This is a genomic window from Streptomyces sp. SCSIO ZS0520 (assembly GCF_025643355.1).
Taxonomy (GTDB): domain Bacteria; phylum Actinomycetota; class Actinomycetes; order Streptomycetales; family Streptomycetaceae; genus Streptomyces; species Streptomyces physcomitrii.
The window spans coordinates 173,015-230,685 of the sequence record NZ_CP092644.1 but is presented as its reverse complement, the minus strand read 5'-3'; the positions used below and the strand labels follow the sequence as shown (position 1 = coordinate 230,685).

Here is a 57,671-nt window from a genome sequence, read left to right as displayed (position 1 = left end):
TCGCCGGCACGCCTCGCCGCTCACCCGCCCGGACACCGGCACCGGACGCCGGTCACCCCTGCCCGGACACCGGCTCCGTACGCCGACGCCGTACGCCCGGTCAGCGGGGAAGCCGCGCGACGAGCACGCAGGCGTCGTCCTCGCGCTCGATCTCGCCGAACTCCTCGACGATCGTGCGCACGCAGGCCTGCGCGGAGCGGGCCCCGGCCAGCCGCGGGGCCAGCGCGAGCAGCCGCTCCTGGGCGGCGGCCCCGGCACGCCGCGGGACCAGCCCGTCGGTGTGCAGCAGGAGTACGTCCCCGGGCAGCAGCCGCTCGGTGCGCTGCTCGTACACGGCGCCCGAGGTGGCGCCGAGCAGCACACCCTCCGGAGGGGGGAGGGCGCGCCCCGCCCCGTCGCGGAACAGCAGCGGGGCGGGGTGTCCGGCCTGCGCCCAGTCGATGCTCCCGGCGGCGGGGTCGAAGCGGCAGCACACGGCGCTGCCGAGCGCGGGCTGCACGGAGGAGTCCATGAGCTGGTTGAGCCAGCCGAGCAGGCTGCCCGGCTCGGTGCCGGCCACCGCCATGCCGCGCAGGGCGCCGAGGAGCATCGCCATGCCCGAGGTCACGGTGACGCCGTGCCCGGTCAGGTCGCCGACGCTCAGCAGGCTGCGGCCGTCCGGCAGCGGCAGCGCGTCGTACCAGTCGCCGCCGATGAGCGAGGCGGTCGCGGAGGGGAGGTAGCGGGCCGCCAGGTCGAGGGAGCCGCTGCCGTGTGCGCCGCCGAGCGAGCCCCGCCAGGGCGGCAGCACCGACTCCTGGAGCTCCACCGCGAGGCGGTGCTCGGTCTGGGCGAGGTGCAGCCGCCGCTCCAGGAAGCCGCGGCTGTCGTCCAGGGCGCGCTCGCTGCGCCGCAGTTCGCTCACATCGCGCAGCACCGCCCACATCGATCCGGTGCCGCCGTCCTGGTCGAGCACCGGCTCGGCCATCATGTGCACCGTGCGCACGGCGCCGCCTCGGTGCAGCACGCGGAACTCGCCGTCGATCGGCTTCGCCTCGACCAGGCAGTCCGTGAGCAGGGCCGTGAGCATCGCCCGGTCGTCCTCGTGCGCCAGCGCGGGCAGTTCGTCCAGGGTCAGCGGGGCGGCGGCGGGGGAGCGGCCGAGGATCTCGTACAGCTCGCCCGACCAGTTCACCTCGCCGGTGAGCAGATTCCACTCCGCGCTGCCGACCCGGCTGAACAGCGGGGCGGGGGCGGGGGCATCGGCCCGGCGGCGCTGTGCGGGCACCTGCTCGGGCCCGGTCGGCGGGGCGGGTCCGTCGCGCAGTTGCGCCAGGTGTTCGTCCAGTGCGTCAAGGTGGCGCACCGCCAGGTCGAACAGGGCCCGCTGCCAACGCCCCCGCGGATCCCCGCCCTCGGGCGTCCCGCGCCGCACCGCCACCACCTCGCCGCGCAGACCGCGGGTCCGGCTGATGAGGGCGTCGACCGCCTCACGGCCGGGCGGCGGTCCGCCGGGGCGGTCCGGCGAGAGGGGGGAGGGCATGCACACTCCGGGGCGGGCTACGGAACGGTACGTCCTGTTCTGTCAGAACGATCGGTTACGACTCTGACACAGTCGGCGACCACACGTAAGGGCTTTGGCAACACCCGATTCGGTGGTGCTCAGGGCATATGACCCCGGCCCGGCGAGGGCGCGTCTACGAGGCCGGGCCGCCGTCGGGATGCCGGGGCGCGGTGCCGGGCGGGACCGGCCCGGAGCCCGCCGGATCCGTCCCGCCGCCGGTGCCCGTGTCCGGTGCCGCGGTTGCGTCCGGGCGCTCGGGCGGGGCCGGGATGGCGCCGGGCGCCTCGGGCAGGGGCATGTCCGGGAGCGGCACATCCGGGAGCGCGACCTCCGGGAAGGGCGGCGGCGGGCCCTCGGACGCGGTGGGCGGGACGGTGTCCGGGGCGGCCGGTGGGGCGCCGTCCGGTGCCGGGCCGGGGCTCGCGGTGGCACCGGCGGGTGCTTCGGGCCCCGGGGCGGTGTTCTGCTGGGCGCGCTCCAGGAAGCGCAGCAGCTCCACCGGGAAGGGGAGGACCAGGGTGGAGTTCTTCTCCGCCGCGACCGCCACGACGGTCTGGAGCAGCCGCAGTTGGAGGGCGGCCGGCTGCTGGGACATCACGGAGGCCGCCTCGGCGAGCTTCTTGGAGGCCTGCAGCTCGGCGTCGGCGTTGATGACGCGGGCCCTGCGCTCCCGGTCGGCCTCCGCCTGGCGGGCCATCGAGCGCTTCATGGTGTCGGGCAGCGAGACGTCCTTGATCTCCACCCGGTCGATCTGCACCCCCCAGCCGACGGCCGGGCTGTCGATCATCAGCTCCAGGCCCTGGTTCAGCTTCTCGCGGTCGGAGAGGAGGTCGTCGAGATCGCTCTTGCCGATGATGGACCGCAGGGAGGTCTGCGCCATCTGCGAGACCGCGAACCGGTAGTCCTCGACCTGGACGATGGCGTTCGCCGCGTCCACCACCCGGAAGTAGACGACCGCGTCGACCCGGACCGTGACGTTGTCCCGGGTGATGCCCTCCTGTGCGGGCACCGGCATCGTCACGATCTGCATGTTCACCTTGCGCAGCCGGTCGAAGCCGGGGACGACCATCGTGAAGCCGGGGCCGCGGGCCCCGCCGCTGAGCCGCCCGAGCCGGAAGACGATGCCGCGCTCGTACTGCTTCACCACGCGTGCGGCAGCCGCCGTGTACAGGGCGCCCGCGGTGACCAGGCCTGCCCCTGCTGCCAGAAGTTCTTCGAGCATCTTGGCCCCCTGACGCCTCGTACGCCCGTAATGCCATGGTAGGCCGCTTTCGCCCGGTGGCCAGAGGTCGCGTACGGACCGGTACGCAGCGTCAGGAGGGCCGGGTCCGGGCTGTTGCGGATCGGCGGCGCAGGAGGACCATGGGAGGCACGCGGGCGGTGCCCGCAGCAGGCGGGACACCGGCCGTACCGGTTCCGGGGGTCGCGCGTGCGGCCGCCCGCCGCCCCGGAGGGAGGTCTTCGTGAACGGCGACAACGCCCGTGGCGACGACGTCTACCAGCCGGACGGCTCCGAGGTCCAGGACGACGAAGGCCTCCTGGAGGCCGACGACACCCTGATCGTCGACGAGGTCGCCGATCCGCTCGACGAGGGGTACTCGCCGCCCGAGCGGGCGCTCGGCGTGGAGAGCGTGGGTGTGACGGCCGCCGAGCAGATGCGCGGGGAGTCCCTGGAGGAGCGCCTCGCCGAGGAACTGCCCGATGTGCAGGTGCCGGACGGCCGGGCCTACCGGGACCTCGACGACGACGAGTTCGGCGACGGAGAGGTCGGCGCCGCACGGGCGGGCCGGCTGGTCGCCCCGGACGAGGGCGCCCACGGGAACGTGGAGGGGGATCTGCTCGCCGCGGACGTCGGCATCGACGGTGCGGCCGCCTCGGCGGAGGAGGCGGCGATGCACGTGGTCGACGAGGGCGAGGGGCCCACGTCCTTCGCCTGAGGGCTGCTGGCCCTGCGTCCGTCGCTGCCGCTGTCGCTGCCGCTGTCCCGCCGGGTTCGTCGTTCCGCGCGCGGTCGCCCGGTTTCCTTCCCCCGCCTCGCCGCTTTCGGTGCCTCCCTCTTCGGTGCTTCCCTCTTCGGAGCCTCCGGGCGGTTCCCGGCCCGCTCGGCGCTCCGGCCTGACACCGCGGTCTGCGCCGCGCCACCGAGCTCGCCGACGGAACCCGACGGACCCCGGCCCCTCACTCCACTGCCCGGCACGCCGGACGGAATGTCGTATTTATCTATTTATGTGATTTATGGTCTGGCATGTCAGTCGCCGAGTCACAACGTGCTGTGGTGCGGCACGGGTTGGGATGCCAGTGAGCGAGATCAGCCGTAGAGGCGCAGTGGGAATGGGGCTGGGACTGGGAGCCGCCGCCGCGGGTCTTGCCGGGTGCGGCACCGTGAGCCGCCCGGGCGAGCACGGGCCCGCCGGGCCGGAACGCAAGGCCGCGCCGGGCGCCGACTCCGCGCGCCGGAGCGCGCCGCGGCTCATCGGGGACGGCTCGACCGCGTACACCGGCAGGCAGCCGAACCAGCCCGACGAGCCCGTACGGCTCGAACCGGGCGAGACGCCACCGCAGTTCGTGGTCTTCTCCTGGGACGGCGCGGGCGAGGTCGGCAACGGGCTCTTCCCCCGCTTCCTGGAGCTCGCCGAGGAGCACGGCGCGCACATGACCTTCTTCCTCTCCGGGGTGTACCTGCTCCCGGAGTCCAAGCGCCGCCTGTACCGGCCGCCGAACAACACGGTCGGCGCCTCGGACATCGGCTACCTCTCCGATCCGCACCTCAAGGAGACGCTGCGGTACGTGCGCCAGGCCTGGCTCAACGGCCATGAGATCGGCACTCACTTCAACGGCCACTTCTGCGGCGGCAGCGGCAGCGTGGAGCACTGGACGCCCGCGCAGTGGCGCAGCGAGATCGAGCAGGCCAGGGAGTTCATCAAGACCTGGCGGACGAACACCGGCTGGGCCGACGACGACCCGCTGCCCTTCGACTACGACAAGGAACTGGTCGGCGGCCGCACCCCCTGCCTGCTCGGCCAGGGCAATCTGCTGCCCACCGCCCGCGAGATGGGCTGGCGCTACGACGCCTCCTCGCCCGGCGGCGTACAGCGCTGGCCGCGCAAGAAGCAGGGGCTGTGGGACCTGCCGCTCCAGGGGATCCCCTTCCCCGGGCACAGCTTCGAGGTCCTGTCGATGGACTACAACATCCTCGCCAACCAGTCGCTCAACAGCACCCGGGCCCCCTCGTACAACTACCCGGCCTGGCGCACCCAGGCGACCGGGGCCTATCTCGCGGGCTTCCGCCGGGCCTACGAGACCAACCGGGCGCCGCTGTTCATCGGCAACCACTTCGAGGAGTGGAACGGCGGGATCTACATGGACGCCGTCGAGGAGACGCTGAAGCGGGTCGCGGACGAGAAGGAGGTGCGGCTGGTGTCGTTCCGTCAGTTCGTGGACTGGCTGGACGCGCAGGACCCGGCCGTCCTCGACCGGCTGCAGAGCCTGGAGATCGGCGAGCGGCCCGCGGGCGGCTGGAGGAAGTACCTCGCCGCGGCGGGCAAGGGCGCGGCCGCCGCCTCCTGAGCGGCCGCGGCGGGGCCCGGCGCGGCTTGCCGCGCGCCGGGCCCCTCGCACAAGGCCCGCAAGGCCCGCAAGGCCCGCAAGGCCCTGCGGCGCTCAGGCGGACAGCCCGCGCAGGGCCGCCAGGGCGCGGTCCGCGTGGGCGCTCATGCGCAGTTCGCTGCGGACGATCTCGACGACCCGCCGGTCGGTGCCGATCACGAAGGTGGCCCGCTTGGTCGGCAGCACCGTCAGGCCCCGCTTCACGCCGAAGCGCTCCCGGACGCCGCCCTCGGGGTCGGAGAGCAGCGGGTAGCCGAGGGTGTGCCTGCCGGAGAACTCCTGCTGGCGGGCCACGCTGTCGCCGCTGACGCCGACCGGGCGGCCGCCCGCGGCGCGGAACTCCGCGGCCAGGTCGCGGAAGTGGCAGGCCTCGGCGGTGCAGCCCGGGGTGAGCGCGGCCGGGTAGAAGAAGAGCACCACCGGGCCCTCGGCGAGCAGGCCGGTCAGGCTCCGCATCTCGCCGTTCTCGTCGGGCAGTTCGAAGTCCTCGACCAGGTCACCGATCTTCATGTGCGCTCCTCCGCCGATCTGCTGATGCGCTGACGTACCGCGGTTGCGGTGCCGACGTACTGCGGTGCCGACCTGCTGAGCGCCGGTGCCCGGGCGGCGCGTACGGACCGCCCGCGCCGCCCGCCCGGCTCAGGGCCTGCCGGCCTTCTTGCCGACCTGGTGCGCCCACAGGACGAGCGGTGCCTGGAGCGGCAGCCGGGCCAGCGCGGCGTTGCGCAGCGGGGCGGGCTTCGTGCGCCAGTCGAGGGCCATCTGGACGTTGCCGGGGAAGACGCCGACGAAGAAGGCGGCGGCCGACTTCGCCGCGATCCGGCGGGTCCGCGGCCAGGCGACCCCCGCGGCGAGCGCGAACTCCACCGCCGCGCTGGCCTGGGTCCAGGTGCGGGCGGGGCCGGGCAGGACGCGCGGCACCATCGCGTCGAAGACCCGGGGGACGGCGAGATGGGCAAGGCCTGCTCCGGCGAGCAGTCCGGCGAGGAGTTTCGGGGAGCTGATGTTCTGCGGCATGGGGGCTCCTTGAGGGATTTCCCGGGAGCCTACTAGACGGTAAGTAAACAGCGTGAGGGGTGTCGGGCGGCTTCCGGGGGAGTGCGGGGCCGCCGTCCTGGGCAGCCACGTCGGCGGGAGCTCGCGCGAAGGGGGCCGGGTGCGCGAAGCTCCAGGTGACGCGCGGCGGCACCGCGCACCCGGCGGAGCAACCAGGAAGGCAGGAGCACCTCGCACATGGCACATCAGCCGGTGTCCCTCGACCCACTCGACCGCAAGATCCTCGCCGCCCTGGTGGCGAACGCCCGCCGCAGCTTCGTGGAGATCGGCCAGGAGATCGGCCTCTCCCCGGCGGCCGTCAAACGCCGGGTCGACCGCATGCGCGAGAGCGAGGTCATCACCGGCTTCACCACCGTGGTCCGCCCGAGCGCCCTCGGCTGGCGCACCGAGGCCTATGTCGAGGTCTTCTGCGAGGGCGCCGCCCCGCCCCGCAGACTCGCCGAGGTGGCCCGCACCTACCCGGAGGTGGTCGCCGCCATGACGGTCACCGGGGGTGCCGACGCCCTGCTGCACATCCGCGCCGCCGACATCGAGCACTTCGAGGAGGTGCTCGAACGCATCCGGGCCGAGGACTTCGTCCGCCGCACCAACAGCGTCATCGTCCTGACCCACCTGCTGCCCGGCTCGCCCGACGCCGGTGCCTCGGCCCCGCCGCGGGGCGCCGAGGAGGGCTCCTGAGCCCCAATCCTCCAGCGGGGCAGGAGGATTGGCGGGGCGGGTGAAAAGAAACCCCGCACCATGCGCGATGGACGCAAAACTCCTGCGAGTACACGCAATCCACAGGCGTTGTCGCAGATCACCGGTGTTCCTACCGTGGAGGCATCCCCGCGTTTGCCCTACGGCGAGAGGAAACCCCTGTGCCGTCCACGCCCGCTGCCCGAACGCGCAGATACCTCATGTGCGAGCCGCGCTACTTCGACGTGACCTACGCGATCAACCCCTGGATGACCGAGGGCGCACCGGTCGACCCGGCCCTGGCCCTCGCCCAGTGGCAGGAGCTGGTCGACACCTACCGCTCGCTCGGTCACACCGTGGAGCTCCTCGAACCGGTGCCCGGGCTGCCCGACATGGTCTTCGCGGCCAACGGCGCCGCCGTGGTCGGCGGCCGGGTGCTCGGCTCCCGCTTCTACGCCCCCGAGCGGGTGGCGGAGGCCCCGGCGCACCAGGCCTGGTTCAAGGCGGCGGGCTTCGACGTACGGGAGCCCGAGTTCGTCTGCGAGGGCGAGGGCGACCTGGTGACGGTCGGCCGGCACCTGCTCGCGGGCACCGGCTTCCGCACCGCGCTCGCCGCGCACCAGGAGGCGCAGGAGTACCTTGGGATCCCGGTGGTCAGCCTGCACCTGACCGACCCGTACTTCTACCACCTCGACACGGCGCTGTTCGCCCTCGACGACGAGAACATCGCCTACTACCCGGAGGCCTTCTCGCCGGGCAGCCGGGAGGCGCTGCAGCGGCTGTACCCGGACGCGATCCTGGCCACCCGCGAGGACGCCTTCGCCTTCGGCCTCAACGCCGTCTCCGACGGCCGCCATGTGATCGTCTCGCCGGGCGCCGGGCAGCTCACCGCCCAGCTCGCCGAGCGCGGCTACGAACCGATCCCCGTCGATCTCTCCGAACTGCACAAGGCCGGCGGAAGCGCCAAGTGCTGCACCCAGGAGGTACGTCCCGCATGACCGCTCAGCCCCAGAACACCGGCCGCCGCTCCTCGGCCGAGCTCATCCACGCCGAGGAGTCCCGGCTCGCGCACAACTACCACCCGCTGCCGGTGGTGGTCGCGAAGGCCGAGGGCGCCTGGGTCGAGGACGTCGAGGGACGCCGCTACCTGGACATGCTGGCCGGGTACTCGGCGCTGAACTTCGGCCACCGCCACCCGGCGCTCATCGAGGCCGCGCACCGCCAGCTCGACCAGCTCACGCTGACCTCGCGGGCCTTCCACAACGACCGCCTGGCGGGCTTCGCCGAACAGCTCTCCGACCTCACCGGCCTCGACATGACGCTGCCGATGAACACCGGTGCGGAGGCCGTGGAGAGCGGCATCAAGCTGGCCCGCAAATGGGCGTACGAGGTCAAGGGGGTCGCCCCGGACCAGGCGAACATCGTGGTGGCCGCGGGCAACTTCCACGGCCGGACCACCACCATCGTCAGCTTCTCCGACGACCCGGTGGCCCGCACCGGCTTCGGCCCCTTCACCCCGGGCTTCCGCACGGTGCCCTACGACGACCTGGCCGCCCTGGAGGCCGCCGTCGACGAGAACACGGCCGCCGTGCTGATCGAGCCCATCCAGGGCGAGGCGGGGGTGCTCATCCCCACCGACGGCTACCTCGCCGGGGTCCGGGAGCTGACCCGGCGCGCGAACGTCCTGTTCATCGCCGACGAGATCCAGTCGGGCCTCGGCCGCACCGGCACCACCCTGGCCGTGGCGCACGAGGCCGTCCTGCCCGACCTGCTGCTGCTCGGCAAGGCGCTCGGCGGCGGCATCGTGCCGGTCTCGGCGGTGGTCGGCAGGCGCGAGGTGATGAGTGTGCTCGGCCCCGGCCAGCACGGCTCCACCTTCGGCGGCAACCCGCTGGCGGCGGCCGTCGGCAGCGCGGTCGTCGACCTCCTGGAGACCGGCGAGTTCCAGCAGCGCGCCAAGGACCTCGGTGTGGTGCTCGCCGACCGGCTCTCCGCCCTGGTCGGGCACGGGGTGGTCGGCTACCGGGCGCGCGGTCTGTGGGCGGGCGTCGACATCGACCCGGCCTTCGGCACGGGACGTGAGATCAGCGAGCGGCTGATGGCCGAGGGCGTCCTGGTGAAGGACACCCACGGCTCGACGATCCGGTTCGCCCCGCCGCTGTCGATCAGCGAGGAGGACCTGGTCTCCGGGCTCGGCGCGCTGGAGACCGTACTCGCGGGCTGAGACGGGCCGTCCGTACGGCCGAGAGGGAGGTACGGACCGGAGGCACGGACAGTGCGAGCGGCGGCGCGGGTGCGAGAGCCCCGCGCCGCCGCTCGCGTACGGCGGACCCCGGGCTCAGGCCTGCAGATCGACGACGACCTTCACGTCCTCGGGCCGCTTGTGCAGGAACTCCGGGGTGAAGCCGCTCAGCGGGACCTTGCGGGTGATCAGCCGCCGCAGCCAGCGCAGATCCGCGTCCGCGAGCGCCTCGGCGGCCTGCTCGAAATTGCGCCGGTTGGCGTTGACCGAGCCGAACATCACCGTGTTCTCGAGGACCATCTCCTTGTTGCTCTCGTCCAGCGGCACGGGGGTGCGCCGGGAGTCCGAGGCGATGCCGGTCAGGCAGATCACCCCCGAGGGGGCCACCTTGCCGGTGAGGTCGAAGACCAGCGGTCCGTGCCCGGTGGTGTCGACGATCAGCTCCGGGGTCACCTTGGCGTCGTCCAGGGAGCCCACGTGGAAGGTGGCGCCGAGGTCCTTCACCAGCTGCGCCTTGGGCTCGTCCCCGTTGACGTCCAGGACGTGCACCTCCAGGGCGCGCTGGGCGCCCATCAGCGCCGCCAGCAGGCCGATCGGCCCGGCGCCGGTGACCAGGACCGTCCTCGGGCGCAGCGGGGCCCGGGTGACGAAGCGGTCGATCTGCTCCCAGGCCTTGGCGAGCACCGAGGCCGGTTCCAGGAGGACCCCGCAGTCGCCGAGCCGGGGGTCGAGCTTGATGGCGTACTCCGGCTCGATGCGCCACAGCTGGGAGCCGTAGCCGTCCAGCTCCTTGATGCCGCGCTCGGTGTACCGGCCGTTGCTGCAGAAGTCCCAGGAGCCGTGCGCGCAGGGCTCGCAGGGCACCGGGTCGGGCCGCCGTACGATGCCCGCCACCAGGTCGCCCGGGGCGAAGCCGCTGCCCGGCGGGGCGTCCCGCACCGAGCCCAGCGACTCATGGCCGAGGAGCAGGCGCTGCTGACCGGGCGGCACCCAGCCGTAGCCCTCCTCGACGATGTCGGCGTCGGTGCCGCAGAGGCCGAGCAGCAGCCCCTCGACGAGCAGTTCGCCCTGGGCCGGCTTCGCGTCCTGGACCTCCTCGACCCGCACCTGGCCGGGATCTCCGGGGACGACCGTGATCGCCTTCATGATGACTGCGCTCCCCTCGCGGGATGTCGGTGCCCGGCGGCGGGGTGCCGCCCGGGCAGGGCTACGACGAGACGTGACCGCCCGCTCACTCCTCGCTCACGCTAAGGGCGCCGGGGCCCGGTGTCCCCTCCAGCGGCGCGGGGCACGGCCGGTCGGTGGAATCCGCGCCGGTGCCGCTTGCGGCGGGCGCCCCGGTGGAACCCATGCGCCAGACCGCGCGCGGATCCCCGCCGCCGCACTTCCGCGCGCCGCTCCCGATCCGCCGTACGACGCTCCGGAAGGGCCGCCCTCGATGACGAGCCAGACGAACACGCAGACCGGCGAGGACGAGGACCCCGTCCACCTCTCCGAGCGGGGCATGGCCAGGGCCCGGCGCTGGGCCTGGATGATCGCGCTCGGCGGCTTCCTCTTCGGCTACGACACCGGCGTCGTCTCCGGTGCCCTGCTCTTCGTACGCCGGGAGTTCGACCTGAACTCCTTCGAGCAGGGCAGCGTGGTCAGCATCCTGCTGCTCGGCGCCATGGTGGGCGCGCTCGGCGCGGGCCGGGTCGCCGACCGGCTCGGGCGGCGGCGGACCCTCGCCCTGGAAGGAGTGGTCTTCGCCCTGGGCACCGTGATCGTGGTGACCGCCACCGGCTATCCGGTGCTGCTCGCCGGGCGGATCGTGCTCGGCCTCGCGATCGGCGGGGCCTCGGCGACCGTGCCGCTCTACCTCTCCGAGGTCTCGCCGCCGCAGATCCGGGGCCGCAACCTCACCCTCAACCAGCTGATGATCACCACCGGCATCCTGGTCTCGTACCTCGTCGACCTCTCTCTGGCGAGCAGCGGGGAGTGGCGCTGGATGTTCGGCGCCGGTCTCGTCCCGGCGCTCGCCCTGGTGCTCTGCTGCACCCGGCTGCCCGAGTCGGCCTCCTGGCTGATCGCGCGGGGCCGCGAGGACGAGGCCCGCAAGGCCATGCGGCAGGTCACCGAGGACGAGGCGGGTGCCGCCGCGCTCGTGGAGCGCTTCCGGCGCCGCGACGAGCGGGAGGCCCGGGCCGCCGAGTCCGCGCATGTGCACGGCAAGGGCTGGCGGGTGCTGCTCGCGGCGCCCTTCAGGCCCGCCCTGGTGGTGGGGCTCACGGTGGCGGCCGTCCAGCAGCTCGGCGGCATCAACACGATCATCTACTACGCGCCCACCATCATCGAGAACACCGGCCTGACCGCCTCCAACTCGATCTTCTACTCGGTCTTCATCGGCCTGATCAACCTGGCCATGACCCTGGTCGCGGTGCGCTTCGTGGACCGCAAGGGGCGGCGGCCGCTGATGCTCTTCTCGCTGACCGGGATGCTGCTCACGCTGATCCTGATGGGCCTCGCCTTCGTGGCGGACTTCAGCTCCGTCATCGCCCTCGTCTTCATGGTCCTGTACATCGCCTCCTTCGCCGCGGGGCTCGGCCCGGTGTTCTGGGTCCTGGTGGGCGAGGTCTTCCCGCCGTCGGTCAGGGCGGTCGGCTCCAGCGCGGCCACCTCCGTCAACTGGCTCGCCAACTTCACCGTCGGCCTGGTCTTCCTGCCGCTCGCCGACGCCATCGGCCAGGGCGAGACCTTCTGGATCTTCGCCGGGGTCTGCGCCTTCGGGCTCTGGTTCGTCGCGAGATACGTACCCGAGACGCGCGGCGCGAGCGCCGAGGAGATCCAGGAGGGGCTGGCGAAACGCTTCCACCGCGGGGGCGGGACGAGCGCGGGACGTGGTGCGTGAACCCGCTCAAGCGGCTGCGCGGCGCGGCCCGGGTCGACCTCGCGGGGCTGAGCGGGCCGATGGAGACCGCCGGTCTCGACGCCTGGCAGCGGCTCACCACCAACTTCTGGCCGGTGCTCCAGCAGGCGCTCGCCGCGGGGGCCGCCTGGTACCTGGCCCGCCATGTCGTCGACCACCATCTGCCGCTCTTCGCCCCGATCGCCACCATCGTGGCCCTCAACGCCCCCCGCGGGGAGCGCGGCGTCAACGCGGTACGGCTGATGCTCGGCGTCTCGGTGGGCATCCTGCTCGGCGAGGCGTCCATGGCCGTCATCGGCGGCCACGGCTATCTGACCCTCGGGGCCGCGGTGTTCGCCTCCATGCTGGCCGCGCTCGTCCTCGGCGGGGAGCGCATCGTCATCGCCCAGGCCAGCGTCAGCGCGATCATCGCCATCGCCACCGGCACCGAGGAGGCGGGCCCCCAGCGGCTGACCGACGCGCTGATCGGCACCGGAGTCGCCATCGTCGTCACCCAGTTCCTGCTCCCGGCCGACCCGGTGGTCCTGCTGCACAGCGCCCAGAAGGCCTTCCTCAAGGAGCTGTCCGACTCGCTGTACGTCACGGCCCGCGACCTCGACCGCGCGGACAACAGCCTCTCCGAGAAGTCCCTGGAGCAGCAGCGCGCGGTCCACAACCGCCTGGTGGAACTCGGCGTGGTCCGGATCAGCAGTGTGGACACCGCGCGCCGCTCGCCGGTCTGGTGGCGCAGGAAGGACCGCATCGTGCACGAGAGCGAGCACATGGGCCGCCTGGAGGTGCTCGGCGGCAGCTGCCTGATGCTCACCCGGGTCGCGGTCAGCGAGGGGGAGGAGGGCCGGAGCCGGCTCGCCCCGGTGGTGAGCGATCTCGCGAGCATCCTCGGCCGCCTCGCCAAGGACCCCGGCGACGTGGGCACCCGCCAGCGGGCGGCCAACCGGATGCTCGACCTCTCCCGGCACGTGGCCGAGTTCGCGGACGACCCGCAGGCCCCCGCCGCCGACTCCTGGCCGGTGGTGCGCCTGATCGCCGCCGACGTGATGATGTTCGCGGGCGTGGACGAGGACGAGGCCTACGCCGCCGCCCACGAGGGCGCCGAGCAACTCGGCTTCCCCGCGCCCTCGGTGAGCCCCCTCAAGCCGATGATCAAGAGCACCCCGCTGGACAAGTACACGCCCTGAGGCCCGGCGCGGGCGTACGGGCACGAGAAGGGACCGCCATCTCCCCCGTGGAGTGCGGTCCCCTCGGTCACCGCCGGGTCCGGCCCGCCCGTCACGGCGGTGGCCCCCCTCACGGCCGGTCCGCGCGCTGGGGATCCCGGCCGTCCCGGACTCCCGGGCGGTGACGTGCCCGAGCTTCGCCTTCCGTCCCTGGCCGTGCAAGCTTTTCGAGGTTCCTGGAAAAGCGGTGCGCGGGCGCAAAAGCCGTGGCCGCGCGCCCCGGTGGACCGGGCTCAGGAGAGCAGGTCGAGTACGGAGTGGCCGCGTTCGGTGCGCCACAGCCGCACCTGCTGGCCGCGGCGCTCGCGCTGGAGCAGGCCCGCCTGCTCCAGCTGGGCGCAGTGGTAGGTGAGGGTGGCGGGGCTGCAGCCGATCCGGACGGCGATCTCGCCCATGGTCAGCGGCTCCTCGCAGGCGCGCAGCAGGGCCGCGCGGCGGGGGCCGAGCAGGAGCGCGAGCGCGTCGGTGCTGCCGTGCGGTTCGGTGCAGTTCTCCCAGAGCCGCCCGACTCCCGGCATCGGGTAGCCGATCCACACCAGATCGGGCCGGTCCAGGGCGAACATCGAGGCGCCGCTGCCCGAGACGATCGGCACCAGCACGAGACGCCTGCCGTCGAGGCTGAACTCGGCCGCCTGCTGGTCCGGCAGGCGCAGGCTGCCCTCCCCGTAGCGGAAGCGGCTGCTGACCGAGCCGAGGAGCACGTCCAGGTTTCCGCTCACCGCGGCGGTGCCCACCCGCTCGGTCTCCCGGTGCAGCAGGGCGCCGGCACCCCGCCACACCGGCCGGAACTGGTCCCAGACCGAGCCGAGCAGCCGCGCGTAGGCCCGCAGCCACTCCTGGGGGCGCTCCACCACCGGCTGCCACTGGGGCGGGACGAACTCCGGGAACTCCGTCTCCAGTTCGGTCAGCAGGGTGTCCGGCGAGAGGTCGGCGAGCAGGGCGCACTGGCTGGCCACATCGCCGTCGGGCATGCAGGCGGTGGGGGTGATGCTGTCCGGGATCACCGAGTACGCGGGGGCGAAGAGCGGGGCGAGCACGGCCCCGGAGCCCTCCGGCGCCGCCTGCCTGACCAGGGCCCGCCACCGCTCGGGCACCCCCTGGGACCTGCCGCCGAGGGCGTCCGCGAGCAGTGAGAGCAGGGTGGCGCCCTGGTGTGCGGTCACCGAGACGCGCAGCTGGTCCAGCGGTCCGAGACGCAAGTGCGTATAGCCGTGCATCCGCCTTCCTCCTCCGGCCGTTGCCCTGCCGTCGCCCTTCCCGGCTCGCCCGCGCGCCCGCGGTGTTCGCCCGGCGCCTGACCGGCATGGGACAGGGATCGGGCGACTTCCGGCCAGCGTAGCGGCGGTACGCGGATGCCGGGCGGGCCGATGCGGTGCGGGGGCGGGGCGGGCCCGGCGAGGTCAGGTGGGGTGTGCGCGCACTAGCAGCGCTTTAGGGGCCGAGGTGAGGGTGGTCCTGTCGGGGCGGCCGGTGCGCCAACGGGGGCGCGCGAGGCGGTCGGCGGGCCCAGGGCCCCGCGATTCCCTTACCCGGCGGGGGAGTTGCTCGCGTACGCCGCGTGTCCGTGCAAAGAGGGAGCCGTGACCCTGCGGCGGGGGAAGTCCCAGGGTCACGGCTCCTCGGCCGCGCGGACGGCCGTCTGTGGGGGGCGGTTCAGCCGTGGTACGGCCGGGGAGGCGCGGTCCCGCCGGTTGGCCGCCTTCCTGATGTTTCCGAAACTACTCGACTTTCAGAAACTTGTGAAGGCTAATGTTCGTCAGAGTCCGAAAACCGCACCAGGCAGGGGAGTTGGCGTGGACGAGACCCGACCGCGGCGCTACGAGGGAGAGGTGCCGGACTTCGTCGAGCGCTTCGCCGCCGATCTCACTGAGGCGGGCATGCCCAGGATGTCCGCCCGCGTCTTCGCCTGCCTGCTCGCGGAGGACAGCGGCCAGCTCAGCTCCGCCGAACTCGCCGAACGGCTCAGAGCCAGCCCCGCCGCGATATCCGGCGCGGTCCGCTACCTCTCGCAGATCCACATGGTCGGCCGGGAGCGCGAACCCGGCTCCCGGCGCGAGCGCTACCGGGTCCGCGCCGACATCTGGTACGAGGCCTTCACCAGCCGCGACAAGGAGCTCTCCCGCTGGGAGTCGACCCTGAAGTCGGGTGTGGACATCCTCGGGCCGGAGACCGAGGCCGGACGGAGACTGGCCGAAACCGCCGACTTCTTCGAGTTCATGCAGAGCGAACTGGCCACCCTGATGGACCGCTGGCGGGCCCGCCGCGCCGGGAGTTGAGCACGGCACCGGTACGCGGCACCGCGCCGGTACGCGAGAGCGCGCCCGGCGCCCCGCCCTGGGGGGTGGCGGGGCGCCGGGCGCGCTCGTCTCAGTGGCTGCGGAAGCCGCGGCCCGTCTTGCGGCCCAGATAGCCCGCGCCGACCAGGTGCTCCAGATGCGCCGCCGGGGCGAGCGACTCCTCGTGGAAGGCCGCGTGCAGGCTGCGCTGGATCTGCAGCGAGACATCGAGCCCGATGACGTCGTGCAGGGCCAGCGGGCCGAGCGGATAGCCGCAGCCCTGCGCCATCACCGTGTCGATGTCCTCGGCCGGTGCCCGGTGCTCCTCCAGGAGCCGCACCGCGTCGTTCAGGTACGGGAAGAGGAGGGCGTTGACGATGAACCCGGCGCGGTCCGCGCAGGCCACCGGGTGCTTGCCGAGGTCCGCGCAGACCCGGTGCGCGGTGGCCAGCGCGTCCGGCGCGGTCAGCACGGTGCCGACCACCTCGACCAGCTTCATCACCGGCGCCGGGTTGAAGAAGTGCATGCCGACCACCGAGCCGGGCCGCCGGGTGGCCATCGCGCACTCGACCACGGGCAGGCTGGAGGTGGTGGTGGAGAGCACCGCGTCCGGCCGGCAGGCCTTGTCCAGGGCGCCGAAGATCTGCCGCTTGACCGGGAGTTCCTCGGCGACCGCCTCGATCAGCAGGTCGCAGTCGGCGAGCGCGCCGAAGTCGTCGGCGGGCACCAGCCGGTCCAGAGCCGTCGCGGCGACCTCCGCGGAGAGCTTGCCGCGGCTCACCCCGCGGTCCAGGGAGCGGCCGACCCCGGCGACCGCCTCCTTCGCCTTGACCTCGGAGCGGGCGGTGAGCACCGTCGCGTAGCCGCTGCGGGCGAAGACCTCCGCGATGCCCCGCGCCATGGTGCCGGAGCCGACGATGCCGACCTGCCGCACCGGGCGCGGCTCGCCGAGCCCGGGGCTCGCGGCCACCGGACGGCCCGGCGCGTCGGCGGGGTAACTGTAGAAGCCGCGGCCGGACTTCACGCCGAGCAGGCCCGCGGTGACCATGTGGGTGAGCAGCGGCGGCGGCAAAAAGCGCCGCTCGCCGGTGAGGCGGTGCAGCCCGCGCAGGGTGTCGAGCGCGGTGTCCAGGCCTATCAGGTCGAGGTGGGCGAGCGGCCCGAGAGGCAGTCCGCAGCCCAGCGTCATCGCCGCGTCGATGTCGTCGCGGGAGGCGTAGCGCCGCTCCAGCATCGCGACGGCGCCCGCGAGGTAGGCCATCAGCAGACCGCCGCCGGTGAAGCCCGGCAGATCGGTGGAGTCCACGGCGGTACGGCCGAGTTGGGCGACCAGCTCCGCGGTCCGCTCCCGCACCTCCGGGTCGGTGACCGGGGTGGCGACCACCTCGACCACGCCGCCGTCCGGGGCGTGCCCCACCGGGTGCAGGCCGATGGTCCGCGGCAGGCGCCCGGTCTCGGCGGCGACCTGGGTGACGGAGAGCGCGGTGGTGGTCGCGAGGATCGTCGCGGGCCCGCAGACCTCGCCCGCCCGGCGCAGCACCGCGGCCTTCAGGGCGAGGTCCTCGGTCACCGCCTCGATGACCAGCCCGCTGCCCGCGACGGCGTCCGGGTCCAGGGTGTACGTGACCTGCTCCGCCGCCTCACCGGCGGCCTGCCGCACCGCCTCCCGGCCCCGGGCGAGCGAGGCCTCGTCGGCCTCCACGGCGGTCACCCGCGCGCCGGTGCGCAGCAGGGAGGCGGTGAGGGCGGAGCCGATGGTGCCGAGTCCGAAGACCGCGACGGAGTCGAAGGCGGGCGGTGCGGACGTCATACGGTTTCCTTTCGATGGGCGCGGGCGGCCGGACCGTCCCAGCGCACGAGCGCCGAGCCGAGCGACATACCGCCGCCGAACCCGGTGAGCAGCAGCACGTCCCCGTCGCCGAAGGCACCCGAGCGGTGCGCCTCGTCGAGGGTGATCGCGATGGAGGCGGCGCTGGTGTTGCCGTGCCGTTCCACGGTCAGATGGGTGCGCGCTTGGTCGAGACCGAGTTCGGGCAGGAGCTTCGCGAGCATCACGCCGTTGGCCTGATGCGGAATGAAGTGGTCGATGTCGGAGTTCCGCAGACCGCCGGAGGCGATGACCTCCCGTACGGCGGGCGGCAGTTCGGCGGCGACGAATTCGCTCACCCCGCGGCCGTTCATACGGAAGTGGTGCAGGCCCTCGGCGACGGTCTTCTCGGAGGCGGGCAGCCGGCTGCCGCCCGCCTCGACCCGGATGAGGTCCTCGGTGCCGCCCACCGTGGAGAGCTGCGAGCCGATCAGGCCGTGGCCGGATCTGACCGGTCCGAGGACCGCGGCGCCCGCCCCGTCGCCGAAGAGGATCGCGGTGCGCCGGTCCTCGCGGTCGATGATCCGGGAGTAGGTGTCGGCGCCGATGACCAGTCCGTATCCCGGGCCGTCCGGTCCCGGCGCGGCGAGCAGCCGGGCGGCGGTGACGAGGCCGAAGACGAAGCCGCTGCACACCGAGTTGAGGTCGAAGGATGCCGCGTTCACCGCGCCGATGCGGTCCTGCACGAGGCAGGCGGTGGCCGGCTGCGGGCTGTCCGGGGTGGAGGTCGCCAGGAGGATCCAGGACAGCTGGGCGGCGTCCAGTCCCGCCGAGTCGAGCGCGGCCCGGGCCGCCTCCACCGCGAGGTCGGATGTCGCCTCCGAATCGGCGGCGTAACGGCGTTCCCGGATACCGGTCTTGCGCGCGATCCACTCCTCGGTGACCCCGGCCCGTTCGGCGACGACGGCATTGGAAACTCTGTCAGCAGGAAGATACGACCCGGTGCCCAGTATTCCTATTCCTGTCATGCTGCGGGGCTCCTGATGGTTGCGGTCGAACGCGAATAGCCGGAAAGTAATTCACCGCGCACTGCTCGCATGGGATATTCGGCCATGGTTCTCGGGTCCACCCCGTACCGGTAACCCTTGCTTGGACCCCTACCGACCCCTGCCTCCTGGTCCGGTGGATGACGCCCCGGTCTCCTGTGGTCAGTCTTTAGTGCCGGGGACGCGCGTCGCGGTGGCAGTCGCGGTGAATTCCCCCGGTTCTCGGCCCGCCGCAGCGGCGGATTCCCCGAGGGCGAATTCAGGAGTAACGGCGAAGGGGACATCGTGGCTGACCCGGTGAATTCACGGCAGGCGCCTCGGGCTGCGCGGACACCTGACCGGAGCACCGGACCGGTCGCCGTCGTCGGCATGGCCTGCCGCTTCCCCCAGGCGGACGGCCCCGGCGCCTACTGGCGGCTGCTCAGCGAGGGCACCGACGCCGTCACCGAGGTGCCCGAGGCGCGGCGCGCGGCCGTGCCCGAGGGCGCCGAAGGGGCGGGCGCGCGCGGCGGCTTCCTGGACCGCATCGACGCCTTCGACGCCGCCTTCTTCGGGATCTCCCCGCGCGAGGCCGCCGCCATGGACCCCCAGCAGCGGCTCGTCCTCGAACTCGTCTGGGAGGCCCTGGAGGACGCGGGCACCCTTCCCGGCGCCCTGAAGAACTCCGCCACCGGTGTCTACGTCGGCGCCATCTGGGACGACTACGCGGCCCTCGTCAAGCGCCACGGCGACCCCGCCGTCACCCAGCACACCTTCACCGGCCTCAACCGCGGCGTCATCGCCAACCGCGTCTCCTACACCCTCGGCCTGCGCGGCCCCAGCCTCACCGTGGACACCGCGCAGTCCTCCTCCCTGGTCGCCGTCCACCTCGCCTGCCAGGCCCTGCTCTCCGGCGAGGCCGACCTCGTCCTCGCCGGAGGCGTCAACCTCCGTATCGACCCGGCGAGTTCGGAGATCACCGCCCGCTTCGGCGGGCTCTCCCCGAGCGGCCGCTGCCACACCTTCGACGAGCGGGCCGACGGCTTCGTGCGCGGCGAGGGCGGCGGCGTCGTCGTCCTCAAGCCGCTCGACGCCGCCCTCGCCGACGGCGACCGCGTGCACTGCGTGATCCTCGGCAGCGCCGTCAACCACGACGGCGCCACCGACGGACTGACCGTGCCCAGCGCCGAGGCCCAGACCGAGGTCGTACGGCACGCCCTCGCGGCCGCGGGTCAGAGCCCCGACCAGGTGCAGTACGTCGAACTGCACGGCACCGGCACCCCGGTCGGCGACCCCGTCGAGGCCACCGCCCTCGGCGCCGCCTTCGAGGGACGCGGTGAGTCGGCCCCGGTCGCCGTAGGTTCCGCGAAGACCAATATCGGCCATCTGGAGGCCGCGGCCGGGATCGCCGGGCTGGTCAAGGCCGCCCTCGCGATCCGCCACCGCGAACTGCCCCCGAGCCTGCACTTCCGCGCCGCCAACCCGGCCATCGACCTGCCCGCCCTCGGCCTGCGTGTCCAGGACCGCAGGGGCCCCTGGCCCGCCCCCGAGCAGCCGCTGATCGCCGGGGTCAGCTCCTTCGGACTCGGCGGCGCCAACGCCCATGTCGTCCTCGGCGAGGCCCCCGCCCCGGCCGCCGCCCCCGAGCCGAAGGGCGCCCCCGCCCCGGCCCGCCACCTCCTCTTCCCCGTCTCCGGCCGCGGTGACAAGGCCCTGCGCGCCCAGGCCGCCCGGCTCGCCGCGCACCTCGCCGCCGAGCCCGGCCATCCGCCCGCCGCCGTCGCCCGCGCGCTCGCCACCACCCGTACCGCGCACAAGGACCGCGCCGTCGTCCTCGGCCACCAGCTGCCCGAGCTGCTCGCCGGGCTCGGCTCCCTCGCGGACGGCAACAGCAGCGCCCAGCTCGTCCAGGGCCGCGCCCTGCCCGGGGCCACCGCCTTCCTCTTCACCGGCCAGGGCAGCCAGCGCCCCGGCATGGGCCGCGAACTGCACGCCGCGGAACCGGAGTTCGCCCGCGCCTTCGACGAGGTCTGCGCCGTACTCAACCCGCTGCTCGACCGCCCGCTGCGCGAGATCGCCTTCGCCGGGGCGGACAGCCCCGAGGCCGCGCTGCTGGACCGCACCGCGTACACCCAGCCCGCCCTGTTCGCCTTCGAGGTCGCCCTGTACCGGCTCCTCGAACACCTCGGCGCCCGCCCCGACTTCCTCGTCGGGCACTCCATCGGCGAACTCGCCGCCGCCTATGTCGCCGGGGTGCTGAGCCTCGCCGACGCCGCCCGCCTGGTCGCGGCCCGCGGCAGGCTGATGGACGCGCTCCCCGAGGGCGGCGCCATGGCCGCCCTGGAGGCCACCGAGGAGGAACTCGCGCCGCTCCTCGACGAGCACGGCGGACGCCTGGACCTCGCCGCGGTCAACGGGCCGCGCGCGGTCGTCGTCTCCGGCGACGCCGCCGCGGTCGACGAGGCCGCCGCCCACTTCGCGGCCCAGGGCCGCAAGACCAAGCGGCTGCGCGTCAGCCATGCCTTCCACTCCGCGCACATGGACGGCATGCTCGACGCATTCCGCGGCGTCGCCGAGGAGTTGACCTACCGGCCCGCCACCCTGCCCGTCGTCTCCAACCTCACCGGACAGCCCGTCGCGGACGAGGAGATCGGCACCGCCGACTACTGGGTGCGCCACGTCCGGGGCGCCGTCCGCTTCGCCGAGGGCATCGCCGCCCTGGAGGCCGCCGGAGTCACCCGCTACGTCGAGATCGGCCCCGACGGCGCCCTGTCCTCGATGGGCCGCGAGTGCGCCGACCCCGAATCGGCCTTCGTCCCCGTCCAGCGCGGCACCCGCACCCCCGAGGCCGAGGCCCTGACCGCCGCGCTCGCCCGGATGCACACCGTCGGCATCGACCTGGACCCGGACGCGCTCTACGGGCCCGCCGAGCCGGGCCACATCGCCCTGCCCACCTACGCCTTCCAGCGCCGCGGCCACTGGATCGACACCACCGGCACCGCCCGTCCCGCCCCCGCCGCGCCCCGGGCCGCCGCCCCCGCCCCGGAGGCGATCGAGGAGGACCGGCCCGGCTCCGCCCTGCGCGAGCGGCTCGGGGCCCTCTCCGCCGCCGAGCAGGACCGCAGCCTGCACCGCCTGCTGCGCGAGCACATCGCCACCGTGCTGCGGCTCGACCCCACCGACGAGATCGACCTGCGCAGCACCTTCCACGAGCTGAGCTTCGACTCCTGGACCGCCGTCGAACTGCGCGACGGGCTCTCCGCCGCCACCGGCCTCGCCCTGCCGAGCAGCCTGCTCTTCGACTACCCGACCCCGCTGGCGCTCGCCGGGTACCTGCGCGAACTCGCCCTCGGCGGCGGCGAGGAGACCGCCCTCGCCCCCACCGTGTCGGCCGGCGACGAGCCCATCGCCATCGTCGCCATGAGCTGCCGCTTCCCCGGCGGCGTGGACACCCCCGAGCAGTTGTGGAGCGTGCTCGCCGAGGGCCGCGACGTCATCGGCGCCTTCCCCACCGACCGCGGCTGGGACCTGGAGGGCCTCTACGACCCCGAGGGCACCCAGCCCGGCAAGCACTACGTCCGCGAGGGCGGCTTCCTCGGCGGCGCCACCCGCTTCGACCCCGCCTTCTTCGGCATCTCCCCGCGCGAGGCCACCTCCATGGACCCGCAGCAGCGGCTCCTCCTGGAGACCTCCTGGGAGGCCGTCGAGCGCGCCGGGATCGACCCGGCCGCCCTCCGCGGCACCCAGACCGGTGTCTTCGTCGGCGCCACCTTCCAGGACTACGGGCCCCGCCTGCACGAGGGCACGGAGACCACCGAGGGCTATCTGATGACCGGCAGCACGCCGAGCGTCGCCTCCGGCCGCATCGCCTACACCCTCGGCCTGACCGGGCCCGCCGTCACCGTCGACACCGCCTGCTCGGCCTCCCTGGTCGCCCTGCACCTGGCCGCCCAGTCCCTGCGGCAGGGCGAGTGCTCCCTCGCCCTCGCGGGCGGCGTCACCGTCATGCCCACCCCCGGCATCTTCGTCGAGCTCACCCGCCAGCGCGCCCTGTCCGCCGACGGCCGCTGCAAGTCCTTCGCCGCCTCCGCCGACGGCACCGGCTGGTCCGAGGGCGCGGGCGTCCTGCTCCTGGAGAAGCTCTCCGACGCCCGCCGCCACGGCCACCAGGTCCTTGCCGTCATCCGGGGCTCGGCCACCAACCAGGACGGCGCCTCCAACGGCCTGACCGCGCCCAACGGCCCCTCCCAGCAGCGCGTCATCCGCCAGGCCCTGGCCAACGCGGGCGTCACCGCCGACTCCGTCGACGCGGTCGAGGCCCACGGCACCGGTACGAAGCTGGGCGACCCCATCGAGGCGCACGCCCTGCTCGCCACCTACGGCACCCTGCGCGGCGAGAGCCTTCCGCTGCGCCTCGGCTCGCTGAAGTCGAACATCGGCCACACCCAGCAGGCCGCCGGGGTCGCCGGCGTCATCAAGATGGTCCTCGCCCTCCAGAACGAGACCCTGCCCCAGACCCTGCACGCCGCCGAACCCTCCCCGCACATCAACTGGTCGGCGGGCGCCGTGGAGCTCCTGAACGCGCCCGCGCCCTGGCCGCGCGGCGAGCGCCCCCGCCGGGCCGGTGTCTCCTCCTTCGGCATCAGCGGCACCAACGCCCACCTCATCCTCGAAGAGGCCCCGGCCGAGGCCGAGTCGGCCCCTGTGCGGACTCCGGAGCAGGACCGGCCGCTGCCCTGGCTGCTCTCCGCCCGCAGCGAGGAGGGCCTGCGCGTCCAGTCCGCCCGCCTCGCCGCCTTCGCCGCCGATCACCCCGACGCCCTCGCCCTGGCCTCCGCCCTCGCCACCTCCCGCACCGCCTTCGAGTACCGCGCCGCCGCGATCGGCGACTCCCACGCCGAACTCCTCACCGCCCTGGAACGCCCGGCGGTCCGCGGATTCGCCGCCCCTCGCAACAAGACGGTGTTCGTCTTCCCGGGTCAGGGTTCGCAGTGGGCCGGTATGGCGGTCGAACTCCTGGACTCCTCCCCGGTGTTCGCGGCGCGGTTCGCGGAAGTCGCGGGCGCTGTCGAGGCGTACGTGGACTGGTCGGTGGAGTCGGTCGTGCGGGGTGCGGACGAGGCTCCGTCGCTCGACCGCATCGAGATCCTCCAACCGGTGCTGTTCACCGTGATGGTGTCGCTGGCCGCGCTGTGGCAGTCGGTCGGGGTCGTCCCGGACGCCGTCGTCGGTCACTCGCAGGGTGAGATCGCGGCTGCTGCGGTCTCGGGTGCGTTGTCGCTTGAGGATGCTGCTCAAGTGGTGGTGCTGCGTTCGCAGTTGTTCGCGGACGAGTTGGTCGGCAAGGGTGCGGTGGCGTCGGTTTCCTTGCCTGCGGCTGAGGTTGAGGCGCGTATCGCGCGCTTCAACGGTGACGCTGAGGTGTTGTCGATCGCGGGGAACAATGGTCCGCGTTCGGTGACGGTCGCGGGTCAAGTGGCCGCTCTGGAAGAGTTGGTGGCCGAGTTGGAGGCCGAGGGTGTCCGGGCGAAGGTGATCGGCTCCACGGTTGCCTCGCACTGCGCTCAGGTGGACCCGCTGCACGAGCGGATCCTCGATCTGCTGTCGTTCGTGCAGCCGCGCGAGGGCTCCGTTCCGCTGTACTCGACGGTCAACGGCGAGGTGCTGAGCGGCGCCGAGTTGGATGCTTCGTACTGGTTCGAGAACTGCCGTCGTCCGGTGAGCTTCGAGCCGGTCGTACGTGCGCTGATCGCCGACGGTTTCGATGTGTTCGTGGAGTCGAGCGCGCACCCGGTGCTGACGTACGGCATCAGTGAGACCTCTGACGATGTGGGTGTGGAGGTGCTTGCGCAGGGGACGCTGCGGCGCCAAGAGGGCGGTCTCCGGCGGGTGTTGACCTCCTTCGCCGAGGCCTGGACCCGGGGTGTCGCCCTCGACTGGACCGCGGTGCTGCCGGAGCCGGTACGTGATCTGGGGCCCGTGCTGCCCACCTACCCCTTCCAGCGCGAGCGCTACTGGCTGGACATGGCCGACGCCTCCGCCGCCGATGTCGGCTCCGCCGGTCTCCGCGCGCCGGGGCACCCGCTGCTCGGCGCCGCCGTACGCCTCGCCGAGGGCGATCAGTACCTGCTGACCGGCCGGGTCTCCCTGAAGACGCACCCCTGGCTCGCCGACCACGGCGCCATGGGGAGCGTGCTGCTCCCGGGCACCGCCTTCGTGGAGCTGGTGGTCCGCGCCGGGGACGAGGCGGGCTGCGAGCACCTGGAGGAACTCACCCTGGAGGCACCGCTGCTGCTCCCGGAGCACTCCGGGGTGCAGCTCCAGGTCGGTGTCGGTCCCGCCGACGCCTCCGGGCGCCGCCAGGTCTCCGTGCACTCCCGGGCCGAGGCCGAGGAGGCGGAGGAGACCTGGGTGCGGCACGCCCTGGGCTTCCTCGCGCCCGCCGGTACCCACGGTCCCCAGACGCTGGAGGCCTGGCCGCCCGCCGGGGCCGAGGCGCTGGACCTCGGCGACTTCTACGCCCGTACCGCCGAGGCCGGTTACGGCTACGGGCCCGCCTTCCAGGGCCTGCACAAGGCCTGGGGAAGCGGCGAGGAGATCTTCGCCGAGGTGGCGCTCGCGCCCGAACAGCGGGAGCAGGCAGCGGAGTTCGGGCTGCACCCCGCGCTTCTGGACGCCGCCCTGCACGCCGAGCAGCTGCTGCGCGCCGCGCGCGGTGAGGACGCCGGGGTCCGGCTGCCCTTCGTGTGGAGCGGGCTGACCCTGCACGCCGTCGGGGCCGCCGCGCTGCGGCTGCGGATGACCTCGCTCGGCACCGACACGGTCTCCCTCCTGGTGACCGACACCGAGGGCCGCCCGGTGGCCTCGGCCGACTCGCTCGTGCTGCGGCCGGTCGCCGCCGAGCAGTTCACCGGCGGGGCCGCGCGCGAGGGGCTCTACCGCGTCGAGTGGTCGCCGGTGCCCGCGGGCGGTGGCGCGCCCGCCGACTGGGCCGAGATCGGCGGCAGCGCCTTCCCCGACCTCGCCGCGCTCACCGCCGCCCTCGACGAGGGCATGGCCGTGCCGCCGGTCGTGGTGGTCGCCCGCGAACCCGAGGAGGTCGCGGACCCGGGCCTGCTCGCCGAGCGCGCCCGCGCGGCCACCGCCGGGATGCTGGCCCTCGTACAGGACTGGCTCGCCGAGGACCGGTTCGCCGGGTCCCGGCTGGCGGTCGTCACCCGCGGGGCCATGGCCGTACGCGCCGGGGAGGACGTCACCGACCTGGTGCACGCGCCGCTGTGGGGACTGCTGCGCTCCGCCCAGTCCGAGAACCCGGACCGCTTCGTCCTCCTCGACCGCGACCCCTGGGACAGCACCGGCGGCGATCTGCCCGCCGCGCTGGCCACCGGCGAGTCCCAGCTCGCGGTGCGCGACAAGGCGCTGCTGGTGCCGCGGCTGTCCCGCAGCGCCGGGCAGCCCGCCGCCCGCCCGCGCTGGAACCCCGAGGGCACCGTCCTGATCACCGGCGGCACCGGCACCCTCGGCGCCCTCCTCGCCCACCACCTGGTCACCGAACACGGCGTCCGCAGGCTCCTGTTGACGGGCCGCCGCGGACCCGAGGCGCCCGGCGCCGCCGCCCTGGCCGACTCGCTCGCCGCACTGGGCGCCGAGGCCGAGGTGGTCGCCTGCGACGCGGCCGACCGCGGGGAACTGGCCGCGCTGCTCGACCGGATCCCCGAGGCGCACCCGCTCACCGGTGTCTTCCACGCGGCCGGGGTGCTCGACGACGGCATGGTCGGCGCGCTGAGCGCGGAACGCCTCGACGCGGTGCTGCGGCCCAAGACCGACGCCGCCTGGCACCTGCACGAGCTGACCCGCGACCTGGACCTGACCGCCTTCGTGCTCTTCTCCTCCATCGCGGGCGTCTTCGGCAACCCCGGCCAGTCCAACTACGCCGCCGCCAACGCCTTCATGGACGCGCTCGCCCACCGCCGCCACGCCGAGGGCCTGCCCGCCTCCTCCCTGGCCTGGGGCCTGTGGCAGGAGGCCAGCGGTCTCCTCGCCCACCTGGAGGACGGCGACCTCGGCTGGATGAGCCGGGCCGGCATCCAGCCGCTCGCCTCCGACCACGGACTCGCCCTCCTCGACGCCGCGTTGCGCACCCCGGGCGAGGCCCTCCTCGTACCGGTCAGCCTGAACACGGCGACCCTGCGCGGGCGCGCCGCCGCCGGACTGCTGCCCGGGCTCTTCCGCTCACTGGTGCGGGTTCCGGCCCGGCGCACCGTAGAGACGGGCGCCGCCGAGGACGGGTCCTCCGCCCTGGTCCGGCGCCTCGCCGCGCTCGGCGAGGCCGAGCAGGAGCGCGAACTCACCGATCTGGTACGGGAGTCGGTGGCCGCCGTGCTCGGCCACGGAGACCCCGCGGCGATCAGCGCGGACCGGGCCTTCAAGGCGCTCGGCTTCGACTCGCTCACCGCGGTCGAGCTGCGCAACCAGCTCGGCGCCGCCACCGGCATCCGGCTGCCCGCCACCCTGATCTTCGACCACCCCACGCTGACCGCGGCCGCCCGCTTCCTGCGCGGCGAACTCCTCGGCGCCGAGGCCGCGGCGCCCGCCGAGCTGCCGGACACCCCGGTGCAGGGCGGCACCGGCGAGCCGATCGCGATCGTCGCGATGGCCTGCCGCTACCCGGGCGGCGTCGCCTCGCCCGAGGACCTGTGGGAGCTGGTCGCCGAGGGCCGGGACGCCGTCTCCGGCTTCCCCACCGACCGCGGCTGGGACCTGGACACCCTCTTCGACCAGGACCCCGAGAAGCTCGGCACCAGCTATGCCCGCGAGGGCGGATTCCTGTACGGCGCCGGGGACTTCGACCCCGAGCTGTTCGGGATCTCCCCGCGCGAGGCGCTGGCGATGGACCCGCAGCAGCGGCTCCTCCTGGAGACCTCCTGGGAGCTCTTCGAACGCGCCGGGCTCGGCCTGGACGCCGTACGCGGCAGCCGCACCGGCGTCTTCGCGGGCGCCATGCACCACGACTACGCCTTCCGGGTGGAGGAGAACGCCCAGCGGGTGGAGGGCTACGGCCTCACCGGCACCCAGGGCAGCGTGGTCTCCGGCCGCGTCTCCTACGCCTTCGGCCTCCAGGGCCCCGCGGTCACCGTGGACACCGCCTGCTCCTCCTCGCTGGTCGCCATGCACCTGGCCGCGCAGTCGCTGCGGCAGGGCGAGTGCCAGATGGCGCTCGCCGGGGGCGTCGCCGTGATGGCGACCCCCGGGGTGTTCGTCGAGTTCAGCCGCCAGCGGGGCATGGCCGCCGACGGGCGCTGCAAGTCCTTCGCCGCCGACGCGGACGGCACCGGCTGGGCGGAGGGCGTCGGCCTGGTCCTGCTCGAACGCCTCTCCGACGCCCGCCGCAACGGCCACCAGGTCCTCGCCGTGCTGCGCGGCTCGGCCACCAACCAGGACGGCGCCTCCAACGGCCTCACCGCGCCCAACGGCCCGGCCCAGCAGCGCGTCATCCGGCAGGCCCTCGCCAACGCCCGCCTCGGCGCGGACGAGGTCGACGCGGTGGAGGCGCACGGCACCGGCACCACCCTGGGCGACCCCATCGAGGCGGGGGCCCTGCTCGCCACCTACGGCAAGGAGCGCGCGGGGCGGTCCCCGCTGTGGCTCGGCTCGCTGAAGTCGAACATCGGCCACGCCCAGGCCGCCGCCGGTGTCGCCGGGGTCATCAAGATGGTGCAGGCCATGCGGCACGGGAAGCTGCCCCGCACCCTGCACGCCGAGGTGCCCACCCCCGAGGTCGACTGGGAGTCCGGCGCCGTGCGGCTCCTGGACGAGGGCGTCGACTGGCCCGAGACCGGCCGCCCGCGCCGCTCCGCCGTCTCCTCCTTCGGCATCAGCGGCACCAACGCCCATGTGGTCCTCGAAGAGGCCCCGGCCGCGCCCGCCGCCGAGGCCCCCGTAGCCGGAACCGAGTCCGGAACCGCAGCCGGGCTCGTCGCCTGGCCGCTCTCCGCCCGCGGCGAGCGCGCCCTGCGCGGCCAGGCCGGGCGGCTCGCCGACTGGGCGGACGCGGGCACCGGTCTGTCCGCCACCGCCTCCGCACTGGTGCACCGGCGCTCCGCCCTGGAGCACCGCGCCGTCGTCACCGCCGACTCGCTGGAGGGCCAGCTCGCCGCGCTGCGCGCGCTCGCCGCCGGTGAGGAGGCGCCGGGCCTGCGGCAGGGCCAACTCCCCGCGACCCAGGGGCGGCTGGCCTTCCTCTTCTCCGGCCAGGGCGCCCAGCGCGCCGGGATGGGCCGCGAACTGTACGCCGCCGAGCCGGTGTTCGCCGCCGCCTTCGACGAGGTCTGCGCCGCCTTCGGCGAGGACCTGCGGGAGCGGATCTTCACCGCCCGGCAGGAGGAACTCGACCGCACCGGCACCACCCAGCCCGCCCTCTTCGCCATCGAGGTCGCGCTCTTCCGCCTCGTCGAATCCCTGGGCGTACGGCCCGACTTCGTGGCCGGGCACTCCATCGGCGAGCTGGCCGCCGCCCATGTCGCGGGCGTGCTCTCGCTGCCGGACGCCTGCCGCCTGGTCGCCGCGCGCGGGCAGTTGATGGAGGCGCTGCCCGAGGGCGGCGCGATGGTCTCGGTGCGCGCCACCGAGGACGAAGTACGCGCGCACCTCGCGGAGTCCACCGGCCGGGTGGACGTCGCCGCGGTCAACGGCCCCGAGTCCGTGGTCCTCTCCGGTGAGGAGGCGGCGGTCGAGGAGATCGCCGGACGCCTCGCCGAGGCGGGCCGCAAGACCCGGCGGCTGCGCGTCTCGCACGCCTTCCACTCCCCGCTGATGGAACCCATGCTGGACGCGTTCCGGCGGGTGGCCGAGGAGTTGACGTACCAGGCGCCCTCGGTCCCCGTGGTCTCGAATCTGACGGGTGAACAGGTCACCGCCTTCGACGCGGCGTACTGGGTGGAGCATGTGCGCCGCGCGGTCCGCTTCGCCGACGGCATCGGCTTCCTCGCCTCCCGCGGCGTGACCCGCTTCGTCGAGCTGGGCCCCGACGGTGTGCTCACCGCGATGGCGCAGGAGACCCTGACGGACCCCGAGACCCTGCTGCTGCCCGTCCTGCGCAAGGACCGCCCGGAGCCGGAGGCCTTCCTCGACGCCCTCGCCCAGGCCTGGACCCGCGGCGTGGACGTCGACTGGTCCGCCCGCTACGGGCCGGAGCAGAGCACCGGGGTCAGCCTGCCGACGTACGCCTTCCAGCACGAGCGCTACTGGCTGGCGCCGGTCGCCGGGGCCTCGGACGCCGCCGGACTGGGGCTGGCCGCCGCCGGGCACCCGCTGCTCGGCGCCGCCGTGCACCTCGCGGACGGCCAGGGACTGGTGCTCACCGGCCGGGTCGCGGCGGGGACCCGGCCCTGGCTCGCCGACCACGCGGTCGGCGGCAGCGTGCTCCTGCCGGGCACCGCCTTCGTCGGCCTCGCGCTGCGCGCCGGGGAGGAGGCCGGACTCGGCCGCCTGGCCGAACTCACCCTGGAGGCACCGCTGGTGCTGCCCGCGCAGGGCGCCGTACAGCTCCAGGTCGTGGTCGGCACCGGCCCCGAAGGGGAGGCGGCGGACACCCGCAGTGTCGAGATCCACGCCCGCCCCGAGAACGGCCAGGGCACCTGGACCCGGCACGCCAGCGGCACCCTCGCCCCGCAGGGCCCGGCCCCCGCCGCCGAGGCTGCCGCCTGGCCGCCCGCGGGCGCCGAGGCGGTCCCGCTGGACGGCTTCTACGAGCGGCTCGCCGACTCCGGCTACGGCTACGGCCCCGCCTTCCAGGGCCTGAAGGCGGCCTGGCGGGACGGCGAGGACCTCTGTGCGGAGGTGGCGCTCGCCCCCGAACAGCAGGAGGAGGCAGCCGAGTTCGGGCTGCACCCCGCGCTGCTCGACGCCGCCCTGCACCCCGTGTTGCTCGGCCTCGCCGAGTCCGGCGCGGGGGAGGTGAAGCTGCCCTTCGCCTGGAGCGGGGTCAGCCTGCACGCCGAGGGCGCGAGCGCCCTGCGGGTGCGGATGAGCGGCGCCGCCGAGGGCAGTGTCTCGGTCACGCTCACCGACACCACCGGACTGCCGGTCGCCGAGATCGACTCGCTGACCCTGCTGCCGGTGCCCGCCGGGCAGTTGGGGGCCGCTCCCGCGCAGGAGGGCCTCTTCCGGCTCGACTGGACGCAGGTCACGGCCGACCACGAGCCCGAGCGCGACTGGGCGGTACTCGGCGAGCAGCTGCCCGCCGCGCACCGCACCGACGGCTCGCCCGTCTACGCCGATGTGGCGGAGCTCCTCGCGGCGGCCCGCGGCGAGGCCGGCGCCCCCGCGGCCGTCCTGCTGCCGGTGCCCCGCGCGGAGAACGGGGTCACCGCCGAGGCGGTCCACACCGAGAGCGCGCGCCTGCTCGCCGTCCTCCAGGCCTGGCTGGCCGAGGAACTCCTCGAAGGCACCAAGCTCGTCGTCCTCACCCACGGCGCCGTCGCCGCCCGACACGGCGAGGACGTCGGCGACTTGACGCATGCCGCGCTCTGGGGCCTGGTGCGCAGCGCGCAGACCGAGAACCCGGGCCGCTTCGTCCTGGTCGACACCGACCTGAGCGCGGCGAGCGCCGCCGAGGGCGCCGAGAACACCGCCGAGGACCTGTCCGTGCTCGCGGCGGTCGCCACCGGGGAGGACCAGATCGCGGTCCGCGAGGGCCGCTTCCTCACCCCGAGGCTGGCCCGTGGCGGCAGCGGCGAACTCCTCACCCCGCCCGCGGACGCCCCGAGTTGGCGGCTCGACACCACCGGCGGCGGCACCCTGGAGAGCCTGTCCCTGGTGCCGCACGAGGAGGCCCTGCGGCCGCTCGCCGCGGGCGAGGTCCGCGTCTCGGTACGGGCCACCGGACTCAACTTCCGCGATGTCCTGATGGCGCTCGGCATGTACCCGGACAAGATCGTGCTCGGCAGCGAGGCCGCCGGTGTGGTCACCGAGACCGGCCCCGGGGTGAGCCGACTCGCCGTGGGGGACCGGGTGATGGGCATGATCCCGCACTCCTTCGGCCAACTCGCCGTCGCGGACGCCCGGATGCTCGCCCCGATGCCGGGCGGCTGGTCCTTCGAGCAGGCCGCCTCGGTGCCCGCGGTCTTCCTCACCGCCTACTACGCACTGGTCGACCTCGCCGGACTCGGCGCGAGGGAACGCGTGCTGATCCACGCGGCGGCGGGCGGCGTCGGCATGGCCGCGGTGCAACTGGCCCGCCACCTGGGCGCCGAGGTCTTCGGCACCGCCAGCGAGGGCAAGTGGGACACCCTGCGCGACCTGATGGGCTTCGGCGGCGCCCACTACGGATCCTCCCGCTCCAGCACCTTCGAGGAGCGCTTCCGCACCGCCACCGGCGGCGAGGGCATGGACGTGGTCCTGGACTGCCTGGCCGGTGAACTCGTGGACGCCTCCCTGCGGTTGCTGCCGCGCGGCGGACGCTTCGTCGAGATGGGCAAGACCGACATCCGCGAGCCCGAGCAGGTCGCCCGCGACTACCCGGGCGTCCGCTACCAGGCCTTCGACCTGATGGAGGCCGGTCCGGACCGTATCGGGGAGATGCTGGCGGAGCTCGCCGGGTTGTTCGAGGCGGGGGTGCTGAAGCCGCTGCCGGTGCGGTCGTGGGACATCCGGCGTGCGGGTGAGGCGTTCCGGTTCATGTCGCAGGCGCGGCATGTGGGCAAGATCGTGCTGACGGTTCCGCAGGCTTGGGATCCGTCGGGGACGGTGCTGGTGACCGGTGGTACGGGTACGTTGGGTGCGTTGGTGGCCCGGCATCTGGTGGTCGAGCACGGAGTGCGGCATCTGGTGCTGGCGGCGCGTCGTGGTCCTGAGGCGCCGGGTGCGGCCGAACTCGTGGCGGAACTGGGCGAGTTGGGTGCGCAGGCCGAAGTGGTGGCCTGCGACGCGGGTGACCGTGGGCAGGTGGCGAAGCTGCTCGACGGGATCGGCGCGGCACATCCGCTGCGTGCGGTGGTGCACACCGCCGGAGTCCTCGACGACGGAGTCCTCGCCGCCCAGAGCCCCGAACGCCTCTCCCGGGTCCTGCGGCCGAAGGCCGACGCCGCCTGGCATCTGCACGAGCTGACCCGCGACCTGGACCTGACCGCCTTCGTCCTCTACTCCTCGGCCGCCGGAGTCCTCGGCAACGCCGGGCAGTCCAACTACGCGGCGGGCAACACCTTCCTGGACGCCCTCGCCGCGCACCGCCGCGCCCAGGGACTGCCGGGCGTCTCGCTCGCCTGGGGCCACTGGGCCCAGTCCAGCGAGATGACCGCGGGGCTCGGCTCCGCCGACCTCGCCCGGCTCGGTCGCTCCGGCTTCCTGCCGATGTCCGACGCGGAGGGCCTGCGGCTCTTCGACGCCGCGGTGGCCGGGGACGAGGCGCTGCTCGCACCCGTACCGCTCGACCTCGCCGCCCTCAGGGCCCGCGGACGTACCGGCGAACTCCCCGGCGTCTTCCGGGGGTTGGTGCGTACGACGGTACGGCGGACGGTCTCGGCCGCCGCCGCGGGCGCGACCGAGATCCCGCTCGCCGAGCGGCTCGCGGCGCTGCCGGAGGGCGAACGCGAGCACACGCTCCTGGAGTTGGTGCGCGCCAATGTCGCCACCGTCCTCGGGCACGGCGCGCCCGCCGCGATCGGCGCCGACCGCACCTTCAAGGAGCTGGGCTTCGACTCGCTGACCGCCGTCGAGTTCCGCAACCGGCTCGGCGCGGCCACCGGCCTGCGGCTGCCCCCGACGCTCATCTTCGACTACCCGACCACCGTCACCCTCGCCGGTCATCTGCTCGGCGAACTGGTGCCGGCGGCCGCCCCGGACACCCCGGCCGACCTCCTCGGCGAACTCCAGCGGTTCGAGAACGCCGTCCTCGGCGCCGACCCCGCCGACGGGGAGCACCAGGAGGTCACCGCCCGCCTGGAGGAACTGCTCCAGCGGTGGAAGGCCGCCGCACCCGCCGAGGAGCCCGTACCGGGGAGCGAGGCAGGCGCCGCCGAGCGGCTCGAATCCGCCTCCGCGGACGAGGTACTCGACTTCATCCAGAACGAACTCGGGCTCTCCTGACCCGGCAAGCCGAAAACGGAAGGACGCGCCGCATGGCGAACGAGGACAAGCTTGTCGAGTCCCTCAAGCGGGTTGCCGCCGAACTGCACGACACCCGGCAGCGCCTCACCGAGGCCGAGAACCGCACCGGCGAGCCCATCGCCCTGGTCGGCATGGCCTGCCGCTACCCCGGCGGGGTGCGCTCGCCCGAGGACCTGTGGGAGCTGGTCTCCGAGGGCCGGGACGCCATCTCCGGCTTCCCCGACGACCGCGGCTGGGACCTGGAGCGGCTCTACCACCCGGACCCGGACAACCCGGGCACCGCCTACACCCGCTCCGGCGGCTTCCTCCACGACGCCACCGACTTCGACCCCGGCCTCTTCGGGATCTCCCCGCGCGAGGCCCTCGCCATGGACCCGCAGCAGCGGATCCTGATGGAGACCTCCTGGGAGGCCCTGGAGCGCGCGGGCCTCGACCCCCTCTCCCTCAAGGGCAGCCAGACCGGCGTCTACGTGGGCGCCGCGACCCCCGCCTACATCGTCGGCGGCCACACCCAGCAGGGCGCCGAGGGCTACTCCCTGACCGGCACCTCCGGCAGCGTGGTCTCCGGGCGGCTGTCCTACCACTACGGATTCGAGGGCCCGGCGGTCACCGTCGACACGGCCTGCTCCTCCTCCCTGGTCGCCCTGCACTGGGCCTGCCAGGCGCTGCGCGCGGGCGAGTGCTCGATGGCGCTCGCGGGCGGCGTCAGCGTGATGTCCGTACCCGGCCTGTTCGTCGAGTTCAGCCGCCAGCGCGGGCTCTCCGAGGACGGCCGCTGCAAGGCCTTCGCCCAGTGCGCGGACGGCACCGGCTGGGGCGAGGGCGTCGGCGTCCTCGTCCTGGAACGCCTCTCCGACGCCCGCCGCAACGGCCACCGGGTGCTCGCGGTGGTCCGCGGCTCGGCCACCAACCAGGACGGCGCCTCCAACGGCCTCGCCGCCCCCAACGGCCCCTCCCAGCAGCGCGTCATCCGCCAGGCCCTCGCGCACGCGCGGCTGCGGCCCCGCGATGTCGACGTGGTCGAGGCGCACGGCACCGGCACCACCCTCGGCGACCCCATCGAGGCGCAGGCCGTCCTCGCCACCTACGGCAAGGAGCGCCCGGCGGAGCAGCCGCTGTGGCTCGGCTCCCTGAAGACCAACATCGGGCACACCGCGGCGGCGGCCGGTATCGCGGGCGTCATCAAGATGACCATGGCCCTGCGCAAGGGCGTGCTGCCCAAGACCCTGCACATCGACGCCCCCACCCCGCACGTCGACTGGTCCGCGGGCGCGGTGGAACTCCTCACCGACAACCAGGACTGGCCCGCCCTCGACCGGCCCCGGCGCGCCGCCGTCTCCGCCTTCGGCATCAGCGGCACCAACGCCCACCTCATCCTCGAACAGGCCGCCGAGGCCGACGAGCGGCGGCCCGCGCCCGAGGCGCCCGCGCTGCCGCCCTTCGCCGCGGACACCGCGGTGGCCTGGCCGCTCGCCGGGCACAGCACCGAGGCCGTCCGCGGCCAGGCCGCCCGCGTCCACGCCCACGGCACCGCCCACCCCGAGACCACGGCGGCCGCCCTCGGGCTCGGCCTCGCCACCACCCGCTCCGCGCTCCCGTACCGCGCGGTCTCGCTCGGCGCGGCCACCGGCGAGCACCTCGACACCCTGCGGCGCCTCGCCGACGGGCAGAGCGCCGCCCACCTCGTCGAGGGCCTCGCCGACATCGAGGGCAAGACCACCTTCGTCTTCCCCGGCCAGGGCTCCCAGTGGCCCGGCATGGCCGTCGAACTCCTCGACAGCTCACCGGCGTTCGCCGCCCGGATGGCCGAGTGCGACAAGGCGCTCGCCCCCCACGCCGACTGGCGCCTGCTCGATGTGCTGCGCGGCGCCGAGGGCGCGCCCGGCTTCGACCGGGTCGACGTCGTCCAGCCCGTGCTGTGGGCCGTGATGGTCTCCCTCGCCGCTCTGTGGCGCGCCTGCGGGGTCGAGCCCGACGCGGTCGTCGGCCACTCCCAGGGCGAGATCGCCGCGGCCGTGGTCGCCGGCGCCCTCTCCCTGGAGGACGGCGCCAAGGTCTCCGCCCTGCGCGCCAAGGCGCTGCTCGCGCTCGCGGGCAAGGGCGGCATGATGTCCGTCGCCGAGCCCGCCGAGGCGGTACGCGCCCGGCTCATCCCCTTCGGCGAGCGCATCTCGCTGGCCGCGGTCAACGGCCCCTCCTCCACCGTGGTCTCCGGCGAGCCCGAGGCCCTGGCCGAACTCCGCGCCGCCTGCGAGGCGGACGGCGTCCGCGCCCGCCTGGTCAACGTGGACTACGCCTCCCACGGCCCCCAGGTCGAGTCCATCCGCACGGCGGTGCTCGGCGCCCTCGCGGGCATCACCCCGCGCAAGGCCTCCGTACCCTTCCTGTCCACCGTGACCGGCAAGGCCGCCGAGGGCACCGAACTCGACGCCGAGTACTGGTACACCAACCTGCGCGGCACCGTCCGCTTCGAGGACGGCATCCGCGCCCTCCTGGAGCGCGGCCACGGCTTCTTCCTGGAGGCCAGCGCGCACCCCGTGCTCACCGTCGGCGTCCAGGAGACCATCGAGGCCGCCGGGCTGTCCGCGGTCGCCCTCGGCACCCTGCGCCGCGAGGAGGGCGGCCCGCGCCGCTTCCTCGCCTCCCTCGCCGAGGCCTGGGTGCGCGGCCGTACCCCCGACTGGTCCGCCGTCTTCTCCGGCCACGCGGTCACCGCCCCCGAACTGCCCACCTACGCCTTCCAGCGCAAGCGCTACTGGGCCGACCCGGTGGGCGCCGCCGCGGGCGATGTCGCCGCCGCCGGTCTGGGCGCGGTCGACCACCCGCTGCTCGGCGCCACCGTACGGGTCGCCGACGGCGACGAGTTCCTGCTCACCGGGCGGCTCTCGCTGCAGAGCCACCCCTGGCTCGCCGACCACGCCGTCAGCGGCACCGTCCTGCTGCCGGGCACCGCCTTCGTCGAACTCGCCCTGCGCGCCGGGGACGAGGCGGGCTGCGCCCAGCTCTCCGAACTGACCCTGGAAGCACCCCTGCTGCTGCCCGCCCAGGGCGGCGTGCATATCCAGCTCGTGGTCGGGGAGCCCAAGGAGGACGGCAGGCGCAGCCTCGGCATCTACGCCCGGCCCGCCGAGGACGACCAGCCGGACACCCCCTGGACCCGGCACGCCGTCGGCTTCCTCACCCCCGAGCCGCCCGCCACCGCCCCCGAGCCGCTCACCGTCTGGCCGCCCGCCGGAGCCGAGCCGCTCGCCCTCGACGACTTCTACGCCCGCGCCACCGAGTCCGGCTACGGCTACGGCCCCGTCTTCCAGGGCCTGAAGGCCGCCTGGCAGCTCGGCGGCGAGACCTGGGCCGAGGTCGCCCTGCCCGAGCAACAGCGCGAGGACGCCGAGGAGTTCGGCCTGCACCCGGCCCTGCTCGACGCCGCCCTGCACGCCACCCTGCTCGGCGCCGACGACGGGGCGGCGGACGGCGTCCGGCTGCCCTTCGCCTGGAGCGGGGTCAGCCTGCGCGCCGTCGGCGCCGCCTCCCTGCGGGTACGCCTCGCCCCCACCGCCGACGGCGAACTCTCCGTCAGCCTCTACGACTCCACCGGCGCGCCCCTCGCCGAGGTCGCCGCCCTCGGCCTGCTGCCGGTCTCCGCGGAGCAACTGCGCGGCACCACCGGCGCCGAGAGCCTGCACCGCGTCGAGTGGACCGCCCTCGCCCCCGGCGCCGAGGCCGCCCCGGACCCCGACCGGCGCGAACTGCCCGCGCTGCGGGCCGCGTTGGACGCCGGTGAAGCGGCCCCGGCACACGTCCTGGTGGAGCTCACCCCCGAGGACGGCGCGGACTCCCCGGCCCTCGCCGCCCACACGGCCACCCGCCGGACGCTCGCCCTGCTGCGCGACTGGTTCGCCGAGGAGCGCCTCACCGCCTCCCGCCTGGTGCTGCTCACCCGGGGCGCCGTCCGTACCGCCCCCGGCGAGGGCCCCGCCGACCTCGCGCTCGCGGCCGTACGCGGCCTCGTCCACTCGGCGCAGACCGAGAACCCGGACCGCATCCAGCTCCTCGACACCGACGGCACCGAGGCCTCCACCGCCGTACTCCACCGGGCCCTGCTCAGCGAGGAGCCCGAACTCGCCCTGCGCGAAGGGGAGTTCCGCGCCCCCCGGCTGGTGCGCACCGCACCGGGAGGCGAGGGCTCCGAGTGGGACCCCGAGGGCACCGTCCTGATCACCGGCGGCACCGGAGCGCTCGGCGCCCTCCTCGCCCGCCACCTGGTCACCCGGCACGGCGTACGGCACCTGCTGCTCACCGGGCGCCGCGGACTCGACACCCCCGGCGCCGCCGAACTCGTCGCGGAACTCGCCGAGTCGGGCGCCCGGGCCGCCGTGGCCGCCTGCGACGCCGCCGACCGGGAGCAGCTCGCCTCGCTCCTCGCGACCGTGCCCGCCGACCGCCCGCTGCGCGCCGTCGTGCACGCCGCCGGGGTCCTCGACGACGCCACCACGGCCACCCTCACCGAGGAGCAGCTGACCCGGGTGCTGCGGCCCAAGGCCGACGCCGCCTGGCATCTGCACGAGCTGACCCGCGAACTCGACCTGACCGCCTTCGTGTTGTTCTCCTCCGCCGCGGGCGCCTTCGGCAACCCCGGCCAGGGCAACTACGCCGCCGCCAACTCCTTCCTCGACGCGCTCGCCGACCACCGCCGCGCCGAGGGCCTGCCCGCCGTCTCCCTCGCCTACGGGCTGTGGCAGAGCGAGGGCATGCCCGGACACCTCGACAGCGCCGAACTCGGCTGGTCGGCACGGGCCGGATACCTCCCGCTCCGCCCCGAGCAGGGCCTCGCCGCCCTGGACGCGGCCGACTCCCACCGCGGCGAGCCCCTGCTCGTCACGGTCCCGCTCGACAAGGCCGTACTGCGCGCCCGCGCCGCCTCCGGGGTGCTGCCGCACCTCTTCCGCTCCCTGGTACGGGTGCCGTCCCGCCGCGCCGTGGAGAACGGCGCCCAGGGCACCGGATCCGCCCTCGCCGACCGCCTCGCCACGCTCGACCCCGAGGCCCGGCAAGCCGAACTCCTCGACCTCGTACGGGGATTGGTCGCCGCCGTGCTCGGCCACGACGAGCCGGAGGCGATCGAGCCGGACAAGGCCTTCAAGGAACTGGGCTTCGACTCGCTGACCGCCGTCGAGCTGCGCAACCGCCTCGCCGCCGCGACCGGCCTGAAGCTCCCGGCCACCCTGGTCTTCGACCATCCGAGCCCCGGCGCCCTCGCCCGCCACCTGCTCACCGCGCTCCTCGCCACCGGCGGCCCCGCCGCCACCGCCCCGGCCGCCACCGCCACCGGCAGCGACGAGCCGATCGCCATCGTCGCCATGGCCTGCCGCTACCCCGGCGGGGTCAGCACCCCCGAGGAGCTGTGGCAGCTGGTCGCCGAGGGCCGGGACGCCGTCTCCGGCTTCCCCGAGGACCGCGGCTGGGACCTGGAGGGCCTCTACGACCCGGAGGGCAACCGCCCCGGCAGCTCGTACACCCGCAGCGGCGGATTCCTCTACGACGCCGCCGACTTCGACCCCGAGCTGTTCGGGATCTCGCCGCGCGAGGCCGTCACCATGGACCCGCAGCAGCGCCTCCTCCTGGAGACCACCTGGGAGGCCTTCGAGCGCGCCGGTCTCGACCCGCTCGGCCTCCAGGGCAGCAGGACCGGTGTCTTCGCGGGCGTGATGTACCACGACTACGCCTCGCACGTGGAGCAGGCCGCCGACAGCGCCGAGGGCTATCTGCTCACCGGCACCTCCGGCAGCGTCATCTCCGGCCGCCTCTCCTACGCCTTCGGCCTGGAGGGCCCCTCGGTCAGCGTCGACACCGCCTGCTCCTCCTCGCTGGTCGCCATGCACCTGGCCGCGCAGGCGCTGCGCGCGGGGGAGTGCAGCCTCGCCCTCGCCGGAGGCGTCACCGTGATGGCCACGCCCAATGTCTTCGTGGAGTTCAGCCGCCAGCGCGGACTCTCCTCCGACGGGCGCTGCAAGTCCTTCTCCGCCACCGCGGACGGCACCGGCTGGGCCGAGGGCGCGGGCGTCCTCCTCCTGGAGCGCCTCTCCGACGCCGAGCGCAACGGCCACCGGGTGCTCGCGGTGATGCGCGGCTCCGCCGTCAACCAGGACGGCGCCTCCAACGGCCTCACCGCCCCCAACGGCCCCTCCCAGCAGCGCGTCATCGAGCAGGCGCTCGCCGGCGCCCGGCTCACCCCCGCCGAGGTGGACGCGGTCGAGGCGCACGGCACCGGCACCACCCTGGGCGACCCCATCGAGGCGCAGGCTCTGCTCGCCACCTACGGGCAGCAGCGCGAGGGCGACCGGCCGCTGTGGCTCGGCTCCATCAAGTCGAACATGGGCCACGCCCAGGCCGCCGCCGGTGTGGCGGGCGTCATCAAGATGGTGCAGGCCATGCGGCACGGCATCCTGCCCAAGACGCTGCACGCCGAGGAGCCCTCCCCGCACATCGACTGGTCCGAGGGCGCGGTCGCCCTCCTCACCGAGGCCACCCCCTGGCCCGAGACCGGCCGCCCGCGCCGCGCCGGTGTCTCCTCCTTCGGCGCCAGCGGCACCAACGCCCATGTCGTCCTGGAGGCCGCCCCGGAGCCCGCCGAGACGGCGGAAGCGGCCGAGGACTCCGCCGCGGGCCCCTACCTCTGGCCGCTCTCCGGCCGGGGCGAGTCCGCCCTGCGGGCCCAGGCGGCACGACTGCACGCCCACGTCAGCGCCCGGCCCGCACTCCGCCCGGCCGATGTGACGCTCTCCCTCACGACCGGCCGCCCCGCCCTCGAACACCGGGCCGCCGTCACCGCCGCGGACCGCGAGGGCCTGCTCACCGCCCTCGCCGCCCTCGCCGAGGGCACCCGCGCCCCCGGACTCACCCAGTCCTCCCCCCGCGGCGGCAAGCTGGCCTTCCTGTTCTCGGGTCAGGGTGCGCAACGCCTGGGTATGGGGCGGGAGTTGTATGCGGTGCAGCCGGTGTTCGCGGCTGCTTTCGATGAGGTGTGCGCGGGTTTCGGTGCGGATTTCCGGGAGCGTGTGTTCGCTGCTGAGGGTGGGGAGTTGGACCGTACGGGTCTGACGCAGCCCGCGCTCTTCGCCATTGAGGTGGCGCTGTTCCGTCTGGTGGAGTCCTTCGGTGTACGTGCGGACTTCCTGGCGGGGCATTCCATCGGGGAGTTGGCGGCGGCTCATGTGGCGGGTGTGCTGTCTCTTGAGGATGCCTGCACGCTGGTGGCTGCTCGTGGTCGGTTGATGGAGGCGCTTCCCGAGGGTGGCGCGATGGTCTCCGTACGGGCGAGCGAGGACGAAGTCCGGTCGCGTATCGGGGAGTTCGAGGGCCGTGTTGACATCGCGGCTGTGAACGGTCCTGAGTCGGTCGTGGTCTCCGGCGACGAGGCAGCCGTTCTCGAACTCGCGGAGGCGTTGGCGGAGTCGGGTCACAAGACCAAGCGGCTGCGCGTCTCGCACGCCTTCCACTCGCCGTTGATGGAGCCGATGTTGGAGGAGTTCCGGCGTGTCGCGTCGGGGCTGGCGTACGGTTCGCCGTCGATTCCGGTGGTGTCGAATCTGACCGGTGAGCTGGTGACCGCGTTCGATGCCGCGTACTGGGTGGAGCATGTGCGCCACGCCGTGCGCTTCGCGGACGCGATCGGTTTCCTGGCCGCTGAGGGCGTGACCCGCTTCGTGGAGCTGGGGCCGGACGGCGTGCTGAGCGCGATGGCGCGGGACTGCCTGCCGGAGACCTTCGACGGGCTCCTGGTGCCGGTGCTGCGCAAGGACCGCCCGGAGGCCGAGACCTTCCTCGGCGCGCTCGGCGAGGCCTGGACCAAGGGCATCCGACCCGACTGGGCGGCACTGACCGCCGGGCAGGCGGCACGCCCGGTCGAGCTGCCCACGTACGCCTTCCAGCGGCTGCGCTACTGGCCGAAGCCCGCCCGCCCGGCGGGGGATGTGGCCGCCGCCGGTCTCGGCGCGACCGGGCACCCCCTGCTCGGCGCCACCGTGGCCGCGGCCGACGGCGGGCAGATCCTGCTCACCGGGCGCCTGTCGCTGAGCAGCCACCCCTGGCTCGCCGACCACGCGGTCGCCGGGACCGTGCTGCTGCCGGGTACGGCCTTCGTCGAACTCGCCCTGCGCGCGGGCGAGGAGGCGGGCGTCTCGCACCTCGCCGAGCTGGTCCTCGAAGCACCCCTGGTCCTGCCCGCCCGGCAGGCGGTGCAGATCCAGGTGCTCGTCGGCCCCGCCGAGGAGGACGGCGGCCGTGCCGTCTCCGTGCACTCCCGGGCCGGAGCGCCGGGGGAGAGCGACGCCCTCTGGGTGCGCAACGCCGCCGGACGCCTCACCCACCCCGCCCCCGAAGCCCCCGCCGAGCCCGGCAACTGGCCGCCCGCGGGCGCCGAACCGGTCGACCTGGACGGCTTCTATGCGGGGCTCGCCGCGGCCGGTTACGGGTACGGCCCGGCCTTTCAGGGGTTGGCCAAGGCCTGGCGCTCGGGCGACGGTGACCAGGTGTTCGCCGAGGTGGAGCTGCCCGAGTCGCAGCAGGACGAGGCGGGCCGGTTCGCTCTGCACCCGGCCCTGCTCGACGCTGCCCTGCACGGGCTCGCAGCCGCCGGGCCGGCGACGGCGGAAGGACAGGTGCGGCTGCCCTTCTCCTGGAACGGTGTGCGCCTGCACGCCGTCGGCGCCTCCCGGCTGAGGGTCCGGATGGCGACGGCCGGCCCGGACTCCCTCTCCCTCGACATCGCGGACCCCGAGGGCCACCCGGTCCTCGGCGTGGAGTCCCTCGCCACCCGCGCCGTGCCCGTCGAGCAGCTCGCCGCCGCGGCCACCGCGAGCACCACCGAGCACCTGTACCGCCTCGACTGGTCCGCGGTTCCCGCCGCCTCCGCCCCCGAGCCCCCGCACCTGCTGCGGATCGGCGCCGGGGAGGCCCCGGGGGCCCCGTACCGGGCGAGCCACCCGGATGTGGCGGCCCTGACCGCCGCCCTCGACGCGGATGCCACCCCGCCCGGCGCCGTCGTGCTCGACGTCCCCGGCGCCACGGCCTCCGGCGCGGAGGCGGCCCGGGAGACCGCCGCCGCCGTGCTCGGCGTCCTCCAGGAGTGGCTGGCCGCCGAACAGCTCGCGGACGTACGCCTGTTCGTGCGCACCCGGCGGGCCGTGGCGGTCCGCTCCGGCGAGGACGTGACCGCGCTCGCCCAGTCCCCGGTCTGGGGCCTGGTGCGCGCCGCGCAGGCGGAGAACCCGGGCCGACTGGTCCTCGTCGACACCGACGCCGACTGGGACACGCCGCTGCCCGAGGCGGTCTTCGCCGCCGCCGAGGAGCCGCAGCTCGCGGTCCGCGAGGGAGCGCTGCTCGCCCCGCGCCTGGTGCGCGGCTCCGCGCCCGGTGCCGCCCCCGCCCTCCCGGCCGGTGGCGCCTGGACCCTCGACACCACCGGCGGCGAGACCCTGGAAGACCTCGCCTTCCTGCCCTGCGAGGCGGACCGGATCCCGCTCGCCGAGGGCGAGATCAGGGTCGCCGTGCGGGCCGCCGGGCTGAACTTCCGCGATGTCCTCATCGCGCTCGGCATGTACCCGGGGGCCGCCCGGATGGGCAACGAGGGCGCCGGAATCGTCACCGAGATCGGCCCCGGCGTCACCGGCCTCGCGGTCGGGGACCGGGTCACCGGCCTGATCCGCGGCGCCTTCGGCCCCCTCGCCGTGGTGGACCGGCGCCTGGTCGTCCGCGTCCCGGAGGGCCTCAGCTTCGAGCAGGCGGCGGCCCTGCCCACCGTGTTCCTCACCGCGTACTACGGGCTCGTCGACCTGGCCGGGCTCCGGCGCGGCGAGAAGGTCCTCGTGCACGCGGCGGCGGGCGGCGTCGGCATGGCCGCCGTGCAGCTCGCCGAGCACCTGGGCGCGGAGGTCTTCGGCACCGCCAGCGAGGGCAAGTGGGACACCCTGCGCGCCCTCGGCCTGGACGAGCGGCACCTCGCCTCCTCGCGCACCGCGGCCTTCGAGGAGACCTTCTCCGCGGCGACCGGCGGCGAGGGCGTGGACGTGGTCCTGGACTGCCTGGCCGGTGAACTCGTGGACGCCTCCCTGCGGTTGCTGCCGCGCGGCGGACGCTTCCTGGAGATGGGCAAGACCGACGTACGCGACCCGGCCGAGATCGCCGCGAGCTACCCCGGCGTCGACTACCGCGCCTTCGACATGGTCGAGGGCGCCGGTCCGGACCGTATCGGGGAGATGCTGGCGGAGCTCGCCGGGTTGTTCGAGGCGGGGGTGCTGAAGCCGCTGCCGGTGCGGTCGTGGGACATCCGGCGTGCGGGGGAGGCGTTCCGGTTCATGTCGCAGGCGCGGCATGTGGGCAAGATCGTGCTGACGGTTCCGCAGGCTTGGGATCCGTCGGGGACGGTCTTGGTGACCGGTGGTACGGGTACGTTGGGTGCGTTGGTGGCCCGGCATCTGGTGGTCGAGCACGGGGTGCGGCATCTGGTGCTGGCGGCGCGTCGTGGTCCTGAGGCGCCGGGTGCGGCCGAACTCGTGGCGGAACTGGGCGAGTTGGGTGCGCAGGCCGAAGTGGTGGCCTGTGACGCTGCCGATCGCGGGCAGCTGGCGAAGCTGCTCGACGGGATCGACGGGGCGCGCCCGCTGCGTGCGGTGGTGCACACGGCCGGAGTCCTCGACGACGCGGTGCTCGCCGCCCAGACCCCGCAGAAGCTGGACCGGGCGATGCGGCCCAAGGTGGACGCCGCGCTCAACCTCCACGAGCTGACCCGCGACCTGGACCTGACCGCCTTCGTCCTCTACTCCTCCGTCGCCGGGGTCCTCGGCGGCCCGGGACAGTCCAACTACGCGGCGGCCAACGCCTTCCTGGACGCCCTCGCCGCGCACCGCCGCGCCCAGGGGCTGCCGGGCGTCTCGCTCGCCTGGGGCCAGTGGGCCGAGGCGAGCGGTATGACCGAGGGGCTCGCGGGCGCCGACCTGGCGCGCATGAACCGCAGCGGGGTGCTGCCGCTGCCCAGCGAGCAGGGCCTCGCCCTGTTCGACGAGTCCACCCGGCACGACGAGCCGCTGCTCGCCGCCGTACGCCTCGATGCGGCAGCGCTCCGCAACCAGGCGGAGGCGGGCAGGCTGCCCGCCCCGCTGCGGGGCCTGGTGCGCACCGCCGTGCGCCGGGCCGCCGCCGGTACCGCCGCCACCGCGGCCGGTGCCGCCGCGCTCGGGCAGCGGCTCGCCACGCTCGCCGAACCGGAGCGCGCGGACGCCCTGCTCGACCTGGTACGCGGCCATGTCGCCACCGTCATCGCCCACCCCGACCCGGCGGCGATCGACACCGAACGGGGCTTCCTCGACCTCGGTTTCGACTCGCTGACCGCCGTCGAACTGCGCAACGGCCTCGGCGCCGCCACCGGCCTGCGCCTGCCCACCACGCTGATCTTCGACTACCCCTCGCCCGCCGCGCTCGCCGGGCACCTGCTCGCCGAACTGCGGCCCGAGGGCGGCGAGGACGGGGCGGCGGACACCGCGGTCCTCGGTGCGATGTCCGAGTGGGAGGCGGCGATCGCCGCCCTGCCCGCGGGCAGCGAGGGGCGCGAGAAGGCCGTCAAGCGGCTGCGCTCGCTGCTGTGGAAGTTCGACCGGACCGAGAACGAGACCGACGAGGAAGCGCAGGGCCAGGAGGGCGGCAGCACGCTCACCGCGGCCACCGACGACGAGATGTTCGCCCTGATCGAGAACGAACTCGGCCTCAACTGAGACCACCGGAGGCAGCGCCCAGATGGCCAGCGCCAGCAACGAAGAGAAGCTCCGCGACTACCTGAAGCTCGTGACCGCCGACCTGCAGCAGACCCGCAGGAGGCTGCAGGCCGTCGAGGCCAAGGGCCAGGAGCCGGTGGCGATCGTCGGCATGGCCTGCCGCTATCCGGGCGGCGTCGACTCGCCGGAGGACCTGTGGCAGCTGGTCTCCTCCGGCGAGGACGGCATCACCGCCTTCCCCACCGACCGCGGCTGGGACCTGGACGGGCTCTACGACCCGGACCCGGACCACCCCGGTACCAGCTATGTGCGCGAGGGCGGCTTCGTCCACCAGGCGGGCGGCTTCGACGCGGAGTTCTTCGGGATCCCGCCGCGTGAGGCGCTGGCCATGGACCCGCAGCAGCGGCTCTTCCTGGAGTCCTCCTGGGAGGCCTTCGAGCGGGCGGGCATCGACCCGACCACGGTCAAGGGCAGCCGCACCGGCGTCTTCGTCGGCGCGGGCAACCCCGGCTACCTCGGCGGCGGCACCGGAACCCCGCCGCAGGAGGTCGAGGGCTACACCCTCACCGGCAACGTCAACAGCGTGATCTCCGGCCGGGTCGCCTACACCTTCGGCCTCGAAGGGCCCGCGGTCACCGTCGACACCGCCTGCTCCTCCTCCCTGGTGGCGATCCACTGGGCCGCCCAGGCGCTGCGCGGCGAGGAGTGCACCATGGCGCTCGCCGGGGGCGTCACCGTCATGCCCAACCCCTGGCTCTTCCAGGAGTTCAGCCGCCAGCGGGGCCTGGCCAGGGACGGCCGGGTCAAGGCCTTCTCCGCCGCCGCGGACGGCACCGTCTGGGGCGAGGGCGTCGGCGTCCTCGTCCTGGAGCGCCTGTCCGACGCCCGCCGCAACGGGCACCGCGTGCTCGGCCTGGTCAGCGGCTCCGCCATCAACCAGGACGGCGCGAGCAGCGGGCTGACCGCCCCCAACGGCCCCTCCCAGCAGCGGGTCATCGAGGCCGCGCTCGCCGGCGCCCGCCTCACCCCCCTCGACGTGGACGCGGTCGAGGCGCACGGCACCGGCACCGCCCTCGGCGACCCCATCGAGGCACAGGCCCTGCTCGCCACCTACGGCCAGGGGCGCAGCGCCGAGAACCCGCTGCTGCTCGGCTCGGTGAAGACCAACATCGGCCACACCGCCGCCGCCGCGGGAGTCGCGGGCGTCATCAAGATGGTGATGGCCATGCGGCACGGCACCCTCCCGCAAACCCTGCACGCCGAGGAGCCCACCCCCGAGGTCGACTGGTCCCCGGGCACCGTCCGCCTGCTCACCGAGAACACCCCCTGGCCCGCCGCCGACCGCCCCCGCCGGGCAGGCGTCTCCTCCTTCGGCATCAGCGGCACCAACGCCCACGTCATCGTCGAAGGAGCCCCCGCGGAGGAGGAGCCGACCCCCGCCGCGGCCCCCGAGACCCCCGCGGCCCCCGCGCGCGGCCCGCTGCCCTGGGCGCTCTCCGGCCGCTCCGCCGCCGCCGTACGGGCCCAGGCCGCCAAACTGCTCGACCACCTCGCCGCCGCCCCCGCCGACCCCGCCGCCCCCGCCGACCCGGCCGACCTCGGCACCTCGCTGCTCACCACCCGGGCCGCCCTCGACCACCGCGCCCTGATCCTCGCCGAGGACCTCGACCAGGGCACCGAAGCCCTGCGCGCCCTCGCCGAGGGCACCCCGCACCCCTCCGTCACCGAGGGCACCGCTCGCCCCGGCAAGCTGGCCTTCCTGTTCTCGGGTCAGGGTGCGCAACGCCTGGGGATGGGGCGGGAGTTGTATGCGGTGCAGCCGGTGTTCGCGGCTGCTTTCGATGAGGTGTGCGCGGGTTTCGGTACGGATTTCCGGGAGCGCGTATTTGCCGCTGAGGGTGGGGAGTTGGACCGTACGGGTCTGACGCAGCCCGCGCTGTTCGCCGTCGAGGTGGCGCTGTTCCGCCTGGTCGAGTCCTTCGGCCTCACCCCGGACTTCCTCGCGGGCCACTCCATCGGGGAGTTGGCGGCGGCTCATGTCGCGGGCGTGCTGTCCCTGGAGGACGCCTGCACGCTCGTCGCCGCTCGTGGCCGCTTGATGGAGGCGCTTCCCGAGGGTGGCGCGATGGTCTCCGTACGGGCGAGCGAGGCGGAAGTCCGTTCGCGTATCGGGGAGTGCGAGGGCCGTGTCGACATCGCCGCGGTCAACGGCCCCGAGTCGGTCGTGGTCTCCGGTGAGGAAGCTGCCGTCCTCGAACTCGCGGACGTACTGGCGGAGTCGGGTCACAAGACCAAGCGGCTGCGCGTCTCGCACGCCTTCCACTCGCCGCTGATGGAGCCGATGCTGGAGGAGTTCCGGCGTGTCGCCTCGGAGCTGACGTACGACACGCCGTCGATCCCGGTGGTGTCGAATCTGACCGGTGAGCTGGTCCGCGCGTTCGATGCCGCGTACTGGGTGGAGCATGTGCGCCATGCCGTGCGCTTCGCCGACGGCATCGCGCTGCTCAGCGCCCGCGGGGTCACCCGCTTCCTCGAACTCGGCCCGGACGGCGTCCTGTCCGCCATGGCGCAGGAGTGCCTGCCCGAGGACTTCACCGGGCTCCTGGTCCCGCTGCTGCGCAAGGACCGCCCGGAGGCCGAGACCTTCCTCGCCGCGCTCGCGGAGGCCTGGACCCGGGGCGCCGGACCCGACTGGTCCCCGCTCTTCGCCGGGCGCCCCGGCCGCACCGTCGACCTGCCCACCTACGCCTTCCAGCGGCGCCACTACTGGCTCACCCCCGCACTCGGCGCCCGTGACGAGGCCGAGGAGGAGTTCTGGCGCGCCCTCGACGAGGAGGACATCGACTCCCTGGTCGACGCGCTCGGCATCGACGCCGGGCGGAGCCTGCGCGAGGCCCTGCCCGAGATGGCCTCCTGGCTGCGCCGCCGCCGGGACCCGGAGACCCGCAAGGCCCTGGCGGCCCTGCGCGCCGAGCCGAGCGCCGAGGACAGCGAGACGGCCGCCGCGCTCCGCGCCACCCTGCGCGAACTGCCCGAGCCGGAACAGCTGCGGACCGTCCTCGACCTGGTCCGCACCCAGGCCGCCGTCGTCCTCGGGCACAGCGGCAAGGAGGCCGTCGACGCCGGACGCGCCTTCAAGGAGCTCGGCTTCGACTCGCTGGCCGCCGTCAATCTGCGCAACCGCATCAACAACGCCACCGGCCTCCGGCTGCCCGCCGCCTTCGCCTTCGACTACCCCACCCCGGAGGCGGTCGCCGCCCACGTACGCGCCGAGATCCTCGGGGAGAGCACCGCCGCGAGCGCCGTACTGCCGAGCGCGGCCTCGGACGAGCCGATCGCGATCGTCGCCATGGCCTGCCGCTACCCCGGCGGGGTGCGTTCCCCCGAGGACCTGTGGCAGCTCGTCGACTCCGGCGCCGACGTCATCTCCGGCTTCCCCACCGACCGCGGCTGGGACCTGGACGGGCTCTACCACCCGGACCCCGACCACCCCGGCACCAGCTATGTGCGTGAGGGCGGCTTCCTGCACGACGCCGCCGAGTTCGACCCGGCCTTCTTCGGGATCTCCCCGCGCGAGGCGCTGGCCATGGACCCGCAGCAGCGGCTCGTCCTGGAGACGGCCTGGGAGGTCTTCGAGCGCGCCGGTATCGACCCGGCCCGGGTGAAGGGCACCCCGACCGGCGTCTTCGCGGGCGCCACCCAGCCCGGCTACTTCGGCGGCATGACGACGATGGGCGAGGGCGCCGAGGGCTACTCGCTCACCGGCAACCTCACCAGCGTCATCTCCGGCCGCATCGCCTACACCTTCGGCCTGGAAGGGCCCGCGGTCACCGTCGACACCGCCTGCTCCTCCTCGCTGGTCGCCATGCACCTGGCCGCGCAGGCGCTGCGCGCGGGGGAGTGCCGTCTCGCGCTCGCCGCCGGGGTCACCGTCATGCCGACCCCGGACCTCTTCGTGGAGTTCAGCCGCCAGCGCGGCCTCGCCAAGGACGGCCGGGCCAAGGCCTTCTCCGCCGAGGCCGACGGCACCGCCTGGTCCGAGGGCGCCGGCGTACTCCTCCTGGAACGCCTCTCCGACGCCGAGCGCAACGGGCACCAGGTCCTCGCCGTGCTGCGCGGCTCCGCCACCAACCAGGACGGCGCCAGCAACGGCCTGATGGCGCCCAACGGCCCCTCCCAGCAGCGGGTGATCCGCCAGGCCCTCGCCAACGCCCGGCTCAGCCCGAGCGAGGTGGACGCGGTCGAGGCGCACGGCACCGGCACCGCCCTCGGCGACCCCATCGAGGCGCAGGCCCTGCTCGCCACCTACGGCCAGGAACGGGACGGGGACCGGCCGCTGCTGCTCGGCTCCCTGAAGTCCAATATCGGCCACACCTCCGCCGCGGCCGGTGTCGCGGGCGTGATGAAGATGGTGATGGCCATGCGGCACGGCAGGCTGCCGCGCACCCTGCACGCCGAGCAGGCCACCCCGCACGTCGACTGGAGCAGCGGCTCGGTCGCCCTGCTCACCAGCGCCGCCCCCTGGCCCGAGACCGGCCGCCCGCGCCGCGCCGGTGTCTCCTCCTTCGGTGTCAGCGGCACCAACGCCCATGTCATCGTCGAGCAGGCACCCGAGCCCGCGCCGGTCACCGCCGAGGCACCCCGCGAGGGCGAGCCGCTGCCGTGGCTGCTCTCCGCCCGCACCCCCGACGCCCTGCGCGAACAGGCCCGCCGCCTGCGGGACTTCCTCACCGGCACCCCCGGGCTGCCCGCCGCCGAGGTCGCCACCGCCCTGTACACGGGCCGCGCCCAACTCGACTTCCGGGCCGCCGTCCTGACCGACTCGGAGCCGGACCTCCTCGCCGCCCTCGCCGCCCTCGCCGAGGGATCCACCGACCCGGCCACCGCCCAGGGCACGGCCACCCCCGGACCGCTCGCCTTCCTGTTCTCGGGTCAGGGTGCGCAACGCCTGGGTATGGGGCGGGAGTTGTATGCGGTGCAGCCGGTGTTCGCGGCTGCTTTCGATGAGGTGTGCGCGGGTTTCGGTGCGGATTTCCGGGAGCGTGTGTTCGCTGCTGAGGGTGGGGAGTTGGACCGTACGGGTCTGACGCAGCCCGCGCTGTTCGCCGTCGAGGTGGCGTTGTTCCGTCTGGTGGAGTCCTTCGGTGTACGTGCGGACTTCCTGGCGGGCCATTCCATCGGGGAGTTGGCGGCGGCTCATGTGGCGGGTGTGCTGTCTCTTGAGGACGCCTGCACGCTGGTGGCTGCTCGTGGTCGGTTGATGGAGGCGCTTCCCGAGGGTGGCGCGATGGTCTCCGTACGGGCGGCTGAGGCGGAAGTCCGGTCGCGTATGGGGGAGTTCGAGGGCCGTGTCGACATCGCCGCGGTCAACGGCCCCGAGTCGGTCGTGGTCTCCGGCGAAGAGGCAGCCGTTCTCGAACTCGCGGAGGCGTTGGCGGAGTCGGGTCACAAGACCAAGCGGCTGCGCGTCTCGCACGCCTTCCACTCGCCGTTGATGGAGCCGATGTTGGAGGAGTTCCGGCGTGTTGCGTCGGGGCTGGCGTACGGTTCGCCGTCGATTCCGGTGGTGTCGAATCTGACCGGTGAGCTGGTGACCGCGTTCGACGCCGCGTACTGGGTGGAGCATGTGCGCCACGCCGTACGCTTCGCCGACGCGATCGGTTTCCTCGCCGAACGCGGCGTACGCCACTTCCTGGAACTCGGCCCCGACGGCGTCCTGTCCGCCATGGCGCAGGAATGCCTCCCGGAGACCTTCGACGGGCTGCTCGTCCCGGCGCTGCGCAAGGACCGCCCGGAGGCCGCGGCCTTCCTCGCCGCGCTCGGGGCCGCCTGGACCCGCGGCATCGCCCTCGACTGGAGCCCGCTCCTGGACGGCACCGCCCGGGCCGCCGCCGAGCTGCCCACCTACCCCTTCCAGCGACAGCGCTACTGGCTGGAGGCCCCGGTCGCCGCGGCGGGTGAACAGAGCGAGGTGGACGGGCAGTTCTGGGACGCCGTCGAGCGGGAGGACCTGGAGTCCCTGGCGGACACCCTGCGCCTGCCGAGCGGTGACAGCGGGCTGCGCACCGTGCTGCCCGCGCTCTCCTCCTGGCGCCGCGGCAGCCGCGAGCAGGCCGTCATCGACTCCTGGCGCTACCGGATCACCTGGAAGACCCTGCCCGCCGGGGACACCCCGCGCCTCGACGGGACCTGGTGGATCGTGGTGCCCTCGGGCGCGAGCGGCGCCGGGGCCCTGGCCCAGGAGGCCGCCGCCGCGCTCACCGCGCACGGCGCCGTGACCGTGCCGGTGGAACTCGACGCCACCGGGGCCGACCGCGCCCGCTGGGCCGCCGAACTCGCGGCGCGGCAGGGCGAGTCGCCCACCGGTGTGCTCTCGCTGCTCGCGCTCGACGCCCGCCCGCACTCCGCGCACCCCGGCGTCAGCGCCGCCCTCGCGGGTACCGCCGCCCTCGCCCAGGCCCTCGGCGACGCGGAACTCACCGCCCCGCTGTGGAACCTCACCAGCGGCGGCGTCTCCACCGGCCCCGGCGACCCGGCGGCCGACAGCACCGGCACCCAGGCCCAGGTCTGGGCCCTCGGCCGGGTCGCCGCCCTCGAATACCCGGACCGCTGGGGCGGCTCGGTCGACCTGCCGCCCGCGCCCGACGAGCGGGCCCTCGCCCGCCTGGTCTCGGTGCTCGCCGCCGGGGACGGCGAGGACCAGCTCGCGGTACGCGCCTCGGGCGTACGGGCCCGGCGGCTGCGCACCGCCCCGGTCCCCGCCGACCGCAGGCCCGAGCCCTGGACGCCCACCGGCACGGTCCTGATCACCGGCGGCACCGGCGCCCTCGGCAGCCGTCTCGCCGAGTGGCTGGCCGACCGGGGCGCCCCCCGCCTGGTGCTGACCAGCCGCCGCGGCGCCGAGGCACCCGGCGCCCGCGAACTCGCCGCCCGGATCGAGGAGAAGGGCACCGCGGTCACCCTCGCGGCCTGCGATGTCTCCGACCGCGAGCAGCTCACCGGACTGCTGAAGGAGATCACCGCCGAGCAGCCGCTGACCGCGGTGGTGCACGCGGCCGGTGTCTCCGACAACGGCTTCATGGACGAGGTCACCGGCGAGCACCTGGCCCACGTACTGCGGCCCAAGGCCCTCGCCGCCGATCTGCTGCACGAGGTCACCCTCGAACTCGGCCTGGAACTGGAGGCGTTCGTCCTCTTCGCGTCCAGCGCGGGCATGTGGGGCAGTGGCGGCCAGGCCGCCTACGCCGCGGCCAACGCCCACCTGGACGCACTCGCCGAACGCCGCCGCGCGCTCGGCCTGGCGGCCACCGCCGTCGCCTGGGGCCCCTGGGCCGAGGCGGGCATGGCGGCCTCCGAGGACATCGACGAGCATCTGCGCCGCCGCGGCGTCATCGGCATCGCCCCCGCGACCGCCATCGCCGCCCTGCAGCAGGCACTCGACCTCGACGAGTCCACGGTCGGTGTCGCCGATGTCGACTGGTCGCTGTTCGCGCCCACCTTCACCGCGATGCGGCACAGCCCGCTGATCGCCGAACTCCCGGCCGTCAAGGCGGCCTTGGAGGAGGACGAGCCCTCCGCCGCGGCCGACTCCGCGGCGGCCTCCGCCCTGCTCGACAAGCTCGGCCGGGCCTCCGCGGCGGACCAGCAGCACCTCCTGGTGGAACTCGTCCGCGCCCAGGCCGCCGCCGTCCTCGGGCACCGCACCGCCGAGGCCGTCCAGGAGGCGCGGCCCTTCAAGGACCTCGGCTTCGACTCGCTCACCGCGGTGGAGCTGCGCAACCGCATCGCCACCGAGACCGGGCTCAGGCTCCCGGCCACCCTCCTGTTCGACCACCCGACCCCCGGCGCCCTCGCCCAGCACCTGCGGAGCCACCTGGTCGTCGACGAAGCCGGCACCGATGCCGCCGTCCTCGCCGACCTGGACCGCCTGGACGCCGCCCTGACCCGGCTCGCCCCCGACGAGGCCGCGCGGCACCGCATCGCGGGCCGCCTCCAGGTACTCGTCTCCAAGTGGGGCGCCACCGCCCAGACCGAAGAGGAGGGCGCCCACGACGACCTGGCGTCCGCCTCGGCCGAAGAGATCTTCGCGCTCATCCACGACGAGCTCGGCAAGTCCTAGGGGTCTCCTCCCGTCCCCAGACGGTGTCCGCGGCGCCGGGCACGCACCCGTACCGCCCGCCGCGGACACCGCACCGGACCCGAAGACACCACCCAGCACCTGCCGGAACCCAAGGAGCTCCCGCCAGATGGACAACGAAAAGAAGCTTCTCGATCACCTCAAGTGGGTGACGGCCGAACTCCGCCAGGCCCGGCAGAAGCTGCGCGAGGCCGAGGCGGACGAGCCCGAGCCGATCGCCATCGTCTCCATGGCCTGCCGCTACCCCGGTGGCGTGCGCTCGCCCGAGGACCTGTGGCAGCTGGTCCGGGAGGGCCGGGACGCCATCACCGGCTTCCCCACCGGCCGCGGCTGGGACCTGGCCTCGCTCTACGACGCCGACCCGGACCGGCTCGGCACCAGCTACGTACGCGAGGGCGGCTTCGTCCATGACGCGGGCGACTTCGACGCCGAGTTCTTCGGCATCTCCCCGCGCGAGGCCCTCGCCATGGACCCGCAGCAGCGGCTCCTCCTGGAAACCTCCTGGGAGGCCTTCGAGCGCGCGGGCGTCGACCCGGCCGCCGTCGCCGGCAGCCGCACCGGCGTCTTCGTCGGCACCACCTACACCGGCTACGGCAGCGACCGGGAGGGCGCCGAGGAGAACGTCGAGGGCCACCTCATGACCGGCATCGCGACCGCCGTCGCCTCCGGCCGGCTCTCCTACACCTACGGATTCGAGGGCCCCGCCGTCTCCCTCGACACCATGTGCTCCTCCTCCCTGGTCGCCCTGCACCTGGCCGTCCAGGCGCTGCGGCAGAAGGAGTGCACCCTCGCGCTCGCGGGCGGCTCGCAGATCATGTCCACGCCGGACGTGTACGTGGAGTTCAGCCGCCAGCGCGGCCTCTCCCCGGACGGCCGCTGCAAGCCCTTCGCCGCCGCCGCCGACGGCACCGGCTGGTCCGAGGGGGTCGGCGTGCTGCTCCTGGAGCGGCTCTCCGACGCCCGGCGCAACGGCCACCGGGTGCTCGCCGTGGTCCGCGGCTCCGCGATCAACCAGGACGGCGCCTCCAACGGGCTCACCGCCCCCAACGGGCCCTCCCAGCAGCGCGTCATCGAGCAGGCCCTCGCCAACGCCCGGCTCTCCCCGCACCAGGTCGACCTGATCGAGGCGCACGGCACCGGCACCACCCTCGGCGACCCCATCGAGGCGCAGGCCCTGCTCGCCACCTACGGCGGCAGCCGCCCGGAGGGGCGCCCGCTCTGGCTCGGCTCGGTGAAGTCGAACATCGGCCACGCGGCCGCCGCGGCGGGTGTCGCGGGTGTCATCAAGGCGGTCATGGCGGTACGCGAGGGCGTGCTCCCCAAGTCGCTGCACATCGACGCCCCCACCCCGGAGGTCGACTGGTCCTCCGGCGCCGTCGCCCTGCTCACCGAGGAGCGCGAGTGGTCCGTCCCCGGTGAGGAGCCGCGCACCGCCGCGATCTCCTCCTTCGGCGCGAGCGGCACCAACGCCCATGTCCTCGTCCAGTACGCCCCCGAGCCCGACCCGGAGCCGGCGGCCGAGGCACCCGCCGCGGTCTTCACCGGCGCCGCGCTGCCCTGGCTCCTCTCCGGCCGTACCGCCGAGGGACTGCGCGGCCAGGCCCGCTCCCTGCACGCCTACGCCTCCACCACCGCCACCGCACTCCCGGGCGCGGCCCTCGGCCTCGCCACCACCCGCGCCGCCCTGGAACGCCGCGGCGCGGTCCTCACCTCCGGCACCTCCGGCACCCCCGGTACCCCCGACAAGGACGCCCTGCTCACCGGCCTGGACGCCCTCGCCGAGGGCACCCCGGCGGCCAGCATCCTCGAAGGCACCACGGTCAGCGGCGCCGACCGCCCCGTCTTCGTCTTCCCGGGTCAGGGTTCGCAGTGGGCGGGGATGGCGGTCGAACTCCTGGATTCCTCCCCGGTGTTCGCGGCTCGTCTGGGGGAGTGCGCGGAGGCGCTGGACCCCTTCGTGGACTGGTCCCTGGTGGATGTCCTGCGGCAGGCGGACGGCGCTCCCGGTTTCGATCGCGTCGATGTGGTGCAGCCCGCGCTGTGGGCGGTGATGGTGTCGCTTGCCGAGGTGTGGCGTGCGGCGGGTGTCGCCCCGGCCGCGGTGATCGGTCACTCGCAGGGTGAGATCGCGGCTGCGGCGGTGTCCGGTGCGTTGTCCCTGTCGGATGCGGCGAAGGTTTCGGCGTTGCGGGCGCGGGCGTTGCTGGCGCTGGCGGGTAAGGGCGGGATGGTCTCGGTCGCGGATGCGGCCGGTTCCGTACGGGAGCGGATTTCGGTCTGGGGTGAGCGGCTTGCGCTCGCTTCGGTGAACGGTCCGCAGTCGACGGTGGTTTCGGGTGATCCCGAGGCGCTGGACGAGTTGATGGCGGGCTGTGAGGCGGAGGGGGTGCGGGCCCGGCGGATCAATGTGGACTACGCCTCGCACGGCCCCCAGGTGGAGAAGATCCGGACCGAGGTCCTGGGCGCGCTCTCCGGTATCGAGCCGCGCACGGCCGAGGTGCCGTTCCTGTCCACGGTGACCGGTGAGTTCGTGACCGGCACCGAGCTGGACGCCGAGTACTGGTACCGCAATCTGCGCAACACGGTCCGATTCGAGGACGCCGTACGGCAGTTGCTGGACCGGGGCCACGGGGCCTTCGTGGAGGCGAGTGCCCATCCGGTGCTGACCGTCGGCGTGCAGGAGACCATCGACGCGGCGGGCGCGCCCGCTTTCGTCCAGGGCACCCTGCGCCGCGAGGACGGCGACGCGGCCCGCTTCCTCGCCTCCCTCGCCGAGGCCTGGACCCGTGGTGTGCCCGTCAACTGGGCCATCGTCACGGACAGTTCGGCGCCCCCGGCCGAGGATCTGCCGACCTACGCCTTCCAGCGCCGCACCTACTGGCTGCACGGCGCCCGGACCGGCTCGGTCCAGGCCCCGGTGGACGCCGTGGAGGCCGAGTTCTGGGACTCCGTGGAGAACGGGGACATTGACTCGCTCTCCGGCTCCCTCGCCCTGGAGGACAGCGCGCCCCTGGCGGAGCTGCTCCCGGCACTCTCCTCCTGGCGGCGCCGCAGGCGGGAGCGCGGCGAGGTCGACAGCTGGCGCTACCGGATCGACTGGCAGCCGCTGGCCGAGAGCGCGCCGCCCGCCCTGGAGGGGACCTGGCTGCTCGTCACCGGGGACGGGGTCGAGGCCGAGATCCTGAAGACGGGGGAGTCGGCGCTCACCGCGCACGGCGCCGCCGTGCACCCGCTGACCCTCACGGGGGAGGGCGAACGCGGAGCCCTCGTACGGGAGTTGCTGGGCGCCGAGGTCGAGCACGGCCCCTTCGCCGGGGTGCTCTCGCTGCTCGCCACCGCGGAGCCGGAGCGGGGGCCCGCCACCACCCTGGCGCTTGTCCAGGCCCTGGCGGACGCGGAGTGCGAGGCGCCGCTGTGGGTCGCCACCCGCGGCGCCGTCGGCACCGGACCCGAGGAAGCGCCCGCACACCCCGCGCAGGCGGGGGCCTGGGGCCTTGGCCTGGTCGCCGCCCTGGAGCGGCCCGGCGGCTGGGGCGGCCTCGTCGACCTGCCCGCCGAGCCGGACGAGAACCTGCCCGGGCGGCTCGCCGCCGCGCTCGCGGGCCAGGAGGACCAGCTCGCGCTGCGGGCCACCGGCACCTATGTGCGCCGACTGGCGCGCGCCCCGCTGCCCGGCTCCGAGGTGCGGCCCTGGGAACCCGCCGACACCGTGCTCGTCACCGGCGCGACCGCGCCCGTCGGCGCCCGTACCGCCCTGCTGCTCGCGGCCTCCGGCGCCAAGCGCCTGCTGCTCACCGTGCCCGGCGGGGAGGAGCAACCTGCAGCGCTGGTGGGGGAGTTGGAGGAAGCCGGGGTCCAGGTCACGCTCGCGGAGTGGGACGGCCGGGACGTCACCGCGCTGCGGTCCCTCGCGGAGGCGGCCGCCGCGGACGGCGCCCCCGTCCGCGGGGTCTTCCACGCCGCCACCCGGGCCGACCTCGCCCCGCTCGACGAGACCACCGCCGCCGACCTCGCCGCCGCCACCGCGGCGAAGACCGTCCCGGCACGCGCCCTGGACGAGGCCTTCGGCGAGGAGGTCGAGGCCTTCGTGCTGTTCTCCTCGGTCACCTCCTACTGGGGCGGCGGGGAGCACGCCGCCTTCGCCGCCGCGAGCGCCGAGCTGGACGCGCTCGCCGCCCGCCGCCGGGCCCGCGGACTCGCCGCCACCTCGGTGGCCTGGGGCGTCTGGGACCTCTTCGACGCCGAGCAGAACCCGGCGGAGGCCGCCGAACTCCAGGCCCGCTCCGCGGACCGCGGACTGCCGCTGCTCGAC

The 57,671-nt window shown here is 74.4% G+C and carries 19 protein-coding genes and 1 pseudogene (1 of these 20 cut by a window edge); 12 read left to right on the top strand and 8 right to left on the bottom strand.

Going from position 1 to position 57,671, the window contains the following annotated elements; translation table 11 throughout:
* Positions 1-100: 100 nt before the first annotated feature.
* Together MID12_RS00640 and MID12_RS00635 are read right to left on the bottom strand one after the other, a co-directional pair.
* On the bottom strand, positions 101-1,522 hold the full coding sequence (locus MID12_RS00640; RefSeq protein ID WP_040246066.1) for a PP2C family protein-serine/threonine phosphatase: 1,422 nt from the start codon (positions 1,520-1,522) through the stop codon (positions 101-103).
* 154 nt (positions 1,523-1,676) lie between these two features.
* Positions 1,677-2,765, bottom strand: coding sequence for a slipin family protein (locus tag MID12_RS00635; RefSeq protein WP_263164142.1), 1,089 nt, complete (start codon positions 2,763-2,765; stop codon positions 1,677-1,679).
* A 241-nt stretch (positions 2,766-3,006) separates the two neighbouring features.
* Between MID12_RS00635 and MID12_RS00630 the strand changes: the two genes are divergently transcribed.
* Together MID12_RS00630 and MID12_RS00625 are read left to right on the top strand one after the other, a co-directional pair.
* A complete protein-coding gene (locus MID12_RS00630) occupies positions 3,007-3,480 on the top strand; it encodes a DUF5709 domain-containing protein (RefSeq protein WP_263164139.1) in 474 nt (157 codons plus the stop codon).
* A gap of 394 nt (positions 3,481-3,874) precedes the next feature.
* On the top strand, positions 3,875-5,110 hold the full coding sequence (locus tag MID12_RS00625; RefSeq protein WP_411576890.1) for a hypothetical protein: 1,236 nt from the start codon (positions 3,875-3,877) through the stop codon (positions 5,108-5,110).
* 93 nt (positions 5,111-5,203) lie between these two features.
* Here the strand turns inward: MID12_RS00625 and MID12_RS00620 are convergent, their stop codons facing one another.
* Positions 5,204-5,659 (bottom strand): peroxiredoxin, encoded by a 456-nt coding sequence (locus tag MID12_RS00620; RefSeq protein WP_040246063.1) that lies wholly within the window; start codon positions 5,657-5,659, stop codon positions 5,204-5,206.
* 129 nt (positions 5,660-5,788) lie between these two features.
* Positions 5,789-6,166 (bottom strand): membrane protein, encoded by a 378-nt coding sequence (locus tag MID12_RS00615; protein ID WP_040246062.1) that lies wholly within the window; start codon positions 6,164-6,166, stop codon positions 5,789-5,791.
* Positions 6,167-6,382: 216 nt separating this feature from the next.
* Between MID12_RS00615 and MID12_RS00610 the strand changes: the two genes are divergently transcribed.
* From MID12_RS00610 to rocD, 3 genes are all read left to right on the top strand, one after another.
* Positions 6,383-6,883 (top strand): Lrp/AsnC family transcriptional regulator, encoded by a 501-nt coding sequence (locus MID12_RS00610; protein ID WP_040246061.1) that lies wholly within the window; start codon positions 6,383-6,385, stop codon positions 6,881-6,883.
* Positions 6,884-7,062: 179 nt separating this feature from the next.
* On the top strand, positions 7,063-7,878 hold the full coding sequence (gene ddaH / locus MID12_RS00605; protein WP_040246060.1) for a dimethylargininase: 816 nt from the start codon (positions 7,063-7,065) through the stop codon (positions 7,876-7,878).
* On the top strand, positions 7,875-9,104 hold the full coding sequence (gene rocD, locus MID12_RS00600) for an ornithine--oxo-acid transaminase (protein ID WP_040246059.1): 1,230 nt from the start codon (positions 7,875-7,877) through the stop codon (positions 9,102-9,104). Before ddaH ends, rocD begins: the two co-directional genes overlap by 4 nt.
* Positions 9,105-9,218: 114 nt before the next feature.
* On the opposite strand, the gene MID12_RS00595 is transcribed toward rocD, so the two are convergent.
* Positions 9,219-10,268: a glucose 1-dehydrogenase gene (locus MID12_RS00595; protein WP_040246058.1), complete on the bottom strand. Its 1,050-nt coding sequence runs from the start codon at positions 10,266-10,268 to the stop codon at positions 9,219-9,221.
* Between the two features lie 292 nt (positions 10,269-10,560).
* On the opposite strand from MID12_RS00595, the gene MID12_RS00590 reads away from it, so the two are divergent.
* Together MID12_RS00590 and MID12_RS00585 are read left to right on the top strand one after the other, a co-directional pair.
* Positions 10,561-12,009, top strand: coding sequence for a sugar porter family MFS transporter (locus tag MID12_RS00590; RefSeq protein ID WP_411576889.1), 1,449 nt, complete (start codon positions 10,561-10,563; stop codon positions 12,007-12,009).
* Complete coding sequence (locus tag MID12_RS00585) at positions 12,006-13,205, top strand: FUSC family protein (protein WP_263164127.1); 1,200 nt, start codon at positions 12,006-12,008, stop codon at positions 13,203-13,205. Before MID12_RS00590 ends, MID12_RS00585 begins: the two co-directional genes overlap by 4 nt.
* Before the next feature lie 272 nt (positions 13,206-13,477).
* On the opposite strand, the gene MID12_RS00580 is transcribed toward MID12_RS00585, so the two are convergent.
* The gene (locus tag MID12_RS00580) at positions 13,478-14,461 is read right to left on the bottom strand and encodes an ArsR/SmtB family transcription factor (protein WP_263164124.1); all 984 of its coding nucleotides are present in this window, start codon (positions 14,459-14,461) and stop codon (positions 13,478-13,480) included.
* Positions 14,462-15,037: 576 nt separating this feature from the next.
* Here MID12_RS00580 and MID12_RS00575 point away from each other — a divergent pair.
* On the top strand, positions 15,038-15,520 hold the full coding sequence (locus MID12_RS00575) for a GbsR/MarR family transcriptional regulator (RefSeq protein WP_052482008.1): 483 nt from the start codon (positions 15,038-15,040) through the stop codon (positions 15,518-15,520).
* A gap of 91 nt (positions 15,521-15,611) precedes the next feature.
* Here MID12_RS00575 and MID12_RS00570 read toward each other — a convergent pair whose 3' ends face one another.
* The gene (locus tag MID12_RS00570) at positions 15,612-17,330 is read right to left on the bottom strand and encodes a 3-hydroxyacyl-CoA dehydrogenase family protein (RefSeq protein WP_040246056.1); all 1,719 of its coding nucleotides are present in this window, start codon (positions 17,328-17,330) and stop codon (positions 15,612-15,614) included.
* Positions 17,327-18,355, bottom strand: coding sequence for a 3-oxoacyl-ACP synthase III family protein (locus MID12_RS00565; protein WP_263164121.1), 1,029 nt, complete (start codon positions 18,353-18,355; stop codon positions 17,327-17,329). The genes MID12_RS00570 and MID12_RS00565 overlap by 4 nt, the downstream gene beginning before the upstream one ends.
* A 303-nt stretch (positions 18,356-18,658) precedes the next feature.
* Here MID12_RS00565 and MID12_RS00560 point away from each other — a divergent pair, with 303 nt between their 5' ends.
* The 4 genes and pseudogenes from MID12_RS00560 to MID12_RS32210 all read left to right on the top strand — a co-directional run.
* A complete protein-coding gene (locus tag MID12_RS00560; protein ID WP_263164118.1) occupies positions 18,659-33,436 on the top strand; it encodes a type I polyketide synthase in 14,778 nt (4,925 codons plus the stop codon).
* A complete protein-coding gene (locus MID12_RS00555; RefSeq protein ID WP_411577036.1) occupies positions 33,433-45,222 on the top strand; it encodes an SDR family NAD(P)-dependent oxidoreductase in 11,790 nt (3,929 codons plus the stop codon). Before MID12_RS00560 ends, MID12_RS00555 begins: the two co-directional genes overlap by 4 nt.
* Positions 45,223-45,292: 70 nt before the next feature.
* Positions 45,293-53,341: a type I polyketide synthase gene (locus MID12_RS00550; protein ID WP_411577035.1), complete on the top strand. Its 8,049-nt coding sequence runs from the start codon at positions 45,293-45,295 to the stop codon at positions 53,339-53,341.
* A 127-nt stretch (positions 53,342-53,468) separates the two neighbouring features.
* Positions 53,469-57,671: pseudogene (locus MID12_RS32210) on the top strand (type I polyketide synthase); its annotated part runs 735 nt beyond the window's last position; the annotation flags it as partial.

What these genes read in the sequence shown, in the direction of transcription:
- MID12_RS00640 (WP_040246066.1), bottom strand. Translation starts at nt 1,522, where the DNA reads ATGCCCTCCCCCCTCTCGCCGGACCGCCCCGGCGGACCGCCGCCCGGC.
- MID12_RS00635 (WP_263164142.1), bottom strand. Translation starts at nt 2,765, where the DNA reads ATGCTCGAAGAACTTCTGGCAGCAGGGGCAGGCCTGGTCACCGCGGGC.
- MID12_RS00625 (WP_411576890.1), top strand. Translation starts at nt 3,875, where the DNA reads ATGGGGCTGGGACTGGGAGCCGCCGCCGCGGGTCTTGCCGGGTGCGGC.
- MID12_RS00620 (WP_040246063.1), bottom strand. Translation starts at nt 5,659, where the DNA reads ATGAAGATCGGTGACCTGGTCGAGGACTTCGAACTGCCCGACGAGAAC.
- MID12_RS00615 (WP_040246062.1), bottom strand. Translation starts at nt 6,166, where the DNA reads ATGCCGCAGAACATCAGCTCCCCGAAACTCCTCGCCGGACTGCTCGCC.
- MID12_RS00610 (WP_040246061.1), top strand. Translation starts at nt 6,383, where the DNA reads ATGGCACATCAGCCGGTGTCCCTCGACCCACTCGACCGCAAGATCCTC.
- rocD (WP_040246059.1), top strand. Translation starts at nt 7,875, where the DNA reads ATGACCGCTCAGCCCCAGAACACCGGCCGCCGCTCCTCGGCCGAGCTC.
- MID12_RS00595 (WP_040246058.1), bottom strand. Translation starts at nt 10,268, where the DNA reads ATGAAGGCGATCACGGTCGTCCCCGGAGATCCCGGCCAGGTGCGGGTC.
- MID12_RS00590 (WP_411576889.1), top strand. Translation starts at nt 10,561, where the DNA reads ATGACGAGCCAGACGAACACGCAGACCGGCGAGGACGAGGACCCCGTC.
- MID12_RS00580 (WP_263164124.1), bottom strand. Translation starts at nt 14,461, where the DNA reads ATGCACGGCTATACGCACTTGCGTCTCGGACCGCTGGACCAGCTGCGC.
- MID12_RS00570 (WP_040246056.1), bottom strand. Translation starts at nt 17,330, where the DNA reads ATGACGTCCGCACCGCCCGCCTTCGACTCCGTCGCGGTCTTCGGACTC.
- MID12_RS00565 (WP_263164121.1), bottom strand. Translation starts at nt 18,355, where the DNA reads ATGACAGGAATAGGAATACTGGGCACCGGGTCGTATCTTCCTGCTGAC.